This is a genomic window from Nostoc sp., from assembly GCF_036916575.1.
In the GTDB taxonomy this organism is placed as follows: domain Bacteria; phylum Cyanobacteriota; class Cyanobacteriia; order Cyanobacteriales; family Nostocaceae; genus Nostoc.
In genome coordinates this window covers 57,672-115,342 of sequence record NZ_JBALGC010000154.1, presented here as the reverse complement: position 1 = coordinate 115,342, position 57,671 = coordinate 57,672, and the positions used below count along the sequence as shown (strand labels likewise).

Annotated in this window: 40 protein-coding genes and 4 pseudogenes (2 of these 44 cut by a window edge); 19 read left to right on the top strand and 25 right to left on the bottom strand. The window is 40.6% G+C overall.

Translation table 11 applies throughout. From position 1 onward, the window contains the following. The 3 genes in view from pilO to pilM are tightly spaced (at most 4 nt apart) and all read right to left on the bottom strand, a layout consistent with a single transcriptional unit that may run on beyond the window. Window positions 1-669 carry the 5' portion of a type 4a pilus biogenesis protein PilO gene (gene pilO / locus V7L29_RS35130; RefSeq protein WP_334738383.1) on the bottom strand. Its footprint begins 96 nt before the window's first position, so the window shows 669 of its 765 coding nt (coding positions 1-669); the start codon lies at window positions 667-669; its stop codon lies off the left edge, out of view. Next, a complete protein-coding gene (locus V7L29_RS35125) occupies window positions 666-1,442 on the bottom strand; it encodes a PilN domain-containing protein (protein ID WP_334738382.1) in 777 nt (258 codons plus the stop codon). Before V7L29_RS35125 ends, pilO begins: the two co-directional genes overlap by 4 nt. 4 nt (window positions 1,443-1,446) lie before the next feature. Then, a complete protein-coding gene (gene pilM, locus V7L29_RS35120; protein ID WP_334689961.1) occupies window positions 1,447-2,553 on the bottom strand; it encodes a type IV pilus biogenesis protein PilM in 1,107 nt (368 codons plus the stop codon). Window positions 2,554-2,754: 201 nt separating this feature from the next. Here pilM and V7L29_RS35115 point away from each other — a divergent pair, with 201 nt between their 5' ends. Continuing rightward, window positions 2,755-4,059 carry an ABC transporter substrate-binding protein gene (locus V7L29_RS35115; protein WP_334689945.1) on the top strand — a complete coding sequence of 435 codons (1,305 nt, stop codon included), beginning with the start codon at window positions 2,755-2,757 and terminating at the stop codon, window positions 4,057-4,059. A gap of 141 nt (window positions 4,060-4,200) precedes the next feature. Here the strand turns inward: V7L29_RS35115 and V7L29_RS35110 are convergent, their stop codons facing one another. Next, window positions 4,201-4,323, bottom strand: coding sequence for a hypothetical protein (locus V7L29_RS35110; protein WP_334689944.1), 123 nt, complete (start codon window positions 4,321-4,323; stop codon window positions 4,201-4,203). An 887-nt stretch (window positions 4,324-5,210) separates the two neighbouring features. Further along, window positions 5,211-5,600, bottom strand: a complete 390-nt coding sequence (locus V7L29_RS35105; RefSeq protein WP_334689943.1) for a hypothetical protein — start codon at window positions 5,598-5,600, stop codon at window positions 5,211-5,213. Between the two features lie 852 nt (window positions 5,601-6,452). Between V7L29_RS35105 and V7L29_RS35750 the strand changes: the two are divergent. After that, window positions 6,453-6,753, top strand: a pseudogene (locus tag V7L29_RS35750) (transposase); the annotation flags it as partial. Between the two features lie 615 nt (window positions 6,754-7,368). On the opposite strand, the gene V7L29_RS35100 reads toward V7L29_RS35750, so the two are convergent. The 3 genes from V7L29_RS35100 to V7L29_RS35090 form a co-directional block, all read right to left on the bottom strand. After that, a complete protein-coding gene (locus V7L29_RS35100; protein WP_334738381.1) occupies window positions 7,369-8,670 on the bottom strand; it encodes a bifunctional folylpolyglutamate synthase/dihydrofolate synthase in 1,302 nt (433 codons plus the stop codon). Between the two features lie 204 nt (window positions 8,671-8,874). Further along, on the bottom strand, window positions 8,875-9,000 hold the full coding sequence (locus V7L29_RS35095) for a photosystem II protein Y (protein ID WP_334689941.1): 126 nt from the start codon (window positions 8,998-9,000) through the stop codon (window positions 8,875-8,877). A 167-nt stretch (window positions 9,001-9,167) separates the two neighbouring features. Beyond that, window positions 9,168-9,695, bottom strand: coding sequence for a gamma carbonic anhydrase family protein (locus V7L29_RS35090; RefSeq protein WP_334689940.1), 528 nt, complete (start codon window positions 9,693-9,695; stop codon window positions 9,168-9,170). 15 nt (window positions 9,696-9,710) lie between these two features. On the opposite strand from V7L29_RS35090, the gene V7L29_RS35085 reads away from it, so the two are divergent. The 6 genes and pseudogenes from V7L29_RS35085 (at window position 9,711) to map (ending at window position 15,381) form a co-directional block, all read left to right on the top strand. Then, window positions 9,711-9,899, top strand: a complete 189-nt coding sequence (locus V7L29_RS35085; protein ID WP_334738380.1) for a hypothetical protein — start codon at window positions 9,711-9,713, stop codon at window positions 9,897-9,899. A 39-nt stretch (window positions 9,900-9,938) separates the two neighbouring features. After that, window positions 9,939-10,448 (top strand): TIGR02652 family protein, encoded by a 510-nt coding sequence (locus V7L29_RS35080; RefSeq protein WP_442940640.1) that lies wholly within the window; start codon window positions 9,939-9,941, stop codon window positions 10,446-10,448. A 67-nt stretch (window positions 10,449-10,515) separates the two neighbouring features. Next, window positions 10,516-10,959, top strand: coding sequence for a VOC family protein (locus tag V7L29_RS35075; protein ID WP_324982308.1), 444 nt, complete (start codon window positions 10,516-10,518; stop codon window positions 10,957-10,959). Between the two features lie 142 nt (window positions 10,960-11,101). Continuing rightward, window positions 11,102-14,050 carry a M16 family metallopeptidase gene (locus V7L29_RS35070; protein ID WP_334738379.1) on the top strand — a complete coding sequence of 983 codons (2,949 nt, stop codon included), beginning with the start codon at window positions 11,102-11,104 and terminating at the stop codon, window positions 14,048-14,050. 53 nt (window positions 14,051-14,103) lie between these two features. After that, a pseudogene (locus tag V7L29_RS35065) lies at window positions 14,104-14,273 on the top strand (copper-binding protein); the annotation flags it as partial. Between the two features lie 280 nt (window positions 14,274-14,553). Continuing rightward, window positions 14,554-15,381, top strand: a complete 828-nt coding sequence (gene map / locus V7L29_RS35060) for a type I methionyl aminopeptidase (RefSeq protein WP_334689937.1) — start codon at window positions 14,554-14,556, stop codon at window positions 15,379-15,381. A gap of 94 nt (window positions 15,382-15,475) precedes the next feature. Here map and V7L29_RS35055 read toward each other — a convergent pair whose 3' ends face one another. The 3 genes from V7L29_RS35055 to V7L29_RS35045 all read right to left on the bottom strand — a co-directional run bounded on the left by V7L29_RS35055 (window position 15,476) and on the right by V7L29_RS35045 (window position 18,386). Further along, on the bottom strand, window positions 15,476-15,685 hold the full coding sequence (locus V7L29_RS35055; protein WP_334738378.1) for a hypothetical protein: 210 nt from the start codon (window positions 15,683-15,685) through the stop codon (window positions 15,476-15,478). Between the two features lie 313 nt (window positions 15,686-15,998). Further along, a complete protein-coding gene (locus V7L29_RS35050) occupies window positions 15,999-17,561 on the bottom strand; it encodes a cytochrome P450 (protein ID WP_334738377.1) in 1,563 nt (520 codons plus the stop codon). 288 nt (window positions 17,562-17,849) lie between these two features. After that, window positions 17,850-18,386, bottom strand: a complete 537-nt coding sequence (locus V7L29_RS35045; protein WP_334738376.1) for a hypothetical protein — start codon at window positions 18,384-18,386, stop codon at window positions 17,850-17,852. 208 nt (window positions 18,387-18,594) lie between these two features. Here V7L29_RS35045 and V7L29_RS35040 point away from each other — a divergent pair, with 208 nt between their 5' ends. Then, the gene (locus V7L29_RS35040) at window positions 18,595-19,998 is read left to right on the top strand and encodes an amidase (RefSeq protein WP_334738375.1); all 1,404 of its coding nucleotides are present in this window, start codon (window positions 18,595-18,597) and stop codon (window positions 19,996-19,998) included. Window positions 19,999-20,000: 2 nt separating this feature from the next. Next, window positions 20,001-20,294: pseudogene (locus V7L29_RS35035) on the top strand (cyclic nucleotide-binding domain-containing protein); the annotation flags it as partial. Between the two features lie 5 nt (window positions 20,295-20,299). Here V7L29_RS35035 and V7L29_RS35030 read toward each other — a convergent pair. Next, complete coding sequence (locus V7L29_RS35030) at window positions 20,300-21,166, bottom strand: aldo/keto reductase (RefSeq protein ID WP_334689933.1); 867 nt, start codon at window positions 21,164-21,166, stop codon at window positions 20,300-20,302. Between the two features lie 333 nt (window positions 21,167-21,499). On the opposite strand from V7L29_RS35030, the gene V7L29_RS35025 reads away from it, so the two are divergent. After that, window positions 21,500-21,763, top strand: a complete 264-nt coding sequence (locus V7L29_RS35025; protein ID WP_069070640.1) for a DUF3146 family protein — start codon at window positions 21,500-21,502, stop codon at window positions 21,761-21,763. A gap of 43 nt (window positions 21,764-21,806) precedes the next feature. Here the strand turns inward: V7L29_RS35025 and V7L29_RS35020 are convergent, their stop codons facing one another. The 3 genes from V7L29_RS35020 to ntcA all read right to left on the bottom strand — a co-directional run bounded on the left by V7L29_RS35020 (window position 21,807) and on the right by ntcA (window position 24,730). Then, entirely contained in the window at window positions 21,807-22,262 is a 456-nt protein-coding gene (locus tag V7L29_RS35020) for a Holliday junction resolvase RuvX (protein WP_334689932.1), read from the bottom strand. Window positions 22,263-22,399: 137 nt separating this feature from the next. Continuing rightward, window positions 22,400-23,890 (bottom strand): DUF3084 domain-containing protein, encoded by a 1,491-nt coding sequence (locus V7L29_RS35015; protein WP_334738374.1) that lies wholly within the window; start codon window positions 23,888-23,890, stop codon window positions 22,400-22,402. 168 nt (window positions 23,891-24,058) lie between these two features. Continuing rightward, the gene (gene ntcA, locus V7L29_RS35010) at window positions 24,059-24,730 is read right to left on the bottom strand and encodes a global nitrogen regulator NtcA (RefSeq protein WP_094347373.1); all 672 of its coding nucleotides are present in this window, start codon (window positions 24,728-24,730) and stop codon (window positions 24,059-24,061) included. Window positions 24,731-25,108: 378 nt separating this feature from the next. Between ntcA and fabI the strand changes: the two genes are divergently transcribed. The 5 genes from fabI to V7L29_RS34985 all read left to right on the top strand — a co-directional run bounded on the left by fabI (window position 25,109) and on the right by V7L29_RS34985 (window position 32,514). Continuing rightward, window positions 25,109-25,885, top strand: coding sequence for an enoyl-ACP reductase FabI (gene fabI, locus V7L29_RS35005; protein ID WP_334689930.1), 777 nt, complete (start codon window positions 25,109-25,111; stop codon window positions 25,883-25,885). A gap of 152 nt (window positions 25,886-26,037) precedes the next feature. After that, entirely contained in the window at window positions 26,038-26,679 is a 642-nt protein-coding gene (gene hisB / locus V7L29_RS35000) for an imidazoleglycerol-phosphate dehydratase HisB (protein ID WP_334689929.1), read from the top strand. A gap of 190 nt (window positions 26,680-26,869) precedes the next feature. After that, a complete protein-coding gene (locus tag V7L29_RS34995) occupies window positions 26,870-27,853 on the top strand; it encodes an ABC transporter ATP-binding protein (protein ID WP_334738373.1) in 984 nt (327 codons plus the stop codon). A gap of 505 nt (window positions 27,854-28,358) precedes the next feature. Further along, window positions 28,359-29,831: a polysaccharide biosynthesis/export family protein gene (locus V7L29_RS34990; protein ID WP_334738372.1), complete on the top strand. Its 1,473-nt coding sequence runs from the start codon at window positions 28,359-28,361 to the stop codon at window positions 29,829-29,831. Between the two features lie 1,294 nt (window positions 29,832-31,125). Continuing rightward, a complete protein-coding gene (locus tag V7L29_RS34985; protein ID WP_334738371.1) occupies window positions 31,126-32,514 on the top strand; it encodes a right-handed parallel beta-helix repeat-containing protein in 1,389 nt (462 codons plus the stop codon). 947 nt (window positions 32,515-33,461) lie between these two features. Here V7L29_RS34985 and V7L29_RS34980 read toward each other — a convergent pair. The 9 genes from V7L29_RS34980 to V7L29_RS34940 form a co-directional block, all read right to left on the bottom strand. Then, window positions 33,462-35,690 carry a GumC family protein gene (locus V7L29_RS34980; protein ID WP_334738370.1) on the bottom strand — a complete coding sequence of 743 codons (2,229 nt, stop codon included), beginning with the start codon at window positions 35,688-35,690 and terminating at the stop codon, window positions 33,462-33,464. A gap of 213 nt (window positions 35,691-35,903) precedes the next feature. Next, complete coding sequence (locus V7L29_RS34975) at window positions 35,904-37,094, bottom strand: glycosyltransferase family 4 protein (RefSeq protein WP_334689924.1); 1,191 nt, start codon at window positions 37,092-37,094, stop codon at window positions 35,904-35,906. A 33-nt stretch (window positions 37,095-37,127) separates the two neighbouring features. Beyond that, complete coding sequence (locus V7L29_RS34970; protein WP_334738369.1) at window positions 37,128-37,892, bottom strand: FkbM family methyltransferase; 765 nt, start codon at window positions 37,890-37,892, stop codon at window positions 37,128-37,130. Between the two features lie 201 nt (window positions 37,893-38,093). Beyond that, window positions 38,094-39,395, bottom strand: a complete 1,302-nt coding sequence (locus V7L29_RS34965) for a UDP-glucose/GDP-mannose dehydrogenase family protein (protein WP_334689922.1) — start codon at window positions 39,393-39,395, stop codon at window positions 38,094-38,096. A 69-nt stretch (window positions 39,396-39,464) separates the two neighbouring features. Then, complete coding sequence (locus tag V7L29_RS34960; protein ID WP_334738368.1) at window positions 39,465-40,517, bottom strand: glycosyltransferase family 4 protein; 1,053 nt, start codon at window positions 40,515-40,517, stop codon at window positions 39,465-39,467. A 171-nt stretch (window positions 40,518-40,688) separates the two neighbouring features. Further along, window positions 40,689-41,927 carry an O-antigen ligase family protein gene (locus tag V7L29_RS34955; RefSeq protein ID WP_334689920.1) on the bottom strand — a complete coding sequence of 413 codons (1,239 nt, stop codon included), beginning with the start codon at window positions 41,925-41,927 and terminating at the stop codon, window positions 40,689-40,691. 345 nt (window positions 41,928-42,272) lie between these two features. Then, a complete protein-coding gene (locus V7L29_RS34950; RefSeq protein ID WP_334738367.1) occupies window positions 42,273-43,271 on the bottom strand; it encodes a glycosyltransferase family 2 protein in 999 nt (332 codons plus the stop codon). A gap of 63 nt (window positions 43,272-43,334) precedes the next feature. Next, window positions 43,335-44,768: an oligosaccharide flippase family protein gene (locus V7L29_RS34945; RefSeq protein ID WP_334689918.1), complete on the bottom strand. Its 1,434-nt coding sequence runs from the start codon at window positions 44,766-44,768 to the stop codon at window positions 43,335-43,337. Window positions 44,769-45,153: 385 nt separating this feature from the next. Further along, entirely contained in the window at window positions 45,154-46,596 is a 1,443-nt protein-coding gene (locus V7L29_RS34940) for a sugar transferase (RefSeq protein WP_334689917.1), read from the bottom strand. A 1,671-nt stretch (window positions 46,597-48,267) separates the two neighbouring features. Here V7L29_RS34940 and V7L29_RS34935 point away from each other — a divergent pair. Together V7L29_RS34935 and V7L29_RS34930 are read left to right on the top strand one after the other, a co-directional pair. Beyond that, window positions 48,268-54,180 (top strand): annotated as a pseudogene (locus tag V7L29_RS34935) (amino acid adenylation domain-containing protein); the annotation flags it as partial. A 524-nt stretch (window positions 54,181-54,704) separates the two neighbouring features. Continuing rightward, the gene (locus V7L29_RS34930; RefSeq protein WP_334689915.1) at window positions 54,705-55,886 is read left to right on the top strand and encodes an aldo/keto reductase; all 1,182 of its coding nucleotides are present in this window, start codon (window positions 54,705-54,707) and stop codon (window positions 55,884-55,886) included. A 64-nt stretch (window positions 55,887-55,950) separates the two neighbouring features. Here V7L29_RS34930 and V7L29_RS34925 read toward each other — a convergent pair whose 3' ends face one another. Further along, on the bottom strand, window positions 55,951-57,279 hold the full coding sequence (locus V7L29_RS34925; protein ID WP_334689914.1) for a hemolysin family protein: 1,329 nt from the start codon (window positions 57,277-57,279) through the stop codon (window positions 55,951-55,953). A gap of 241 nt (window positions 57,280-57,520) precedes the next feature. Between V7L29_RS34925 and mfd the strand changes: the two genes are divergently transcribed. Continuing rightward, on the top strand, window positions 57,521-57,671 hold the 5' portion of the coding sequence (mfd, locus tag V7L29_RS34920) for a transcription-repair coupling factor (protein WP_334738365.1). It continues 3,368 nt past the right edge of the window; the window shows 151 of its 3,519 coding nt (coding positions 1-151); it begins with the start codon at window positions 57,521-57,523; its stop codon lies beyond the right edge, outside the window.

The following is a 57,671-nucleotide window of genomic DNA, read 5'->3' as shown; positions in this document are numbered from 1 at the left end:
CCCTATCTGCATCGGCGTTTTATCTAATGGGGATCTTGACTCTACTGGAGCCAAAGTTGCTTGATAATCTTTAACTATTAACAAAGGCTGTAACCGCTCAATGTTACGAATTATCGATTGTGTTTGTTCATAAGTTGCTGTAATTTCGGCATTGATAGTACTGCGTTGCAGCTTGCCATCAACCTGTAGTCCTAGAGTTCCATCAGTAATCGGTTCTGGTTTTTGGGAAACTGGCACAAATTTATTCAGTTTGGCTCTCACTGCATTAATAGAAGTTGGAGTATTGCCAGACTCAATCAAGCGATTGATATCCAACAGCAATGTATCCATGGTTTTTTCGTTAGCAAATAAATCTAAAACCTGAACTTTTTGCTGTTTTGCCTGTGCTAGTTCGTCTTTAACTTTGGCAATCTGTTTGATATTGGCTTTTTTCTGCTCAATTTGTGCTTGCAGTTCTGAGCTTTTAGCTTGTTGCTGCTGATAGCTTTCCCAAGCTGGCATTAGTAGGTTTAATAATATATAACCTGCTCCTGCTAAACCAATTACCCCCATCAAGATCCCAATAATTTTTGGTGTAAAGGCAATACCAAATAGCATGGGGGACGATGGCGTTACCTGCTCGAATTCCCCACCATGTTCAGCAAAATTTAAATCATCACTCAGCGTCATTTTGGAATGACTCCTATTTGTTGCATACTACGAATTCGAGTCACTAACCCCACTGTGCCTTTTTTTTCCAACTCCCGGATTAATTCTGAAGCTGGAATATTACTCATACTCGATTGAATAGTGTATTCAACTACTTTTGGTGGCTTAATTATTACACCATTAGGAGGTTGACCTACACCTGGAGTTAAGGGAGCATCTACTAACGTTGCCGTCACAATTCTGCTTTCTGTGGACTTCAAGAACTGAGACTGTTGTAAACTCAATAAGAAATCATTGACATCGTTAAAAGAACGAGCCAATCCGGTAATTTCTAATCCCCCAGCGGGATTGTTTGCTGGCTGACCTGCAGCTACCGCAATGGGTGGGGTTTGCTTGATGCTCTTAATTTGCACTGCTACTGGAATGCGATCGCGCAAATCTTGCAGCATTGCTGACCAAGGACGAATCTGGTCAAATACAGTCACTAAAGCTTGGGTTTCCCCTTTAATTGCATTCGTCTCGGCTTTGATTTTGTTAATATTTCCTATTTCTGTATCTAACCTCTTGCTTTCTTGGTCTAGTTGTGCTATTTTTCCCTCTAATTCAACAATCTTCCCTTGCAAAAACCACCAACCAACTCCCAATAAAACTGGAAGACCTACACCTAGTGCAACTCCTACATACACTGGTGTCATATTCCCCGTAGGCAAATTTAGGGCTATTCCTCCCTTTCTCTCAGGCTTATTTTGGTATGCTGGGCGGTCTTTAAGAAAGTTAACATCTAAGCTGTACATTTTGTTACACCTCCCGCATTCCTAGACCGAGTACGATCGCCAAGCCAGAGCGTTGCACCTGTGGATATTTATCAGTGTCAACTTCTAAGGACAAAGCCCCAATTGGATCTATTTGGGTAGTTGGCAAGCTCAATCGTTGGGTAAAAAATTCATCTAGTTGTTGGAGTCCACCTCCTGGCCCAGCTAATAAAATCTGCGCTACCTCCAAATTTTCACTTTGATTGAGGTAAAAATCGATGGAACGGCGCAGTTCATCTGTTAGTTCTCCCAATACTCTCAATATGGCTGCCATACCAGGATCGAGTTCGGTAACGCCCGTTTTTCCACCGTCTATGGGAGTTGGCGGAATAATCATTCCGTGTAACAGTTCCATATCTCGTGATGTGGGTAAGCTCATTGCCCTTGCTAAGGCAGTTTGCATTTGATAAGTGCCTATGGGGACTGTGCGCGAAAATTGCGGCACTCCGTTAACAATGATGGCGATTTCTGTACTGTCGAACTCTATATCAACTAATACTGCTGCTTCTTGCGGACTAAATTGTCGCAGTTGCTCGCGAATAGTCCGAATCAGAGCAAAACTGTTAATTTCTAAAACATCGATTTGTAATCCTGCCTGCTCGAATGTACTTATATAGGTATCCGTTACCTCCTTACGGGTGGCTACTAGAAGTACGTGTACTTTTTCAATGCCATCTTCATCTACAAAATACCCAAGTTTCTGATAATCTACATCAGCCTCTTCACGAGGATAGGGTAGATACAAACCGGCTTCATGGTTTAGCACCATTTCTCGCAGTTCTTTGTCATCTAACTCTGCTGGCACAGGTATTATCCGAACGATGGAATCTCGTCCTGGTACACCAGTGGCAACACGAGAAGTTTTGATTTTGCTCTCAGTTAGTGCCTGCTGGATTAATTCCGCCATTGCTGGAGGGTCGTTAATTTGACCATCGGTAACTATGCCTTCTGGAACTGCTACCGATGTAAAGGTTTCTATTTTCAAGCCTTGACCCTGCTTGCGTAACTGAACTATATTTACCCGTTCGGGAGCAAGTTCAATCCCAACCCCTTTATTCGATTTGCCAAACAGACCATTGAAGCTTTTTACCACAAGTTCAATGCCGACCCCTTTATTCGATTTGCCAAACAGACTAGTGAAGCTTTTTACCACAGTTGTGCCCGCTGGACTGCTAAATTGGAAATTTAAATGATACTAAAAGATGGACTTGATGCTAGGTAATTTATTTAGCCGATAACCTCGACAATTCTGTCTAAGCTTTTCACACTGAGCAAGCGTAAAAATACTGGGAAAATGATTCAATTACGAAAATTTAAACAACTTGTTGCTTTGGTACTGGTTGGCTTATTAACCAGTTGGATTGTAAGTTGTAACACAGGTAATGTTGGTACAGGTACAAAACAAGCTACTTCCGGAGTGGCAACTGTTGAGTTTTGGACGATGCAACTCCAACCTCAATTTAGCGACTACTTCAAAAGCCTAATTGCGAATTTTGAATCGCAAAATCCAGGTATAAAGGTTAACTGGGTTGATGTACCTTGGGCGGCGATGGAGAACAAAATTTTAACAGCTGTCTTAGCAAAAACGCCACCTGATGTAGTTAACCTCAATCCGGGTTTCGCTTCCCAACTTGCCGGACGAAATGCCTGGTTAGATTTGGATGCAAAAGTCCCAAACGATGTACGTTCCTCCTATCTACCGAATATCTGGAAAGCAAGCACCCTTAATGGCAAGAGTTTTGGGATTCCCTGGTATCTCACCACACGGCTAACTATTTATAACACTGATTTATTAAAACAGGCGGGTATCAATAAATCACCCGCAACCTACGCAGAATTGGCACAAGCAGCCCAACAAATTAAAGATAAGACTGGCAAATATGCCTTTTTTGTGACTTTCGTACCGCAAGATTCCGGTGAAGTGCTGGAATCTTTCGTGCAAATGGGAGTCACCCTAATAAATGCTGAGGGTAAAGCAGCGTTTAATTCAGCACAAGGTAAAGCAGCGTTTCAGTATTGGGTAGACTTGTATAAAAAAGGACTGCTTCCTAGAGAAGCTTTGACCCAAGGACATCGCCACGCGATCGATTTATACCAATCTGGAGAGACTGCGTTTCTAGCTTCTGGGCTAGAGTTTCTGAAAACGATCGCTAATAATGCCCCAAAAATTGCTCAAGCTTCGGAAATAGCACCTCAACTCACTGGTGACACAGGTAAGAAAAATGTCGCGGTGATGAACATGGTTATTCCCCGCGATACCAAACAACCAGACGCCTCTGTTAAGTTTGCTTTATTTGTCACCAATGACGAAAATCAGTTAGCCTTTGCTAAAGCTGCAAATGTTCTACCTTCTACAGTCAAAGCATTATCTGATAGTTACTTTAAAAATGTTCCAGCTAATGCTTCAACAATAGAAAAAGCGCGAGTTATGAGTGCTAAAGAACTGGCAAAGGCAGAAATATTAACCCCTACCTTGAAGGATTCCAACAAACTGCAAAAGGCTGTTTACGAAAACTTGCAAGCAGCAATGTTAGGGCAGAAGACTGTAGATAAAGCTGTAGAGGATGCGGCGCAAGAGTGGAACAGTACTAGGAGTTAGGAGACACGAGACAGGAGACAAACGAAAAATAGCTAAATATAAGAATTTCGGGGCGGAAAATGGATGTAGGACTTACGCTTGCATTGTCAAAACTTAGGCAAGTTGCGTAAGTCCTGTTTGAAAAAGGGTGTCTTGGACAAACTACGCTTGCACCACAAAATCTAATGCCATAAGAGTTGGCGCACCAGTTAGAGTCGCAAATAGACCACCGCTACCAAAACCAGCCGCGCTGCCATTAGGGTTGTAGAACAACTGCCCACTCACAGGATTGTAGACAATTGTTGCCGTGCTAGTCCTTACTGAAGAAGTGATTTCAAAATCACTGCTGTTACTAAAACTTGCTCCCGCAGTTGAAGCGATGCCTACGGCAACCCGAAGCGGGAACGCACTAAAAGTAGTTTTATCCAGGATAATTTGATCACCTTGGGAACTCTTAAAGTCAGCGATCGCATCTACACCAACACTACCTTAAGCCCTGGAGTTTAGACTAAGCTATGGAAAATGACCCAGCAGGGCTGAGTTAATCAGAGACTTAACAAAATTATGAATAATCTTTAGTATTAAACCGCAACTGATGGTTGTTTACGTGGTGGTGTTAGTGTTTTTTTAACAATCGGGCAGCGGTTTTTACGGCTACGGTTTTTCCTGGTTCCCAACCAGGGGACTTTCCGCGAGGTTTGGGTGCAGAGGTCGGAGTACCAATCGCCGCAAAAACTCCTCCCAACGCTTATCGCGACTCGTCCAGGGGTCAATTTATCGAGGGACTTTTGCCTTTTCTTGATTATTCCCCATTTAGTCTCAGCCCAGAGATAATGATAATCAAATTTGAACTTACCCTAGTCCCATCCCCACAAACAGTAAACTTGTACTAGTTGCTGCACTCACTTTTTAGAGAGTATGTGCCAGTTGCGTAAGTGCTGACTATATTGCCTCTACAACGACGTTAGGACAGATATTAACCCTGTGAACGATCGAATCGTTCACAGGGTTAAGAGCCGTTGTAGGCAATTCTAGAGCATGTTGAGCGTTGCTGATTTAAAGTAGAAATCTAGATTTAGAGGCAGAAAATTTCGCATTTATACAAGATTTCTGAAATCACACAAAATCATTTTCAGACTAGGATTCAAGAACGCCTACTCTTCAAAGATTCTCTAACGTTGTCTTTTCTTAGCCAAGATTCTATAAGCGCCCTGACTGTAGTCCCAAGTAACATAAATGATGTGGTAATTACTATTATTTACGTAGGATGTTCCTGTTACGTAGGGGCTATTATTTCCTCCGGTGTATTGCCACTGATTTGTTAAATATCCGTAAGGATCATTACCGGGATCATTAGCGCACAAAGCAACATAATCCCACCTTCCTGTAGAACCTGGATTATTCCAGCCCAGAGCATATTTACCTTGACCATCAAATAGATCAACTGTTATTTCTCCGCTTGCTGTCCGACCTTGTTTAACTTCTGTGTCTGTTTCTGGTGCAGACTTCTTAATAATTTCTGCTTGTTTTTTTGGTTCTAAAGCTGTGTCTAGAGTTGTCATGATTTTTGAATCCTTTAATTTTAGTAAATTTGGGTGGCAAGAAAACTACTTGTTAGTAACGCTTCACGGAGGAGTTCAAAAAATGTCCCATATAAAATCACACGGAATCAATACGAAAACCAATTTAGATTTGATATTTTTCCGTTAATTTTGAGTAATCAGAAGTGCTACACTGGTTCAGAAATTGTCTAGGAAACATTTTCGGCATCAGAAATCACCTCAACCCAAAGCTCTGCAAGAGCTTTAGCATTTAGGTGAATGATCTATCCCCCCCGTAAACGGTTACCTTTTGTTTTTTTGCTTTTTGACTAAAGAGTAAATAAATCACGTAAAAGATACATTCTTACTATGTATATTCCTCATTAGCTTTACCTAAGCTAATCGTTCTTATAAAGTTTGTCAATAAAAACTTCACAATACTTCCGTAATTTATTAACCTCGGTAAAGCAATTCTGACTAATCGGGTTAAAATCGTTGTAGGCTGGCGATCGCAGGGTCTACAGTCTGACAATGAAAATAAATCGTTACGGACGTGCCAAAATTCTAACGTAGTTAGAGATACAGCAAATCTTCAGTCACGGGTTAGAAAATGACCGTGATGGCAACGAGAACACCGCAGGCATCGCACCTTGTTCGGGGTGTGCCTATTTAGTGCCTGTAGAATCCGTGAATGCTGTACGCTACAAACTCAAGATATTTACACACCCAAAGGCAACGTTAGACCCAGACTGATTATTAGAAAGGGAAACATTAAGGGGAAACTTGCAACCAGGTCAATCCCAGTGATTGAAGACTTACGGCGTTTGCTGGTTGAATACTATCCGATGGCAAGAGATATTTATTTGTTTCCAGGTCGTAACAAATGACTTAAATCAAGATTCTACGGATGCCGTACAACAGGTGTGCGAGATCCGTTGGAAGATTGAGGAATTTCACAGAGAACTTAAGCAATTGACAGGTCTAGAATCAACACAGATGTCGTAAACCTCGTATCCAGAGAAATCACATTGGTTGTGTCATACTTGTTTGGTTAAGACTTAAAGATCAAGCTTATAAAATAGGTCTAACTGCTTACCAACTCAAGCATGGATTACTGTCAAACTACCTGATTCAACAACTTAAACGTCTCACCATTCCTATGTCGTTGGTCTAATTTTTAGTGGCGATCGCTTGTGACAGTTGCGTAAGTCCTGGACTACTTGACGAAACTCTTCAAGTCTGGCACAAATCATGTTGGCAGGTGAGTAATGGTAGTTCTTTTCTCACTTTCTGCCTTCATGGGGACTGTATTCAATCAGACACCCCTTTCTATGATTATCATTATTGTATTATTTATTTGGGGCATACATACTACATAATTGTTAAAGGTCGCGGATGCTTTGAGGCTGACAAGATAATATTTTTAATCTCTAATTCCATTTGATTTGCGTTCTCTTATATCGCTTTTAGTCTAAACCCTAGTAAGCCGCTTCTCTACGTTCGCGCAGCGTGTCGCAGACAGACGCACTCGCGTTTGCGTCTAGATGAATTGCCGCTACAGCTTGAAGATGCGCCTAAATCCTGTAGACGCATCTTCAAAAATAAATGGTATTATTATCTCAACTTTGAACATTTGTAGCAAATACTTTAACCTTTGTAACAAATACTCTTTCATATATAAGAAAGGCTTAAGTATTTCCAGGAAAGGTATAATCATTTGCTGCAATCACTTTAACCTTTCTAAAAAATACTCTTCCATGTATAAGAAAGGCTTAAGCAATTGCAACAATCATTGTAGTGAACTTATAGATATAGCTGTTGCTAAAAAATCGCCTACTAAATAAAGTGAACCACACACAATTATTAAATCGTCTGTGATAGCGGTTGAGGTTGCGGCTTCTAGTGCTGTGAATAAATCTGGATGGATTTGGCGATCGCTTAATTCTGGACAGAGGCTATAAGCTAGGTTTGCTAAGTAGTTTAAATCAGCAGAAGTTCTACCTGGCCAAGGTTCTACTGGTATTGGTACTAAAAAAAGGCGATCGCCTGGTTGTAGCAGGGCGGTAAAAATATCCGCATGATCCTTATCGGAAAACATTCCCATAACCCAATTGATGGGCTGGTGGTTAACTGCATCTAAGCTATCCACATACTGGCGAAGAACTTGGGCAGCGGCAGTATTATGAGCACCATCAAGTAATAATTTATGGTTTTTCCAGGTAGTCCATTGCATCCGCCCTGGCCATTTAGTTTTTGCCATGCCGTTAATTATGGCTTCTTCAGAAATCTGCCAACCCTGTTTTTGGAGAATTTCTAAAGTAGCTAAAGCCAAAGCTGAATTAGTTAATTGAATCTGTCCCGCTAATGGTAACGGATATTTAATTAAATTAGAATTTTGAATTGTTTGATACTCTGCCCATCCAGAGGCTATTTCATGGGCGGGTTGAGGTGTAAAAATCGGGCATTGTAATTCTAAAGCACGCGATCGCACAACTTTTTCTGCATTTGGTGGCAATGTCCCAATCACAACGGGACATCCAGGTTTGAGAATACCTGCTTTTTCTCTAGCAATATCAGAGACGGTAGGGCCAAGTTGCTGCCAGTGTTCGCGGCTGATGGAAGTGATAATAGTAATCAAGGGTTGCAAGCAAACATTGGTAGCATCTAAGCGCCCTCCTAGTCCGACTTCTACCACAGCCACATCAACTTGCTGCTGGGCAAAATATAACCAAGCAGCCGCCGTAATTACTTCAAACTGAGTTGCCGATTCCTCATCAGGGCGAATAGCCGCTTGGACTTTTTGGAATAATTGGCTCAATTCTTCAGAGGAAATTGGCTGTTCATTCAGACAAATACGTTCTGTCCAATCGACTAAATGGGGGGAAGTGTAGCGTCCTGTACGATAACCAGCCTCCGTAAGTACTGAGGAAAGATAGGCACAGACTGAACCTTTGCCATTGGTGCCAGCAACGTGAATTACTGAGACATGGTGATGAGGATTACCGAGATTTGCCAAGAGGTTGACAATGCGATCAAGTCCCAAATGGACACCAAAGCGTTGAAGAGGTTGTATTACAGAATCGATATCCACAGAAGCAGGAGTGGGGAGTGGGGAGAAATCAATTCAAAATTCACGCATTCAAGAAAAGACTGGGAGATTAGGGAGATGAGCGGGATAAGGGGGACAACTCAAACCCATGCCCCATGCCTAATGCCCCATTCATCGATATAAATCAAACCGACTGCCTCTGTAAAAAGAAACAGTCGGTTGAAGAGTGATGATATTGAGGCGAATTTAGGCTTCCCTATCCCAAAAGCCTTGAATTTGTCTTAAAGCCGCAGCGCCAATATTAAACACTGCCCAGCCAGCAGCAATGGCGACTGGTGCTAAAACGATCGCTATACGGAAATCGATATCCATATCTAGAACTCCTCTCTTAAGTAGAAATTAAAGTTTTGTCAACTGCTCTCATTTTTATTTTTAGCTGAAGTGGGCAATTTTTCCCAACCAATATGTAAAGAATGTTTAAATTATCGGGCATTGGACAATAGTTTTTCTTCCCCTGCTTCCCCTGCTTCCCCCACTTCCTAAGACTCGCTAAAGCCTATATCAGTACCCTTACCAGCATGAACTAAAGCTAACTTTTGGTAACGTTTAGCGTGTTCAATCAGTTCTGTGGCTTCAACGTCTGTTACTTGCCGTAACACTTTGCCAGGAATACCGACAACTAGGGACAGAGGCGGTACATTTTTTGTTACCACTGCGCCAGCACCGATAATGCTACCAGTACCCACTCGTACCCCGTCTAAAATCACCGCGCCAATGCCAATCAAACTTCCACGCTCAATGTAAGCGGAATGTATCACGGCGCGATGCCCTACGGTAACATAATCTTCTAAAATTGTCGGAGAACCAGGATCACCATGTAGAATTGCTCCATCCTGAATATTTGTGCATTCGCCAATTTCAATGCGTTCAACATCTCCCCTAACCACTGCTCCATACCAAATGCTTACCCCTGCTGCAATATTTACCGAACCCATAACAACAGCATTGGCTGCGATGAAGGCAGCTTGAGAAAAATCGGGAGATATCCAGTAAGAAGCGGTAGACACGATAGAATATAAATTATGGTACCCAGGAACACTGGAGAAACTCCAACCTTTGAGGCTGGTTGCACAACCAGGATATCACAGCGTCAAGCCTCTACGCTGAGGAAAACACTAGTGAACTATGTTCCTGCCGCAACTCCGTGTCTGTGCAGTAGTGAGCAAGTAACCCAAAGTGGTAGAGCCGAAGTGTATAATCCAACCCACTAGTGCTGGTGAAGACAAAATTATGTTTGTACGCACTTCATGATGAATCCAGGCTTGCAGTACCCGATGTTTGGCCCTGAAATACAGTGTCCCCATTGTCGCCAGACTATTCCGGCGCTGACACTAACAGATACCTATTTATGTCCGCGTCACGGCGCGTTTGAAGCTAATCCTAAAAATGGAGAGTTAATCCATTTGCAATCGGGGCGTCATTGGCGCAGGTGGAATAATGAATGGTATAGACAGCATACTCATCCCGATGGTATTCGCTTTGAAATTCACGAAGCATTAGACAAGCTTTATACCCAAGGCTATCGAGCAACGAAAGTGATTATTGCTCGACGCTATCAGGAATTAATGAGTGGCTACTTAGAACGCAGCACACCTTGGCGTTCTGGAGTGCCGGAAGTTACGTCTGCCCGTTTGTATGGCTTACCCGTGGAATTTAGCCCTGATACCTCAGAAGATCCCTGTTGGGAAGTGATTAATTTTGACTTGGAAAAAGAGCCTGGCGTCCCTGTACGCTACCCCTATTTCAGGTTATTTGAGTAATGGTCATTGGTCATTAGTTCATTGGTCATTTGACTAATGACTAATTACTAATGACAAAGGACAAATTATGCACCACGCTTCTATTCGGACTGCGAATATTCATCGAGCGATCGCTTTCTACGAACATTTAGGGTTTACAATTTCGGAACGCTTCACTACAGGCTACACTTTAGCTTGCTGGATGGAAGGATTGGGCGGCAGAATTGAACTGATCCAAATTCCCGAACCAAAACCAGCCCCAGATGCATTTGCTGACGAACATTATGTGGGATACTATCATCTCTCGTTCGATTTAACTGAGATTACACCAGATTTACCTAGCTGGTTGACAAATTTACAAGAACGTGTATCACTAGCTGCTGAGAGTCAACCCGAAGAATTACAACCTTTGAAGGTACTTTTAGAACCGACACAACAGCAAATAGGCGATCGCATTTACGAAGTGGCTTTCATCGCTGATACCGATGGCTTACCTTTGGAATTCATTCGGGTTTTAGCAAAACTCCCATAATTTAGCTCTTTTATCACCTTTGTTGCTAATATATTGTTTTTCTGTATTGTTGCTGAGGTAACAGATTTTTTTACCAGATTAAACTATTGTCACTTTCTCAAATAACTATGTAACTTAATTTACAGATATATCTGCTAAATACATGTATGGATTTTCTAGATTTTATTCCAAATTTTATAATAAATATCCCTTGCCGTTATTACTTTTAAGCTTATGGTTAGTAGCAGTTTTTTTGTTGAGCGATCAACCTGCTAATAGCCAATATGCAGCCACATCTAATAAAGAAAAATACCAGTCAAGCTTGCTAGCAAAAAGAATAATGCCCTCAACACTAACAGAAAATGTCCGCAAAACAGTGCTGGAGAATGGTCTAACTGTCCTGACAAAGGAAGTGCATACTGCGCCAGTGGTGACAGTGCAGGTATGGTATGAGGTTGGCTCACGCAACGAAGAACCGGGCGTGAATGGCATTGCCCACCAGTTGGAACACATGATGTTTAAAGGCACTCTAAATCGTCCGATTCAATTTGGACGTTTGTTTAGTGCTTTAGGTAGTGATTCCAATGCTTTTACCAGCTATGACCAAACTGCATATTACGGTACTGTAGAACGAAACAAGCTGAAAGCGCTCTTAGTGCTGGAAGCAGACAGAATGCAAAATTCCCAAATTGAGCCAGAACAACTAGCGAGTGAGAAGCGGGTAGTAATTTCCGAGTTGCAGGGTTACGAAAATAGCCCAGAATATCGCCTCAACCGCGCCGTCATGCAGGCGGCCTTTCCCAATAATCCTTATGGGTTACCTGTAGGTGGCACTAAAGCTGATGTCGAGAAATTTGAGGTTGAGCAGGTACAAAAATATTACCGCAATTTTTACAGTCCCGATAATGCCGTCTTAGTGATTGTTGGAGATTTTCAAACTGCAAATACCCTAGAAACAATTAAAGAAATATTTGGGAAATTACCAAAAAGAGTGAAAAGTGAAGAGTTAGGAGTTAGGAGTAAAAATACTTTTACCTCATCTTCCTCATTCAATACCCAACACGGGCTAAACGCCCTGCTACCGCTAACCGCATGGGCTAAACGCCCCGCTACTGCTAACAGCACTCCCATAGTATTGCGAGAACCGGGAGCAGGGCGGCTGTTGCAGGCGGTGTATCCGCTACCGGATGTGAATCAACCGGATGTGCCAGCGCTGGATGTGATGGATTACATTTTGACAGAGGGACGAAATTCTAGACTTTATCAGGCATTGGTGGAGTCAGGTTTAGCTAGTGAAGTCACAGCATCTGTTACCAGTTTGCGAGAATCTGGCTGGTATGAGATGTTGGTGACAGCTGGATCTAAACAAGATTTGAAAAAAATTGACTTAGTGTTGAGTAGTGCGATCGCCAATGTAGCAGAAAAAGGCGTGACATCTGAGGAAGTAGAACGAGCCAAGATCCAATTAACAGCAGATGTCATTTTGAGTAACCGTGATATCACCTCTCAGGCAATGCAATTGGGCAATGATCAGACAACTGCTGGTGATTATCGCTACACAGACCGCTATTTGGCAGCTGTCCGTCTGGTGAAGCCGACGGATGTTGTTGCTGTAATCAATAAATACCTCAGAAAAGAAGCCCGGACAGTAGGCTTTTTTGAACCAACCCAAAAGCGGGTAACAGGGATTGGTGACAAACCAGACTCAGCCCAAACTACAGAAAATTTCTCTCCTGGCGCATCTGTGCTTCCTTCTGAGGTGATGAAATACTTACCGCCAGTAGATTTGGCTACAGATGCGTTGCTTGCCGTCGTTGGCAAGGCCTCTGGTAGAGAAGACATCGCACAAGTCCTGCCACAGGACTTTAAATTTACCAACGGATTGCGGATATTACTGTTACCTGATCATAGTACTCCTACCGTTACCCTAAGCGGCCACATTCAAGCCGGTACGGAATTTGAGCCAGCGAATAAAGCTGGACTGGCTGCTTTTGTCGCAGAGAACTTGCTAAATGGCACTAATAGCAAGGATGTCTTAACTATTGCCCAAGTCTTGGCAGAACGAGGAGCGAGTCTAAACTTTCAAACCAACCGCGAAGGTGTGCATATCGAAGGTGATAGTTTAGCAGAGGATTTACCAATACTCCTTGAGATATTGGCAGATGTTGTTAAAAATAGTACCTTTCCAGTCAAAGAGTTGGAACTGCATCGCCAACAAACTTTAACTGATCTGCAACTGGAATTAGATGAGCCATCAGAAGTAGCCCGAAGAATATTTATTCAGTCAATTTATCCGAAAAAACATCCCTTACACAACTTTCCCACAGAGGAGAGTTTACAGCAGATTCAGCGCCAGGATGTGATTGATTTCAAAGCTAAACATTATCGTCCAGACACAACAGTGCTAGCGCTGGTGGGAGATTTTGATCTAGACAAAGTGCGATCGCTGATAAAAAATGAGTTTGGTAACTGGGAAGTTAACGGCCAAGCACCAACATTAAAATATCCCACGGTATCAATGCCAAAGAAAATAGTCAGTGTCAACCCAGTTTTACCAGGTAAAACCCAAGCTGTTACTTATATGGGTTACACAGGTATTAACCGTTATGATCCTCGGTTTCACGCAGCCTTAGTATTGAACCAGATTTTGGGAGGCGATACCTTATCCAGTAGACTAGGTGCAGAAGTGCGCGATCGCCAAGGTTTGAGTTATGGAATTTATAGCTCCTTCCAAGCTCTTAAGAATGCAGGCATATTTTTGATTGAGATGCAGACTAGTCCAGAAGATAACACCAAAGCGATCGCTAGCACCCGCCAAATACTACAGCAAATCCATCAACAAGGCGTCACCGCACTGGAAGTACAAACAGCTAAACGCACCTTGATCAGCAACTACAACGTTTCCCTGGCAAACCCAGAGGAATTAACAAATAGAATTCTGATGAATGAAGTGTATAGACTAGATAAAGTAGAATTGCACTCCTTTACTGATAAAATCCAGAAAGTCACTCTTGACCAAGTTAATCAAGCGGCTCGTGAGTTACTCCACCCAGATAAAATTGTCGTCGTCACTGCTGGGCCATCTGTGTTAGCAGAGAAAAGCATTAAGTAGAGATAGGTTTTGAGAATGGGGCACTGGGCATGGATAATATAAAGAATGAGTAAGTTGAAGCAGGCAAAGTAGAAATCAAAGGAGCCATTCAGGAACTGGAATTCAAGCCGAGTGCTGAGGCAAAATGGGTATTTCCCGAAAATCTGGCAGTTATAACTTGTGTTGTCCAATACCGGGACATACAAAAGCAGGTATGACTGGAGAGATTGCCATCAAGAATTAAAAATTATTCAACTAAGTATTTGGCGACGAGCTAATGTTTCAATTAAAGATAATTTAGCTAAGTCCCATAGTGTGCAGCGAAAAATAAGTTATGGCGTTTTTAATTCAAGTCCAACACATCAGGAGTACGTGAATATGTTATTGTATATACGTTAGCGGCTAAACTGGAAGAATCCCTATCAGGGATTAAAATAATTTAAATTATAGATATTATTTCTCAAGTAATCTAGAGAAAGCATTGATACTTAAGCGGCAGAGCCACCAGTAATTTTTAATTTCCTATGAACATTTTCAGTAACTTACTTTCTCAAACAACTCAGCCTACAACTGGGAAAAAGCAACGCCGAGGAATTGAAATTAAATCGCCGCGTGAAATTGAAATCATGCGGCAATCAGCGACAATTGTAGCAACTGTCCTCAAAGAAATTTCTGAGTTAGTAAAACCAGGAATGACCACGGCTGATTTGGATGCTTATGCAGAAAAACGCATCCGCGAAATGGGTGCATCACCTAGTTTTAAAGGATATCACGGTTTTCCAGGTTCTATCTGCTCCAGCATTAACAATGAAGCAGTACATGGCATTCCTAGTCCCAAGAAAGTGATTCGCGTGGGAGATGTATTAAAAGTAGATACGGGCGCTTATTATCAAGGCTTTCATGGTGATTCTTGCATTTCAATTGCTGTCGGTGAAGTGACGCAAGAAGCTGCGAAATTAATTCGCGTAGCGGAAGAAGCTTTATATAAGGGTATTGAACAAGTAAAAGCTGGTGTATACCTACTTGACCTAGCTGGAGCAATTGAAGACCATGTGAAAGTTAATGGCTTTAGTATAGTCGAAGAATTCACTGGACACGGTGTCGGTCGTAACCTGCACGAAGAACCTTCAGTATTCAACTACCGTACCCGCGAGATGCCAAATGTTAAACTCCGTGCGGGGATGACGCTGGCAATTGAGCCAATTTTAAATGCGGGTTCTAGACACACGCGGACATTATCTGACCGTTGGACAGCAGTCACTGTGGATAATTCTTTGTCGGCTCAGTTTGAGCATACAGTGTTGGTAACAGAGACTGGTTATGAGATTTTAACTGACCGTTCTAAGGTGTAATTGTTAGTTGTAATTATCTGTTGTTAAGAGAGGTAAAGCCTCAAAAGAGGGCGATTTGCCTTTTTATTTTTTGAGGCAAAGGTTTGCAGAGGTTCTAGGACTTTTTTTGGTCTAGAAGGAAGTCCTCTGCATATAGCCAGATAAATTCACCAGCGGTGGCTGGTTCGATGCTTTGGAGTGCTTTAGTAATGTTGAGGATGATCAAGACCAAGTAAATATTCGCAGAACTGCGAAGATAGGTTTTGAATAGAAATCTAGGTAAACCGAAATGCATCTTACCAATTTTATGACCGATACTAGCCAATCAAACTCTGCTTCTATCGCTGTTAAAGCTTCTGAAGATCCAATTTTTGGCAGAGAAAAAAATCACGATTATTGCAGTCGGTGTACTATAGCAATCCTAAGTGAATCATGAGAAAACACCATACTCCTCTTCTACTAGCAAGTAAAAAATTTAACAATTGATTTATGAGTTAAACAAACTATCTCATAGGAGTTTTTCCCAAAAATATACGTAGGAAAATAGTAAAAAATTAAACTAGATTTCATTTTACGTGTTTTCTCACGAATGATTCAGGATTGCTATAGCTCTATATGTCTTGTTAGTTATTCTGGCTTTACTCCCAATTTCTCAACCGAAAGCGCACGGGCATTTTATCGGACGGATAAATTAACAGGTTTTGCTGTAATTGTTCCAACGAAGAACAACCGTTGACTAACTCCCAGTCGAAGTAGCGAAGCAATAATGCTAGCATCATAGTTGCTTCTAGCATTGATAGATGCTCTCCCAAGCAACGATGAAGCCCTGAACCAAAATCTATCATTGGCAGTGAACTAGTTTCCTTACTTTTGTCTAACCAACGTTCCGGTAGAAATTCCTCTGGATTAGCATAGACTTCTGGGTCTCTTCCAGCAGCAAGCATTGACCAGGATATTCTTGTACCGCGAGGAATCACTTGACCCTCAATTACAGTGTCGCGTTGAGTCTCCAATGAAGTCGAGCCGGAGGCGACTGAATAAAGGCGCAGCGTCTCTTTGATAATTGCGCGAATATAAGCTAATTCTTTGAGACTTTCGGTATTAATACCGCCAAAGGTTTGCCAAGCTTGGTCAACGATGTCCTGTGCTTGCTGAAAAACCCTTTGATTTAAGCTTAACTCTCCTACTGCAAAGGATAAAGTATGGGCTGTTGTGTCAGTACCAGCTATTAAGAGTTCAACAGATTCTGCTATTAATGTTTTGTGATTGTATTTTGGTTCTTTGGCAGCGATTTTGACTAACATTGATTCCAGGAAAAAAGAACTTACCTGTGGTAAATTGGTTTTGTTTTCTTCTCTGAGTCTTAAAGCCAAGTCTACACGGGGAGTTAGAAATTCCTCTAAATATCCCCTTGCTGCCCAATAATCTCTTGAATTTTTGGTTGGCAAATATTTCATCCATATTTTCTCGCCAGTAGCTTGTCGTAGGAACCGATAGCCTAAAATAGATATCGCTTCATACACCTTGAGAACTTCCAGGGGTTGCCCTTCATGACTAGTACTGTTTCTATCCACGGGAATGCCCAGTACTAGACAAGAAATTACCCTCATTGTTAGTTCTACAAACAAAGGATCTACCTGAACTTCTTTTGGCGGCGCTGCTTCCTTGAGTGTCTCAATTACTTGTTCGCAGGCTTGGCTAATCATTTCTACATATTTCGAGAGACTGCTAGAACTGAATTCCGGGTTCCAAGCTTTGCGTCGCCACTGCCACTCAATCCCAGTTTCTCCTATTAGAATGGGAGTACTGATGTCGTTCCAAGCTTTGCGTAATTGCTCAGACCTGATTAAGCTACCATCTTTCATTCCATTGACAATGGTATTGTCGATAACTTTTGGTTTACTTAAAATGACAACTGGGTTGTTGCCATTCCAAATAACATACATCGGGCCTAGCTGTTGACTCCAATCAAATATTTGCCGGAATAATTTCTTCTGTTTGACTGCTGCTAATATTTGAGGAAGATTTCCTAACAGCCAGTGTTTGGGAGGAGAAGGGAGTGATTGTAGCGATTTGTATGCGTTCTTTTGTTTCCACCAGCGCCACCCAATTGTTGCCGCGATGCTAGTAACGCCTAAGACTGTGGCTAAATATGGAACTGAGTTAGAATAAGCAATCTGAGCAGTAATGTCTTGAAACATGAATCCGCCTTTGTTCACCAAAAACTTCAGATTACCTAAATACTACCTTATTGTTTCCCAATTCGTTTAGCCTCTTTGCATCGTCGGAAATTAATATTAATAATATTGAAGATAGTTTTAATGACGTTCGTGTGTGTTCTATTAAAATGTATAGAGATTCTTGAACAGTAATTTTCTATTGCTAGTTTTTGGACTGATTCTAAGTTTACAAGGCTTTTTTCAATTAACACTCTTTGACTGATAGATTTATAGTTAATCCGATAGTAAGCTAATTTATTTTTTGCCTTGTCAATTGTGATAATTACTAATTTTCGGAATTTGATACTCTAATAGATGATAGTTGCCAAAATTTAAGTTACACTTGAAGCTTTCAGCAATTAACTGAAAATTGGCGGTGAGGCTGAGATGATTAATATCAGAATTTAGTTGATTAACCAACTGAATATCACTGAGAATATCGGTGGCTATTGCCTGTAAAAAATAACCCCATTCAATCCAAGAATCAATTTTTGATTGTAAATCAGTTAATGAAATTTTAATTTCTGAGTTGCCAAATTTTTCTGCAACAGCTGGATCTACTAATCCAACACTAGGTATAAATAAACTAACGACTGTACCGATTCGAGGAAGTGTAGCGATCGCAAAATTTTTGAGGTTCTCAAATCTCAATTCCTCAGCAATTAATTTTTGAATATTCCGTAGTTGTTCTTGAGCATTATTAATCAGGATAATTTGTTCCATGATTTGATTAAAATCGCCAATAGTCAGTTTTAGACTTCGAATCAGTGTTGGCAATTCACTAACAAGTATTTCTAGGTTAGCCATAAATACCCCTTAGGGATTTGTCGAAAGTTTATCCGAAACAATTAAAATATCTTGAGTAAGAACATAACCACGCCTGTTGTATCTGAGCATCCTAAGTGAGTGATATATCTTAGGAGCTATAAAATGTATAGTTCCCGAAAATCCTGCTAAAGTAACAATTGAAGTTTTAAAATCCCAGAGAAAACCAAAATTACCCATTCACTAACTTATGAATGAAGTTGATTTAGCGTTTACCCCAGCACTAGAGTTGGCGCAATTAATTCGTCGCCGGGAAGTATCACCGCTAGAGTTGGTAGAAATATATTTAAAACGAATTGGGCAGTTAAATCCCCAATTAGGAAGTTATTTTACGGTGACGGCAGAATTAGCGATCGCAGATGCCAAAGCCAAAACAGAATTATTGACAACTACCTCAGAACTACCGCCTTTTTTTGGGGTGCCAATTTCCATTAAAGACCTCAACGCTGTAGCGGGTGTTACTTGTACCTATGGAAATCCGGCATTACTAAACAATATCCCTAATTATGATGATGGGATTGTGACTCGGATTAAGCAAGCTGGATTTACCATTCTTGGTAAAACAGCCACTTCTGAATTAGGTTCATTACCTTACAGTGAACCTACGGGTTTTCCCCCGGCTAGAAATCCGTGGAATTTAGAATACACCCCTGGCGGTTCCAGTGGTGGCGCAGCGGCAGCAGTAGCAGCGGGATTGTGTGCGATCGCTCAAGGTTCTGACGGCGGTGGTTCAATTCGGGGCCCTGCGGCTTGTTGTGGTTTGGTGGGACTCAAACCATCTAGGGGCAGGGTGAGTAAAGCACCCGTGGGCGAACGCCTTGCTGGAATTGCCGCCAACGGCCCGATCGCCCGGACTGTGGCTGATGCTGCTGCCCTTTTGGATACCATATCTGGCTATATCACAGGCGATCCTTACTGGTTACCAGATCCCGAACCATCATTTCTCGCCGCTACTCAAACAAAACTCGGTGCTTTGCAAATTGCTTTTGACACTAGCATTTCTCCTTTGGGAGAAGCTGACATCAACTGTCAGCAAGGTGTCCGGCAAACAGCCCAGTTATTAGAACAACTCGGCCACCAAGTTGAACAGAAATCCCCAGATTTTAGCGGTTTAGTTGAACCATTTCAAATCGTTTGGCAAGCTGGGGTGGCTGCGTCGGGACTTCCTGTTGAAGCCTTGCAGCCATTAAATCGCTGGCTATTTGCACGAACAGGTTCTGTTGCCCAGTACCTCCAAGCAGTTTCCCAAATGCAAATAGTGACACGGCAGATTGTGGCGTTTTTCGATACCGTGGATGTGCTGATATTGCCAGTTTATCTACATTCACCCATCCTGGTTGGGGAATGGGCTTCGCTGAGTCCAGAAGAGACATTCCAAAATATTATTGAATGGGTTGCCCCTTGTCCGCCTGCTAATGCAACTGGACAACCTGCGATCGCAATTCCTGTAGGCTTTGATAGTAAGGGTTTACCCATCAGTGTACAGCTAATTGGTAAACCTGCGGCTGAAGCTACCCTGATCAGCCTAGCAGCACAATTAGAAGCGGCTAACCCTTGGATTGATCATCGTCCAGCCTTTGCAATATCAGGTTAATCATGCAGGCATCCCTGGAACAACTTTCACAAATTATTGTGTTTGCAGGTTTAGAAACAGCAGAGAAGATAAGTTTGCAACCTTACACTCAGGTGCAACGGTATCGCAAAGCAGAGATTATTCTACATGAGGGCGATCGCTTACCAGCAAAACTCTATGCTATTGTCAGTGGATCAATTCAAGTTACCAAAACAGCAACAACAGGGAAAGAAACGATTCTCCGCGCCCTAGCTGCTGGAGAAATTTTTGCGGCTCCTGCTTTATTAGGAAATGGAATTTCTCCAGCAACTGTCACTAATAATTAAGTTGCCCGATCAATTTTTTGCACTTCTTGATCAGATAGTTTCACATTTATAGCTTGTGCTGAGTCTTCAATGCTGGAAATCTTGCTAGCACCAGGAATTGGCAAAATAGCAGGCGATTTGGAACGCAACCACGCTAAAACGATATTATACACAGACACGCCTTTTTCTTTAGCTAACTGAGCGATCGCGCGGATATCTTGCAAGTCCTGATGGCGACGTCTACCACCAAAGGGACTCCAAGGCAAAAATGTCAATCCTTGCTGTTCACAATACTTCAACACGCCGTCATTTTCTGGCTGTCGTTGCCAAGGGCTGTATTGATTCTGCACCGAGACAATATCCACTACATCTCGCGCCCGCTTAATTTGTTCAACGGAAAAGTTAGAAACTCCCACAAACCGAATTAAACCTGCCTCCACTGCTTCTTTAACCGCTGCAAGAGATTCTTCAATGGTGTAATTAGTATCGGGAGAATGGTATTGCCAAACATCGATGGGTTTAGCACCACCCAACGCCTCAAAACTGACTCGAATTGTTTGGCGCAAATGTTCTGGGTTGCCGTTGCTTGTCCAGTTACCATTGGGACGCATCAAACCGCCCTTAGTTGCCACAATTACTTGGCTAACATCGCCTTTGTAACTACTAAGTCCCTTGTGAATTAATTGCTCGTTGTGGTGCTTATCTGACTCATCTTTGCAGTAAGAATCGGCAGTGTCAATAAATGTAATACCCAGATCCAACGCACGATGAATAACTTGGATTGATTGCGATTCGGGAGGGCGATTATAAATTGACATGGGCATACCACCCAAACCGATCGCACTCACAAAGATGCCACTTTTTCCTAGCTGTTTGGTTTCCATGCTTCTAGCTATAGCTTTCTGCCCCAATTATCTACCAGCTAGCCAAAGATTTTTTAGGGATTTATCGGAAATCTTCCTTAGTACTTAGACTTGGCGATAAGTGAATGGGCTATGAGGGGAATACTCTACTCAGGGCTTAAGTATTATATACACAGATACCGATGAAAATTTACTAAGCAAGCGCTTAAAGAAACCTTATTAGTTTTACTCATTAACACAACCTAGTCAACTACAAATACCCACTTTGTCAGTTTGTCTAATTAAGCTATGTTTAATAAATAAAATAAGTAGCCTACATAATCGGCTGTTATTTCACACTTGACATAAAGCATTGTGAGTGCAAAACGTCTGCCAGAAACCATTGCCCATGTCAGAATTACTCGCCAATCCTGGCAACACGGCTTCCTAGAAGGCGAAGTGAGTGCAGGTGAGTTTGAGTGGCATTTCCAGTGGCATTTTCGCCGGGGAGAACTTGCCGTCAAGCCTTCCCAAGGCCGCGCCTTAATCAAAGAACCCCTCGGCCGATTCTTGGAGCAACAAGATTACCAGCTAGAGCCTGGAGGAGACTATGCTTTTACTATTCGGGCGGAACTCTAGGAGTTAGGAGTTGTGAAGATATTAATTCCTAACTCATAACTCCTCACTCATAACTCCTCACTGCTGATTCAGTGAGGCGATTTAAGTATCTTTCAATTAAGAGAATGGCAACAATGTCATCTATCGGTCTTGGTGGCTGTCGCAGACTCTGCGGCAATAGCTTTATTAGCCCTTTAGGTGGGTACATTTGCCAATAGCGATCGCGTGCTTCTAAGGTTGTGTAGCGCTCATCGACTAAAATGATGTTCAGCGGTTGTATCAATTCCTGATATAATTGCTGTCTCCACTGCTTGGCTGTAGTTTGGTCTCCCATAACCATCAAGGAGATAGGAAACTTTTGACGCAATGTCTCAATGGTAGCGATCGCCTCTTTTGCTAACACAACCTGATGATAATGCAGTTGTCGATCCAGTCCGATCACCGCTAAACCACATTTATCTCGACCTGGATCAAACCCCAAGATGACTGGCTGCGTTGGTAAAAATTCACGGAAAGTCATAATAAATTCAAAATTAAAAATTAAGAATTAGAAATGTTCGCGTAGCGTCTTGTAAAGAAGAAATGCAATCACAGCAACTCTTTTGGCTACTGTTCAATATGTTTAAATCTTACTAATAACAGTGTACAAATAATTTTTTAAGTACTAAAAATAATTTGTCCGTTGACTATTGCCACTAATTTCACTCTCAATGGCCCGGCTGTATAAGTGTCCTCTGCTGCGATCGCTTTAATCTCCAATGGCTGATTATACTGTCTTAATTGGGTGATAAAGCGCAGAAAAGCCCCCTCTACTTGGACATTTTCGACAATTCCGGCGTTACGGGCGCGAAATTGGGAAGCAGAAATTAGTATTTCCAGCCGCTGCTGTAACTGATAGGATGTCATGGTTTGGGAATCGGTAGTGGTTGTGGCCAACACTGCGCCTCCCGAAAAAACCAATTGATTTCGGGCTGTATCGGCGAAAAATTCTATCTGCTTTTCTCCCCTGACGTAATTACCAGCCGAGAAAATTCGCACCACGTATTCTTGACCATCGCCAATCTGCTTGCTCAATTGCTCAACCCTATCCTGGGTAACGCGCAGTAACTCTACATTTGCAGGATTTACACCAGGTTCACTTAATTCGAGGTTGGCGTTGCGATTGGCTTCTTGTAAAAGTTGTATCACTGCTTGGCTAGCAGCAGCAGATTGGGTAACACGAACTACACCAGCAGACAGAACTTGACCGCGAACTAAGGCCAGCTTACCTAAACGCAGATCGCGGTAGGACTGATAATATTTTTTCAGCCTTGCAACTTCCAGTTCTAGTTGTTCCTGTTGTCCTTCCAATTCTTTGAGGCGAGATTCCCGTTTGGCAATCACTTGCTCTCGCGCTGTAATTTCTAAATTACGCTTTTGAATCAGTTGATCCAGTTGGGCAATTTTTTGATCGCGTTGTTCTATGGCTTGTTGGCGGTTAGCAAGTTCGTGATCGCGTTTTTCAATAGCTGTTTTGGCTTGGTCAATCGCTTTTTTAGCTTCAGCATATAGTCGTTGACGTTCTGTTTTCAGTAGTCCAACTGCCACCTGTAGCTCCTTTCTCTGATTGTAAACGCTTTGGAGTTCAGCTATGGCTTTTTGGTACTGAGTTACAACTTGTTCTAGTTGACCTTGAGTGCGTTGGAGTTGAGTTTGAGTTTGGGCTTGTTGATTAATCGTGCGGTTCAACTGAGCTTGTGTTTGGCGTTGTTTGGCATTTGCCGCCTGCAAGGATTGATTGATTAAGAGCAAGTTTTGTTGTGCTTTTGCTTGGGCAATTCTTGCTTGATTTAGCTGACTTTCTACCTGACTTTTCTGAATTTCTGCGGTTTTTAGCTGTTCCCGCTTCTGCCTGAGGTCTGTTTGAATATCCTCTAATTCAAAGACTCCCTTTCGCAAGCCTTCATCGGCAGCGAATAAAATCCCTAATGTTGATGCTGAAATTAAACCACCCGTAAAAATAGTTACCAGTACAGCAGTATTTTTCGGACGAAGATTAAAAAGTGAGAGGCGGGCTTTGCCAACTCGTGTGCCAATGCGATCGCCCACGGTTGCTATCACGCCTCCCAAAATTAAAATTGCTGCGATGAGGATGTATCCGGTGGTCATCTTTTGCTACCGAAATCCTTCCAGATACAGCCTACTACTTTTAACCATTGTCTGTGGAGAAGTGGAGATTGGCAATAGCTGAAATTGCTCAATTTTAGATTTCCCTCTAGCTATTAGTGTCATTTTTCAAAACACAACACGCGCCGACTCCCCTTTCTCCAATTGCTTTTATGTGAACTGCCTACTTAAGGTAACAGGTTTGTGCACAGTAATCTTCTTTTTGTGGATAGAAATCATCTTTTTTTCACGCAAATCCCCTAGTAGCCTAGTAACAGTAACACGAGTTGAACCAATTGCCTCTGCGATCGCTTGATGAGATAACTTCAGATCTATAGTGATCCCATCTGCACAAGGAACCCCAAAATCCCGACAAAGAATTAACAAAAAACTTACCAACCTGGAACCCATATCTCGGTGAGCGAGAGTTTCAATCATCATCTCTGTCTGTAAAATTCGCGAAGACAGACCTCGCAGCATTAACATTGATAATTCTGGATTTTCCTTGAGTGCTAGCTCCACCTGTTCAATTGGTGCTGACAGTAATTCCACAGGAGTAAATGCAACCGCATGGTAAAACCTATCCGACTTATTTCCTGTCAGCAATGACAATACACCAAAAACACTATTTTCCCGCAACAGTGCTACCGTTATTTCCTCTCCTGCCTCGTACACCCTGGAAAGTTTAACAGCACCTTTCAAAAGAAAATAAACTCGTTCGGCAGGATCGCCAGGAAAAAAGATCGTTTTATTGCGTTCAAACGTTTCCACAACTGGCGGAAACGCCCCGGTCGCCATCTGACGAAATACATTTGCTAGGGCTTTATCTTGTGTCACGATCATCTCCCTTCCCCTACCCAATGCCGGAAAAACAAAAACTGATTACCTAAGAATACACCCGAAAAATGAATAAAGCACCGTCAACCTTTCTGTACTTTCCTATACTCAAACTAATCTCTTCATAACTCTTTGTTTATAATGATACATAATTGTTGATCCTTTCAGCTAGTAGTTGTTGATAAGTAGTTACAATAGCTGTATAAACAAGGTTTTTTAAAGAACAAATAAAGATATCTTGAGAAAATCTTTAGGAAAAATCAAGAATTTTGTCACAGTAAACACCCTTACCAATATTCATTTTTGCAAATCCTGTGTAAAACATAGACAAACTAGCCTCAGATTCTAGTATGCTCCTAATGATCGATCGCATTAATAATTTCTATGCTAAATCTGACTGGAAAAAATGCTCTTGTTACAGGTATTGCCAATAACCGCTCGATCGCCTGGGGCATCGCCCAACAGCTGCACAAAGCCGGAGCAAACCTGGGTATTACTTACTTGCCGGATGAACGCGGCAAGATGGAGAAAAAAGTCGCGGAGTTAGTGCAACCGCTCAACCCCAGCTTATTTCTTCCCTGTAATGTCCAAAATGACGAACAGATTCAATCTACCTTTGGGACAATCCGCGCTCAGTGGGGGAAGCTAGACATCCTCATCCATTGTCTTGCCTTTGCTAGCAAAGATGATCTGAGTGGAGATTTTAGCCAAACTTCTCGTTCTGGCTTTAACACTGCTTTAGAAATTAGTACCTACTCGCTGGTGCAATTAAGTGGTGCAGCTAAACCTTTAATGACAGAGGGAGGTAGTATCGTCACCCTGACATATTTAGGCGGTGTCAGGGCAATCCCTAACTATAACGTTATGGGAGTTGCCAAGGCGGGGTTAGAAATAAGTGTGCGTTACCTAGCGGCTGAACTAGGGCCGCAAAATATCCGCGTGAATGCCATTTCCGCAGGGCCCATCCGTACTTTGGCATCTTCAGCGGTAGGCGGAATATTAGATATGATTCATCATGTAGAAGAAGTAGCTCCCCTACGACGCACCGTCACTCAGTTAGAAGTGGGCAATGCTGCGGCTTTTTTGTGTAGTGATTTGTCCAGCGGCATTACTGGACAAGTTCTGTATGTAGATGCAGGATATAAAATTATGGGAATGTGACGCGATAAAGTGAGGAGTTAGGAGTGAAAAAGTTAGGAGTTAGAAGTGAGAAGTTAAGAGTTAAAAATTTATAACTCATAACTCATAGTTCATAACTCATAACTCATAATTCCTAACTCATAACTCCTAACTTCTAACTCTTTCTACTACCTATGCAAACAACCAATCGCCAAGTTAATTCAAACTACGACCAGTCAACTAAAACCTCTCGGATTGCCACAGTTAAACGCACCACTGGTGAAACTGATGTGCAAGTTACCATTAACCTGGATGGTAGAGGAACTTGCACAGCTGCAACTGGCATTCCGTTTTTGGATCATATGTTGCATCAAATTGCCTCCCACGGTCTGATTGATATAGATGTCCAAGCCTCAGGAGACTGGGAAATTGATGACCACCACACCAACGAAGATGTAGGCATTACTTTAGGGCAAGCTTTGAACCAAGCATTAGGCGACAAAAAAGGCATTGTCCGCTTTGGTAATTTTCTTGCACCACTGGATGAAGCCTTAGTTCAGGTAGCACTAGACTTTTCCGGACGCCCTCACCTCAGCTACGGTTTACAAATTCCTACCCAACGCGTAGGAACCTATGACACTCAATTAGTGCGAGAATTCTTTGTAGCACTCGTGAACCATAGCCAAATGACACTGCACATTCGTCAACTGGATGGCATTAACTCTCATCATATAATTGAAGCAACATTTAAGGCATTTGCGAGGGCAACGCGGCTGGCGGTGGAAATAGATCCCCGTCGTGCTGGCGTGATTCCTAGTTCTAAGGGCGTCTTGTAGGAGAGAAGCAGCAGAGGGAGCAGGGGGAGATGAGGAATAAAAAACTCTTAGCTCCTAACTCTTAACTTCTAACTTTTAACTCAGCACCACTCTGTTTGCGATAATTGACACACCAGGTGGTGATGGTTATTATCAGCCTATTGGGTAACTTGTAATTAATACCAAGCTGGTAAATGGTGATTTAACTGAAATGAAGTCTGTTGCAGATAACCCCAATTCTCAACTTCATACGACTGACACTCCGCCAGTAGTTTTAACTTCTGAGTTGCGAAAAGTCTATCGCACTGGTTTTTGGCTAAATCAAAAAGTCGTATCTCTGAAAAACTGTTCTTTAACAGTTTATAAAGGGGAAACCTTTGGGTTGCTGGGGCCAAACGGCGCTGGTAAAACTACCCTTTTAAAATTGTTGCTGGGAATTATTCGTCCTAGCTCTGGACGGGGATTATTATTGGGTAAGCCACTAGGCGATCGCAGTATTAAGCAACATATCGGCTATCTGCCGGAAAATCCCTACTTGTATGACTATCTTACTGGCTGGGAGTTTTTGCAGTTAGCGGCTGGGCTATTCCAAATTCCCAAAAGTGTACAACACCAACGCATTCCCCAACTGCTGGAATTAGTGGGTTTATCACAAGCCGATGCCTGCAAAAAGCTCTTGCGCCGCTACTCTAAAGGAATGCTACAGCGTGTTGGTATGGCACAGGCGCTAATTAACGAGCCAGAATTGGTTTTTCTAGATGAACCGATGTCTGGTCTTGATCCTGTAGGACGCTACCAAATGCGGGAAATTATCCTGGCGCTGAAAGCCGCAGGCAAGACGATTTTTTTCAATAGCCACATTCTTAGTGAAGTAGAACAGATCTGCGATCGCATTGCTATCCTCGCTCAAGGTGAATTAATTTGCTCTGGTTCCCTTAATGAACTCTTAGGCGGGGAAAACACGTATCACGTTAAAGGTCAAGGTGGTGACTGGGAAATTCTCAAAAAATGGATACCTACTCTTAGATTTGAGCCTGATGGTTCCTGGAGAGGTACACTACAAGATGATTACTATGATTTCCTCGCCAGTCTTCGTCTAATGGATGGTAAAATTCTTGCCATGAACTTGTCGCGTCACTCCCTAGAAGAATTTTTTATTCAACAAATCCAAAGAAAAAATAACTTACTGAATTAATCTTATTGCTTCTTGCCAAATAGGAAATTTTAGGTTATTTTGAAGAACAAAACCCAAATTTTCTGGCTTTTTGAGTTTATCTTTCTTAAGCTAACCCACATAAAATCAAATTCCGATCTCTTTTTAAGAATATTTGTGTTTATTTAATGAGCTTGTTCATAATTTTGATAATCATAGTAGATTTTAAATCACAGTTTAAATGTCATAAAATTGACTTCGACAAGAAAATTTTATTCGGAAGTACTTTGTTGGTTAATAGACAATTTCTTGTATAAACTGCGTTTAGTTGCGTAAGTCCTATATTTTTTGATAATTGCTCTATTCAAGCAGTGTAACTTTAAATTAACTTCACTAAAAATTAAAATTCAATAAACAAATTTCCTCCGGAAAATTACACTTTTCGAGGAAAATAAGAGTGACGGGTAACTTGAATACTTAGGTATAGTCAAAATAAAAATGTTTAAACAGTACATTATTGATCGTAGTTTCAGAGTCTCAGGTAAGTATGCTTAACACAAGTTTGTTTAAATTCCTAACTCAGCCAGTTATAGGTGTGGCTTTGTTAACTGCTGTCAATGCCGTTATGCCATGTATCAGTCTAGCTCAGGGACAACCATTACCACCAATTACACAATCACCAATTACACAAACACAAATAGATACTAATTATTCATTAGGAGGCGGCGATCTCATTCGTGTAAATGTATTTGAAGTACCTGAATATACAGGTGAGTATCAAATTCCTCCAGGTGGAGCGATCAACTTGCCTTTAATTGGCAGTGTATCTGTTCTTGGGCTAACAACTGAACAGGCTGCCGATGAAATTGCCAGAAGATATGCTCGCTTCCTCAAACGTCCCTTAATCTCAGTCAATTTGTTATCGCCTCGTCCCATCAATATTTTCGTTGCTGGAGAGGTGACACGTCCAGGAGCTTACACTCTGAGTTTGAGCGGAGGTGCAGGAAACAATCCAGGCGTACAATATCCGACTCTATTGGCCGCATTGACAACAGCACAGGGTGTAACCCTGGCTGCGGATGTGACTCAAGTTCAATTACGGCGTAAAATAGGACGTTCTTCAGAGCAAGCCGTCACCGTCAATTTGAAGGAACTCATCCAAACAGGCAGGTTATCACAGGATATTACCTTGCGGGATGGAGATACCATAGTTGTGCCAACTGCGACCAACTTCAACGTGGCAGAATCCCGCAATATATTTGCATCTAACTTTGCTGCTAGCCAAACCACACCCCGCACAGTAACAATTATTGGTGAAGTTAACCGTCCCGGTTCGTATCTTGTTACCGCAGGTAACACAGATACTCAGGGGGGCACTGCAACCACTAATAGTGGCACTGCCAGTCCCGCTGGTTTACCAAATGTGACGCGGGTAATTCAACTAGCTGGAGGAATTACAGCACAGGCTGATGTTCGTAATCTCAGGCTACGCCGACCTACAAGAACTGGCTCAGAACAAGCTATAGATATTAATCTTTGGCAACTATTGCAGAGTGGTGATGCCAATCAAGACATCATCGTCCAAGACGGAGATACGATTGTTATTCCGACGGCAACTGAAATCAACCCCGCAGAAGCTACTCAATTAGCTACCACTACTTTTTCTCCTACACGCATTCAAGTTGGTGTAGTAGGCGAAGTTAAAAAACCAGGGTTAACAGACGTTCAGCCGAATAGCTCTTTAAATCAAGCTATACTCGCTGCTGGAGGATTTAATGATGCCAGAGCTAGTAGTAGTGCCGTTGATTTAATTCGCCTCAACCCTAATGGTTCTGTCACTAAACGTATAGTTAAAGTGGATTTCTCTGCTGGTATTAATGAGCAAACTAATCCCATACTCCGTAATAATGATGTTGTGGTAGTCAACCGATCTGGTGCAGCTAAGACTGGCGATACCATAAACACCATAACTGGACCTCTAGGTATTATCCTTAATCTTCTAAACATCTTCGGACTCTAGTTTAAGATATAGATGCAAATTGGGGTCGTTGGTCAATCCTCTCGTCCCTAAAATTGCACTATCCTTGAATCAAACCTCAATAGTTAAGAGTTAATATAGCAATCCTAAATCATTAGTGAGAGAGAAAAAAGCTGAAAAGCTTATAAATACGTGTTTTTATATCTGTATTTTCTCACTATTTAATTTGGATTGCTATAGCACTCTTTCATAACTCCCGGTTCGCCCATTTTCTAGAGGGTTAGGAAAAATGTGGAACGAAAAAACAAGGGTTTCAGCGCTTGCTTAAGATTGTGATGGTGCTTTGCACCCGCCGTAGGCGATCAGATAATGACTTATAGCCAATCGCTTCTGGATAATTAAATTATGTTTTGAGAAGTTGCGATCAAAAATATCATTTCTCCCAAACCCTGATTCTTACGTTAATTATCTATTTCTCTAACTTTAAAAAAAATGGGCGAACCGTGCGTCATAACTCTAGGCAAATAAAAATCGAAGGCAATTTTTAAATATTAGACAGCAACTGAGCTACACGCCGTCTGACCACAAAAAAAGACAAAAATAAGGTTAAGAACTGGTTTGCTCTTGGCGTAAGCGTAGTCCACCGTACCCTTCTCTACGAGAGGCTGCGCCAACAGGAAGCAAGCTACGCGTAGCGTCTCGTAGAGAAAGCATCGCTTCCTCCAAAATTGTGTTTTCTATCCGCTATTATTAAAGAAATTTTAAGTAATATTACTCTTTAACAAATGCTATAGACTTTAAAACCTTCACTGAAAATTCTTAATCTGCATTGATAGCCTTTTGCAAACTTCGTTGTAAGAACTCGGATTGACTATGATAATGAGAATATTTTAAAAGCAGAGGCGATAAATTATTGTCTATGGCTTATTTATTGTGATTAAATGATTCTTATTATCATAAGCATTATTTAAGTAAATTAACTGATTGATGACAGATATACTATCTTAACCACAGATACCACGTATACACAGTAAAATGATGTCCAATTGTAAATGATGCCATTTGTACGGTTGCTTGGTGTCCATTAATAGAGTAGCTCTGGATACTAAAAAATTTCTCCAGTAGTTTTACCAGATAAGTCCTGTTTCTTATAACACAAGCTAAAAATGCGTTTAAGCCATATTTACGCGAAAATGCTCAGGTATAAACCTAACAAGCCGTGTATAACTTTACATATGGTCGTTATACGGCCGTATCCAATACTGAGTTACTGACTAAGGCTAGAGTTACTGATCGTTGACGATTTAGTTTTTGCAACATACCCTATTTTTTCCCTATGATGATTCATGGTTTCGGTTTTCTTAGTTTGAGCGCATCTCTTGTACTTCCCTGGGCATTAACAGGTTTGGTTCAAGAAGAGAGAATAACAGAGTCTTTAGTTAAAGATGTTCGTCAGTCATCCACTGTTCAGGAAATGCCACTACCTAGCCGCAAGCTGATCAGTGCTATTCCAACTGCGACAACATACTATGTTAGTGGTACCGGAAACGACAGAAATAGCGGACTCACTACGTCATCCGCCTTTAGGACAATTCAAAGGGCAGCAGACCTGACTAACCCTGGCGATACGGTACTGATTATGAACGGGGTATATACGAATAAAATGAAAACTGGAGCGGTAATAGAGATTAGCCGCTCTGGAAGGGCAAATGCATGGATTACGTATAAAGCATATCCTGGAGATCGGCCGAAACTTCAGCACAATGGATGGCATGGAGTTTGGATTTACAATGGAGCCTCATATATTGAGGTAAACGGGCTGGAGGTTGTAGGGAACAATCGCAATATAACCCATGCTTATGCGCTGAAAGAGAAATATAACACATCCAACCCGCTGACGAATGGAAACTGCATCAGCATAGATGGACGCAAAAATGGTCACACCCACCATATACGTATTCTCAACAATAAAACGCATGATTGTGGAGGCGGAGGCATTATAGCTATGGGATCGGACTATGTGACAGTAGATAATAACGAGGTGTTCAATAATGCCTGGTACTCAGTCTTCGGCTGTAGTGGCATTTCACTGCTCAACAATTGGGATTATAACAATAGCAAGAACTACAAGATGTTTGTAACCAGAAACAAGGTATACAACAATCATATGTTGGTTCCCTGGATTGAGAATGGAAAGTTTCAAGACGGTAATGGCATTATTGTTGATCGTTCAAGAAAATATGAGTATCGAGGACGTACTTTGATTGCCAACAATATCTCATATAACAATGGTGGCTCGGGCATTCATACCTATCAAAGTAACCATGTCGATATTGTCAACAATACAACTTTTCTGAATAATCAGACTCCGAAAAGTGCTTCCGGGCAAATTATGAGTAATTATTCAGATGATATCAAAGTTGTCAATAACATCCTTTATTCTGCCCCTAACAAACCAATAAACCTGAATCATAAAAGTACCAACGTTACTTTTAACTACAACCTCTATAACAACAATGGTTTTCCTGTAGATGCCGTCGGACCTAATGATATTATGGCAAATCCATTGTTTATGAATGCCTCGATTAGCGACTTTAGACTGAAGCCAAAGAGTCAAGCAATCAACAGTGGTTTTAGGTGGAATAGTCTGACAACTGATGTTTTAGGCAATCCTCGTGTGTATGGTTCAGCATCCGATAGAGGGGCATACGAAATGCAGTATTAGTTAGCAATGACCTTTGCCAATTGATGAAAATTGACATAAAACAAAACTGGATGATGCGTGCCTATTTTTGCCATCAGGTAAAAAACTGAGTCAATAAAACCCTGTATAGTTTTTGTAGAAGGAATTTTTATAGTCCTATCTGCATCCACTGCGGCTCTACGTTTTGCTTAACAGTCAAGTACACGCTTCTCTTAAACCGTTTTGGCAAAAGTTAGACCAATCTTTCTTTTTGGCAAAGGTATTGAGTTAATAGTATGGCATCGGGTTGTATGGCAAATCCTGATTTATATGGAGTTTTTGTGTACAACCCCTTTTCGTAACCCAGATTCAGAACCTGATATAAAACCTTGATTTTAATGCTGTAGCATAAATAAAGGGGCGGTAGAACCAAATTAGATATAGTCTCTTAGGGACTTCCAAGAATTAATTCATGGGCATTTAAACAATAATCATTGTTAAGAGAAGAAAGCGGCAGCGATCACTACCGCTTTCTTCTGCCTGAAGTACCTATTAAAAGTATGCACTTGTGAGAAATTATCAGAGTCACAACTGTGTTTATTTAAAATAATAAAGTTGTTAATTACTATTTAAAAAGTTACGTTTTCGCATAACAGATATCAAGAAACCAATTACCTAGATGCTTGTGAGATAATTTATTTTCTGGAAGTTCCTTAACTCGACTTTATCCATTTTTCCCAATTGCAATGCCTACAGCAAGCTGCTAATTAAACCCTGATGAATATGTAACTATGATTTTATCGATGTCACCCAAATGAGTCATATTGGAAAAAATCTTGCCTGACAAGCTAGAGTTTTTGCCGAATAACAAGGTGGCGTTATTTGATTTAGAAAAAGTCGAGATAAACAATCTGAGGTCAGAGGAACTACGAAATTTTTGTCAGTGGTTTGTTGATATGTCTTTTAGTAGCCTCTAAACTTTAGAGATTTTATTTTTTTGCAAGTCCCTTAAGTTCTTTTGTCAACTCCCTTGGTTTAAAATATTCGTGATCATGATATAAATAACTACTAGATTCATTTTTCTCAATGATTCCATTTACGACTAAACCTAAGACATTGTAATTGGATCTCTCTAACATCTCTTGAGCAGCGCTAGCACTGTTAGAATCAATTACTCCAGGTCGAGCTACTAACAAAATCCCATCAGTCATTTGGCTTAATGTCAAAGCATCGGCTGCCAAAAGCAGGGGAGGAGCATCAATAATTACAAAATCATAGTTATGTTGAGATGAGAAATTTTCAATTAATGATGCCATCCGTTTTGAGTCAAGCAAAGCAAGTGGGTTGGGAGGTCTAACTCCAGCAGTTAAGACATCAAGATTATCCATGACCTTAGATACGGCAACGTCAAATTCAGCCTGATCTACAAGAACCTCACTCAAACCAACTGCATTGGTTAGTTGCCAGAGATGATGCTGAGAAGGAACTCGCATATCTGCATCAATTAGTAAAACTTTACGTCCTAATTGAGCGATCGCTGCTGCTAAATTAGCTGAAACTGTAGACTTGCCTTCTTTAGGAACTGCGCTAGTTACCACGATAGTTTTGAGCACTTTATCTGAACTCAAGAATTTCAGATTGGCTTGAATCATTCGGTACATTTCGCTAGTTAAAGAGTAAGGCGTATCTCTGACAGCAATTTTTTGAGTTATTGATTCTACATCTGAATAACCAGAGCGAATCTTTTTAACAGACAAAGGAACAATTCCCAGCAACGTATATCTAAATACATCTCTGACTTCCTTAAGTGTTTTCAGAGACCTATCTCTCATGCTTAGAAACAGAACAGTTGTAGTGGCCAAAAATAAACCTAACATTACTCCTAAGACTAAAACTATAATTTTTTTGATTAGTATTGGCTTATCTGGCACTAAAGCCGGAGCAATAATTCGCGAACTGGCTGTATTTGTATTCTCAATTAACTGTAATTCTTGAACCTTTTTCAATACAGTTTGATAGGTGGAATCTGCAACTTCAACTTTCCGTTCTAACTCCCGCTGATTTTGTGCCAACTGGGGTATGATTTTCATCCGCTGTTCGTAGCTAGAACGGGAATTATATAGAGAGGAAAGTCTTTTAGTTAAGCCAAAGCGCTGTATTTCTGACTGCAGAAAATTTTGTATCAGGCTTTGTCTGAGTTCTCCAATCTGCAATTGGCTCTGGGGAATTTGTGTTTGATTGCCAACAGTCTGACCAATTTGCTGTTGCAGAAGAGATTTTAAGTTAGCTTGCTTTGCTTCTAGATTAATAATTACAGGGTTGTCATCTAGGAAACGGCTGCGTTCAATCGCTAACTGCCGCTCGGTCTCTTGAAGTTGTGTAAGAACTCCTTGCACGGCAGGTGACTGACTCAGAGCACTCACAGCGATCGCTTGCTGAGAATTTAGCTCTACTTTCTGGCGCAGTTCATTGGTTTGCGCGTTTACCTCATCAAGTTGAGCCTTAACAGTATTCATCTCATTGTCTAGATTTCCAATAGTCTCAACAGCTGATTTTGTCTCCTCTGGTAGATCTGTAATCTGATTCTTTTGTTTAAATATACGTAGTGCTACTTCTGCATTATTAACAGCCTCTTGAGTTTTAGGAAGCTGCTTGGCAATATATTGACGAGTTGCTGCTGCCTCAGAGCGATTTGTCAAAATATCATTTTCTAAGTAAAAACTCATGATTGTGTTGACTACTGCTGCTGATTCTTCAGGGTCATGGCTGGTATAGCTAATTCGCAATACATCTGTCGCATTAACAACTTTTAGTGTCAAAGATTGTCGGAACTTTTCTAATTCTAGAGGTTTACCTTCTTCGTCTTTCAGCCGTAGTTTGTCTATTGTTTTCTGCAAGAAAGTAGGCGAAGAAATAACTTCTACCTGAGTGTTTATAGGATTTTGAGTTGCTAGCAGCGATTTTAAATCTCCTGCATCTCCTCCTTCAGTGGTACTAGGCACCAGATCAGCTCCTACTACTTTAAAAGAAGGAATTCTAAATAATAATTTTCCTTCGGCTTCATAGGATGGCTTCATAAATTGTGTAGCTATAGCACTGAGCATAACTGTACCTGCAAATATTGCAGTAGCAGGTAGCCACCATCGTTTCAATATAACTAAGTAACGACTAAGGTCTAAATCAATAGATTCTCTAGATTCCATAGATTTTTTTGACATAAATCTTCAAAAGTACAGGTTTTAAGCGATAAACTCAATATTGATCTACTTAGAGTTGGTACAAAGCGTAGCTATTAATAAGACTAGTACTATTTTACAATGTAAGTCCAGGATCGGGTTTAATCCCGAATGCCCTTGTAGCATCCTCAATATGGCAACGGCGAGTGAGACGGGAAGGCCCTACTGTATGCAAAACATATACTAGTGGGTACTTCATTTGCGTTGCCAAGCTTTCTCATAAGCCGCTAACAGTTTAGGTACTTGATGTCGCCACTCTAGTTTCTCCTCCATTCGTTGTCTACCTAGCTTTCCCATTTGCTGTCGCCGCTTACTATCCTCTAGAAGTTCAAGAATGTTCTCGGCAAAATCCACGACATCATTGCCCTTGGCATAAACAGATGCTCCTTCTGCCGACCGCCTTCCTTCCAAAAGGTCAAACTGAACAATGGGTTTTTCCATTGCCATATACTCCATGATCTTGTTCATCGTTGAACGGTCATTGTAGGGCATTTTTTTATCGGGATTAGCACATACATCACAGCTAGAAAGTCGTGCCAAAAGTTCATTATCAGGAATACGTCCGGTAAATTCTACAAACTCCTTAACTTCTAACTCTTCAGATAGTGCCTGAAGCTTCTCAAACATCGGTCCACTACCGATGAGCATGAAGTGTATATCCTGGCGTTTTTTTTCATAGACAATGTAGCGCACTGATTGCAGCAGGTAATCAATTCCTTCTGGTTCTCCCATGACGCCAACATACCCTACCAAATACTTTCGACCTTTACGGTAGACTGGGTTGGGCGGTACGGGTTGAAAACGGGAAAGGTCAGGCCCACTGCGAACAACGAAGACATCCTCAGGACTCTTGCCTCCACGGGTAAGTGCTACCGAGAGGTAAGATTCATTAGTTGAGATAACTACGTCTGCTGTCGTAAAGGTCAATCGCTCAACCAATGAGAGTCCATAATAGAAAATGTCTCGTCGTCCATATTTAGCTTCGTACATCTCCAGATTTATATCATGGTGGTCAAATATGACTCTTACACCCTTGAGCAACTTGAACCATCCTGCCACCAAAAATAGTAAATCTGGAGGATTACAAATGTGGACAATATCAAAACCCCGCTCTTGCCATACCCGATGGGCAAGGCGAAACTCCCAAAAAAGAGCTGTACCATACTCCCGTAAATATCCTGAGACCGAGCTGATATCAGGTGGCATTTGGTGGCGATAAATATGAACCTGATCAATTACTTCGTATTCTTGTTCAAAACCTTTACCTTTGGGACAAATCACCGAAACTTCATACCCAGCTTTTATCAGGGTGGTGGCTTCCATCCAAACACGTCGATCAAAGGGAACGGGTAGGTTTTCTACAATTATTACTACTTTTTTAGACATATCTCATTTGCCTTTTAATTGGCTTTTCATTTTTTAGTCATTTTTGGTAGGTTTGAAAATAAAATTATTAACTTTTCCTCTATTTTTATGACTAAATATTGCTTTGGTATCATCTTCCAAAAACGGCTTTTGATATTTTTCATATGAAAATTGAGATAAAGGAAAAAAGTTCCCTTGATTCAAGAACCAACCTTCATATCCAAGACCAGTAATTTTATCGAATACTACTTCAATAGGCTCACTGCCTAGATGTCTCTGCTCTATTTCTACTAAAAGAACTGGTTTTTCTCGGAGAATAGTTTGCCGTCCTCCTTCGATAACGTGACTCTCATATCCTTCTACATCAATTTTTATAAATGAAACATCTTGAAAGTTGTAATCATCTAGGCGTTTGATTGGTACTTTTATATCCTGATGTTCACCCTCTGGTTCCCTAAAACTAGCTAGAGCCGAATAAATTTCTCCTTTAATGATTGGAATATGTAAAGTCAGTGTTCCCTCAGTGTCAGAAAGCGCAACATTATGAATTTTTATATTGTTGATTCTGGATTTATCTATTATTTCGGCAGTTCCAGGTTGGGGCTCAAATGCATGTACTACGCTACAAAACTTAGAAAGTGCATAACTATATAATCCTTTGTTTGCTCCAATATCAATAGCAACTCTGTTCTTGGAAACTAAATCTTCTAAATACTTAATCTCATTATCAAGTGAGCCTCTAAGCTGCTTGATATAAAAGAGAATTTGAATACGGAATTGTGGAGGGCAGAGACTTATTAGATAGTTTTGAAAACTCATGATTTACTCCTGAAAACAGTGAGACTATACAGTTTAAAACGGAAAATTCAGAGGTGTTCTTTGCTTATCTAAAGTGAGTAATTAAATGCGCTAGATATCAATTTATAGTGAGAATTTTCTGGATGTATCAGTACTTGAGCAAAGCAAAGGGTAGGTACATATCCAGAAAATGCTTAAGTTATTTCATCGTCAATCCTTTGCTTACCAAGCAATACCACAATAATTTAACTCCTTAATCGGTTCAGTAAACACACTTGCCAGATCCAAAATTTGTATTTCTTTGAGCGCTTCTCGTAATATCTGGCGAAACTCTGGACTAGCATGGGTAACTATTACTAATTCTGCGCTCTCTAGAGCTTGTTGGGGTTCTGCAACTAGCAGCTCCTCAAAATGAGGGAGGTTATTTTGGATATAGGTCAGATTGGTTCCCATTAACCGAGCTTCATAGACGGCTTGGTCATAAATTTTTATCTGGCAGCCTTCTCCAATCAATCGCTTAACTAGCAGCACTGCTGGACTTTCTCTCAAGTCATCTGTACCTGGTTTGAATGCTAATCCTAAAATAGCAATCTTCCTTGCCCCAAGGCGTAATACCTGCTGGGCGGCCAAATCAACTTGGAGGCTGTTAGTAGTCGGAAGGGCGTTTAGTAGGGGGACTGGTACATCCATGTTCCGTGCGTAGTAAAGCAAAGCACTCAAATCTTTGGGCAGACAGGAACCACCGTAAGCAAATCCAGGACGCATGTAAACAGGGGAAATATTTAATTTCGTGTCTTGTACAATAATGTTCATTACTTCTCGTCCATCTACACCAAAGGCTTTAGCGACCCGTCCAATTTCATTAGCAAAGCCCACCTTGGTAGCGTGCCAGCAATTGGCGACATATTTAACCATTTCTGCTACAGATGGTTTGACTACAGTGAACGGTGCATCTACTGTGGCATACATCTGCCGTACTGCTGCTTCTGCCACATGAGATTCAGTACCGATAATGGTGTAAGGTGGTTGATCATAATCTTTGATAGCCGAACCTTCGCGTAAAAACTCTGGGTTAAATACTAGATGAATAGAATTATCACCTATGAGAGTTTCTAGCAGATTTTGACACTTTTCCAATGTTCCTGGAGGGACAGTACTACGCAAAACAACCACATGGCTTTCAGTCTTATGGATGGCGGCTTTCCCAATCTGCTTGCACACATTCCAAACGTAGGTAAGATCCGGTTCTCCCCTCTCTGTTGGAGGTGTACCAACGCTAATCAGGGAAACATCTGATGCTAGCACCGCCGTTTCAGCATCTGTAGTAGCTCTGATTAAGTGAGCTGCCACTCCATCAACCAACAATTGATTTAGCCCTGGCTCTACAATGGGCGACTCTCCTTTACCGATCAAATCCACTTTTTCGGGATTTACATCTACCCCAATAACTTGGTGTCCATCTCGTGCCAAGCAAGCTGCCGTTACAACACCGACATATCCCAAACCAAAAATGCTAATTTTCATAACTACCAGTTGTTATTTTTTCATAAAGTACAAAAAAATTTAGCCCTTAAAGCGCTCTTCCATAGCATCTTAATTTAATACTGAGTGATATAAATTTATAAAATCAACCCAATGCTTTTTGATGTCTAGAGGAAAAACACTTGTTCTCGCCTTCGCTCCTAGAGAAAGTCTCAAAGCCTCATTTTCAATCAAAGACTTAATAGCATCTGATAACTGCTCAATATTACCTGGATTAACGATTAATCCATTTTCAGATTGAGTAACTATCTCAGGTATGCCTCCTACTGGTGTAACTATGACTGGTAACTCCCAAGCCATCGCTTCCAGCATTGCTAATGGAAGACCCTCGTTGTAAGAGGGCAACAAAAAAACATCCGCTTTAGTTAAAAGAATATCACGTTCATCTGACCCTATCCAACCAGGCAATTGTATATAATTTTCTAGATTTAAAGTCGTAACTAAATTGCGTGCTTGTTCTATGTCACCATCTCCTGCCATAATCATACTTGATCTGGTTTTATATTCAGTAGGCAAAAAAGAAAAAGCTTTGATCAAATCAAATGCTCCTTTACGCTGACCAATTCGTCCTAAAAAAAGTAAGTTCACTTTACTAGAAACGGAACGGTATGGAACTTCAGCAGGAACTTTTACTGGATTGTAAAAAACTACAACTTGTTCTGGTTTTAGACCAAGGTTTTCTATGTAGAAACTTTTCCAACTTTCGGATAATACAATTAAGCGTTGACACTTACAAAATATCCAACTTAGCAATTTCTGTATCCATTTTGCAAGTCCAGCGTAGAAAAGATGAAATTGACTACCATGAGCATGTAAAATTATCGGCTTGTGAAATATCCAAGCTAAAAGTATCATAATTGCTTGTCGTAAAACACTGCCACGCTGGGAAATTTCAATTTGAACAATATCAACTTCTTCCCTTATTAACATCCACAGAAACTTCCATATAGCTTTCAAAAACACCATGATTTTGAATGCTATAGCTCCTTCATAATACTCGTGAGTAATAATATGACATATTTGGACTTCAGAAGGAGCATACTCCAAAAAAAGTTTCTCGTAACCGGAAATACCACCTTGTTGAAGTAAGCTAGGACCTAGCATAATAATCTTGAGAGTATTAGTTTGACACATAAGCTGTAATTTTTAAATAATTGGTCTATTTTTAATTAATGTATCAATGAAAGAATCACAAGTTATCGTTTAATTGATTTTCCAATATTCAAAGCGTTGCCTAGCTTTCTTCTCAAACCGAGGAAGTCTATTGATTCTATTTTAAAGATTGGCGCGTGTAGAAAGTTTGCTTGTTAATATGGCTGATACATAAAGTATCCATTCAATACTATTTTGCTCTAACAATGAAGTTTCAGTTAGATTTGAAAGAATAATAAAGGTAAGATAAACTAAAAGCCATAAATTTTCAGATGTTTGATTCCATCGGATTAAATATATCGCTCTTAATAAATTAATAACGAACCCAATTAGAAAAACCAAGACTCCTAGTAGACCTAACGCTAGCCAGACATCCAAAAAACCATTGTGAGCATTAGGAGCATCCCATTGTATCGTTTGTATAACAATAGAATGATCACTGTTCTGATCTATCCAGAATGCTCCATAGCCATATCCTAGCCACGGTTTTTTAACAATCATCTGGAATACAGCAGGCCATAATTCTGCACGTCCAGTGAGTGTTGTGTCCTTACCTATTGAACCTAAAATTGTATCAGCTTGTAAGATAAACCATGTATAAAATGCTGTACCAATGGTTGATAAGAACATCAAAATAGGTATCATTACTTTATATTTTAAAGGTAAAATTCGATAGTATATAAGAAAAGCTACTGTAATTATTATAAAATTACCCATAGATGTAGTTGATTTAGACAATAATACAAGTACTCCAGAAGTAATATAGCCAAGCCATGAAACCCAGCGATTTTCTCGATTAGTCATAGCAAGGAAGAAAAATATTGCTGCACTAAGTACAAATCTCTTTCCAAGAATATTCTTCTGTGGGTATATTCCTCGCCAAGCAGTTGTGTCCAAATTGACTCCATCAATACCTCCAATACCATATTGTGGTATTAATAAAGCAAATAAGAAACACATTACTGCTGAAAGACCAAGCATGTATGCACATAACTTCAGTTGTTGTTTTAAGGTGTAGCGTGAAGCTAAATAAAGCCCAAAGAGCATTGTTCCTGCCAGACCAAAAACACGACGTATAGTAGTATCTGAATCTAAAGACCAAAGACTAGAAAGTGCACAGACTGCGAATAATACCCAAATAGATTTATCTTTGCTAAAAACGTAAGTAACCTTCTTCCAACGTAGGGTAATTAAGAAAAGGGTAACTATATACGTAAAAGTGAAAAGCAATCGGAATATGCTTCTATCACCTTCTTTGACAGTAAAGCCATCGGTTATAAAAGGATCTAGTGGAGTTCCTGAATAGATTAACAAAAAAGTTATTGTAACTAATTGTTCAGCAATAATTAAAAATTTCCTCATGTTTTATGATATGTAAATATCATCGTATACATATATATTAAACAAGTCACAAAGTTGTGATTACCAGTCTCAATTTATTTTGACAAATACTTTATTATCTCTCTCTATTCACTCAGTTTTGATGAGATGGCTGTATTTTTTTGGGGATTGACATTTTTTTCATCAAGCTTGAAGACAGAAGTAATCTACGCTTAAAAGCGTATAATTTAAGCACAGACATTTTATATATCACGCTATAGTTATAATAGTCACAATTCCCTTTTTAAGTTATCTTGAAATTCAGGTTTCAAGCTTTTTTGTAATTATCTTATCTCTGCCCTCTGCCTTTCTTTTGTGAAGAGCCTCTTATGTTTTAAACTTCTTGGCGAAAATAGAGCGAATTTGCTGCCTGAACTGCTGAGGAAACAGCCACATAGTTAAGTACAAGAATATATCAATCGGTCGGAGCTTGCCCCATCGTATAGCTTCCCACAACAAAGGAAAGAAGGCTTTCCAATCACCTACTAAGGAGGCAGAAGGAGTGATAATTGTTGTAATGAAGCCCGAATAAGCCTTTGGTGTTACTAAGTTGCGGGTGGAACGAATCCAATCCAAGGAATATTGCCAGTCGTTGATGTTGCTTAAGCGCTTGATTGCCATTTCTGAATGCCAGATTGCCATAGGCTCAGGTACAAACTCTACTCCTACACCTTCGATAGCACTAACCCGAAGCAACCACTCCCAATCCTCATGTCTGTAAAATTTTTCTTCTAAAGGCATTTTTTGCATTAACTCTTTTTTCACGAAAATAGTTGAGGTTTGTATGCAGCCCTCTCCTTTAAAAAAGGAGTTACGCGCAAAAAGATATTCACTTAAATGTTCAGAGAGGTTAGGTAGCCTTCTCGGACAAATAAACTCACCTTTTTGAGTCTGGGAAATGAAACGACTGGCGACAACTGGAAAATCATAATGGGAATTATTTGCTACTTCAAGTTGACACTCCAATTTTTGTGGAAGCCATTCATCATCATCATCTAAAAAAGCTATCCAAGTGCCTTTAGCTTCTCTCACACCAGTATTTCTAGCCCCTGATGGACCAACATTTTTTGGTAGTTCTATTACTCTCAATCTTGAATCGGCTATCTGAGATAGTACATTGACCGTTTCCTGATCCGGACCGTCTATTATCACAATCACTTCAATTGATTGCAGCGTTTGAGTTAATGCAGTTATGATACCCCTTGCAACAATTTGTGGTCTATTGCGTGTAGGAATCACGACGCTGACTATTGTTTGGTTATTTTCATTTACCATTGCTAATTTTTTGGTTGTTGGTTTCTCTGCTTGAAAATATTTAATATTCATTGCTCTAGTTATCTTAGATTTTGCAAATTTGCTATTTTAGAAGCGGGGTCGAGCATTGAAACTTCATCCCTTTTTTACAAATTTTTCCCATATAAGATGAATTCCGCCTAAAGCATGAATACTCATAAAAATAACAAATAAAATATAGGAGGAAGTCGCAATAATTAGAGTTAATAAAAAGTTTAAATTAATATTTTTTAAAATTAAAAATACAACTAGCATCAAGATGCCAATTATAACTGGACGGCGAATTATTCGCCATAAATTTAATGGAAATAAGAGAGTATAGGTGAAGTAAACATACTGGCTGCAGCCAAGAATAGTCATTAGCAATGACATTATAGCTGCACCTAGTAAATGATATTGCGAAACTAATGCCACACCTAGCAAGCTTCCGAATGTATTTGTAATAAACACTTCACGCAGGTTCACTATCTCAAAATGATTGGCTACAAGTAGATAGCACAGTGTGCGTATAAAGGGCAAGAAAAGCAATGATACAGCACTTATACTCAGAGCTAAACTTCCTTGAGCAAAGCTAGGGGTATAGATAAAAACCAGTAAATCCTTGCCAAAAAATAACAATCCAAGGAATAAGGGTAATCCTATAGTTAGTAGAATTTCAATAAAGCTTTCAGCGATCGGCTGCTGCTTTTCTCGTCCTTGATCTGCTACTTTTGAGAGTCTCGGGAACATTGCTACAGTTATACTGTTGGCAATAATCAAAAAGGGTTGTAGCAGTTGTACTATTCCACCAAAAAGACCTACTAAAAACTCATTTCCTAACAATGAAAGAATCAAGATTTGAATTCTACTACTGACTACAGCCATTGCTTCAATAACAACAAATGTCCGTGCATTTTTAATTGTATTCCATACAAAAACTCTATCAATTTGCCATTGTATTTTGACAAACCGTGTGATCAAAATCCATTCAATTACCAGAATTAATGTTTCCGAAAAAAATAGTATCGCTCCTAGATATTCAACTCCATACTTCAGTTGCATCGCCCAGATCATTATTAATAGACGTAAGATATACACTGGGACTGTAGCAATCGCAATCAAATGCATCTTTTCTTTAGCTTGGAAAATTGCCTCCGTGACGTTGGAAAGTGCAAAGGGAATAATCGTTAAGCCTATGATGTAGCAAAGAGTAGAGGTTTTGGAACTATAGGGAAGTAAAAACACTACAATAATTAACGCCCCATAACTCAAAAAACTAAATATTAATTGCAACCAAGTACCACTTATTAAATAAACAGATGTTTTTTCTGGTTCACGAGCTAGTTCTCTGGTAAACAATACCTTTAGCCCCTGTGAAGCAATGCCCACAAACATAAAGTAGTAGCTATACCCTAGTAGATACTGCCCTAAAGCCTCAACTCCTAGATTACGAGCAATAGCAGCGGTTAATACAAAAGCTGTAATGCTTTGTGCTAACCGATTGGCTATCATTGAGAGGGAATTACTTATTAATTTGTACTTTTCTACCATTCTGAAATTATTAATCAGCCTATTTCGTTAATTTTGAATCACCAATATCTATAAATCTCATGACTTACTTTTTCTGATATACCGTTAGAACTTTTTTTAGCTTTTCCATACATACCAGTCATAAAAGTCCAGTACAAAAATACATTTTCGTTTAGCTAATATCATTCCCCACTTGAGTGCGCCACTCATCCCAAGATTTATTAACAAATCTTTTGTGGTTATAAATCCGAAAGCTTTTATCGCCCTTAAAAAGGTAGTTTTTCAATTAGTAGAGTGGAAAAATCTAAATTTAATGCGTGAAAAACTCTACTATCAAGTGCAATTTTTGTATCAATACGTAAACCGTATAATCATTGCTGTCCGCTATGGTTGAGTTTTTATAACCTTAGTAGGCACCTTCTTTTTTCAAAACTACCATAACTGTTTTGAGGAGAATTTCAAAGTCTAACCCAAGTGACCAATTTTCAATGTAGTTAAGATCAAGATTAATCACTTGTTCAAAATCTAAAATATCCGAGCGACCTGAGACTTGCCAAAGACCTGTAATACCAGGTAAAACTTCATGTCGGATAAAATGATGTTCAGAAAACTTATCAACATCTCTAGTAGGTAAAGGTCGAGGTCCTACTATGCTCATTTCTCCAAAGATAACATTAAAAAGTTGAGGTAATTCGTCTAAGCTGTAACGACGAAGAAATTTTCCAACACGGGTAACACGAGGATCGTCCTTAATTTTAAAGATAATCCCATCTTTCGTTTCATTTAGTGCTTCTAATTCTTTCTGTAATTTTTCCGCATCAGACCTCATAGTTCGGAATTTCCATACTTTAAACTGTTGCCCATGTAAACCTATACGAGTTTGCTTGTAAAATACTGTGCCAGGAGAGTCCAGTTTGATAGCTATAGCTATAGCTATATAAATAGGGAATGATAACATTACAAATAAAGTCGCGAAACAAAAATCACAACTGCGCTTTATCCAAAAATCTTTACCTGTAATTATTGGACAATCCAAGCTCAGACAAGGCATCCCCCCTATTTTATTAAATTCTACATTTTTATAAATTGGTTTTAATTCCATCGGTAAAATATGCACTTGAATACCGGATGCTTGAAATAACCAACATAAAAACATTCTGTTTTTTAGAGCATACCAAGATATAAAAACTTCTGTTACACCTAATTGATTAAGTTGATTCAATGTTTGCTGACGTTGATATCTGTCTAATGAATTAGCATTTGCTGTTCCAGATACAATATAATGCTTTTCTTTTTTTATAAAGCTAGCAATCTGCTCATGCTCTTCAGGATCGCAAATAATGAAGACAGAAGAACGAACTATTTTTTTCTGCTTCCGCAGATATTCAAGAGTAAAATTCACAGCATATCTACCAGTACAAATAAAAAATATACTTAGCAACCAAGATAATAATATTAATCTGGGACGCGTAATATCAACAACTGGTTTATACAAAAAACAAACTAGGAGTATTAATCCATGAGCAAAAGTTAGCGATTTTATAATATTGAAATAGTCATAGCGTTTTTGACCTTCTCGATAAATACCTTCGACAGCTAGTGATCCTATTTGAATGCCAATAGTTATTAAAATCGGCAAATAATGATTTGGTATATACCAAGTAAAATACCCATAGGAAGATTGATATCCAGCTAAAACCCAAGCTAAGGATAAAAGAGTATAGTCTACTAAAAACAAGGTTGTTAATCTCAACCACCATGAGCCCTTGCGCACCCTGACAAATGCAGATGCACGTAAATCCAAAGGCACTTCACTGAATTTATTTGTTGTAATGCTTTGATTACTCATAGTTAGGAACACTTGATGTAGTTAAAATCTGATGGAAACTTATATAATACAAATGAGGGAAAATGGGGGATATGACATTTTTATTTCAAAGAAACTTGGTCTTTGTAATCTACTACTAACCATTTTCTTTGGAGGAACTTTAAGTTCTTGAGCCAAAGTATCTTCCAGGGTCGTTTGAGTACGGTTATTACCCAGATACTTAGGTTTTGTTGCAGGTGAGAAGCCAGTTTAGCCAGGAAATTTTGAGCTTTGATACCAAAAAAGGATTTGTTGGTGAGTTCACTTACTAGTTGAATAAAATTCCTGACGTTAATAATCAAGTAGGTGAGGTAAAAATATTAGAATTTTTAAAGTGCGTAACAGTTAAACTGAATTACTACAATTCCATTGCAGAGTTCCACTTCTATGAAACAGTGATATCCCTTCTGAAATTACTGTAGCATGTTTACCTAGATTAATTCAGCTTTGCTTAGAAGTTCTCTGTTTTTTTACGCATTATTACTGATTTACAAAACTTACAAGCTTAAATTACAGCAAAATGCATCAAAAATTTGATTATTGTTACAAAAATTTACATATCGCATATTTTAGTTAAACAGGATTTACGCACAAGCAACGGAAAATCAAACCACAGAGGACACGGAGAGAAGTCTGAGCGCCCAAAGCCGGCGCTCAGACTTCGGTGGGAATAAGAGTTTGAGAAATTTTTTGCGTAAGTCCTATTAAACTTGGGTCAGTTTCATGGACATCTCTAGGAAGTTAATCACAAATTAATGAAAATAAATTTTAATAATTGAAACTAATATCAACAACGTCTGATATGTGTAAGTCTTGTGATATCTGCGTTATAGACATTTTTACCTCCTGATAGAGTCTATTTTTTTGATACAATTTTTTTACGTGTATATTTCATTTTGGACTATTCTAATCTTGAATTTGGGGCTGAGTACACATCACCAGAAATCAGGTACGGAATTAACTTTTGGAATAAACAGTGTATAGTGCGATCGCAATCTTGATTTCCGACCCTTTTTTGCAGTGACATGTACTTAGACACAGTATATCACCATAAAAAATCAACAATTTAAGTAAATATATAGCTTTACACTATTTTTACATATGAATAAACACAATGAAGATTTGGTAATAATTATTTTTTCCTTCAGCAAGTGTTCCCAAAAAACGATAAAGTCTTTTCAGTATTATATTTGAGCTATCTCAGATTTAGATAAAACCAAAAAGCTTTTATTTACAAACTAAAGCTAAAACCGCAAATTAAATGCTTGTCTATGGCTGTATCTCAATAATTGCTCATGAAATTTTTTGATTTTACTTTGATTTTAAAGTTTTAGTTAAAATAAGATGCTGGGGAGAAAACTGATGTTTATTATGTTAAGTAGAAGTCGATTAGCTAGAGCTTTAAATACAATTCTTTTTGAAGATGCATATAATTACCTGAGTACTACAAACCACAAGCTGTAACCTTTTGGGAAAATAAGCTACGCGCAGCGTCCTGCTCTCAAGGCTAACTAGGTTTTGTTTCTGTAGCCCCAGGCTTCTATCCTAAAGACGTTAATATGCAACCTCACATGGAATTTTATATAAAAAATATACAATAAGTAATAAATTAAAAGAATGGCATTTACTGATGGAGTTGATATATAGAAAATGCAGATAAATAGCCAGACTTCAGAATATAAGCAAAATATTCCGTTAAATAGCTTAACTCACATCATTAGCGCTCAAGTTCTACAGGAATGGAATGATAGCCAAGCAGTTTATCATCAGGATCTGTGCATCCATCAAATGTTTGAGATGCAAGTTGAGCGATCGCCCCAAGCCATTGCTGTAGTATTTGAAAATACACAACTTACTTATAAGCAGTTAAACCAACGGGCCAATCAGCTAGCGCACCACCTACGTGCTTTAGGCGTTAGGCCTGAAGTACTTGTGGGTATTTGCCTAGAGCGCTCCTTGGAGATGATTGTAGGACTGCTGGGAATTCTCAAAGCTGGAGGCGCTTATGTGCCTTTAGATCCGGCATATCCCTTAGAGCGTTTAGCCTTCATCTTGGAAGACACCCAGACACCAATATTGTTAACCCAAGAAAAATTTCTCAAGAATCTACCACCGCATCAGGCACAAGTAATCTGTCTGGACTCAAACTGGCAAGGGAATATCCAAAACAGTCAAGAAAATCCTGTAAATGAGACGACAACTGATAATCTCATTTACGTAATCTACACATCTGGTTCTACAGGACAGCCCAAGGGTGTAATGATCCCTCACCGAGGGATCTGCAATCAACTCTACTGGAAGCAAACAACTTTTGGATTAACTCAGGCAGATAAAGTTTTACTGACTATTTCGTTTAGCTTCGACCCCTCAGTGTGGCAGATATTCTGGCCATTGTGCTTCGGAGGGCAATTGTTCATGGCCCGCCCTGGTGGACATCAAGATAGTGCCTACCTTGTGAAGGTAATTACTGAGCAGCAAATCACCGTCTTGGCCTTAGTACCTTCCATACTCCGTGTCTTACTGGAAGAGAAAGGAATTGAGAATTGCCAATTCCTCAGGCACATTATCTGCGGTGGTGAAGCTTTACCTGGCGAACTCATAGAACGCTTTTTTGCTCAACTGAATTTGGACAATGTTCTACATAATTGCTATGGCCCGACAGAAGCTTCTATTGATACCACTTTCTGGACTTGTCAGCGCAGCACTAATTACGCCATTGCTCCCATTGGTCGCCCCATTACTAATGCAGAGATTCACATCCTTAATGAAAATTTGCAGCCTGTGCCTGTTGGTGAATCAGGTGAACTGCACATTGGCGGTATTGGTCTAGCGCGAGGCTATTTTAACCGTCCAGAATTGACTATAGATAAGTTCATTTTCGACCCTTTTAGTTCTGAAACAGGGGCACGTCTTTACAAAACTGGGGACTTGGGACGTTACTTGAGCGATGGTAATATCGAGTTCCTTGGTCGCATTGACCACCAAGTAAAGATTCGTGGCTTCCGAATTGAATTGGAAGAAATTGAAGCCATATTAAGTCAACATCCGGCACTAACACAGACTTTAGTCATCGCTAGAGAGGATGTTACAGATGATAAGCAACTCGTGGCATATGTTGTTGCCAGTCCAGAGCAAATTCCTAGCCAGGTTGAATTGCGTCGCTTTTTGCAAAGTCAGCTGCCTGAATACATGGTACCTAGTTTCTTTGTATTTTTGGACAGCTTGCCATTAAATGCCAACGGTAAAATAGACCGCCGCGCCTTGCCTGCACCGAATACATTTACTCTTAAGCTCTCAACTAACTTTGTTCCACCTCAGAATTCGACAGAAGAAGTCTTAGCTACTATCTGGGCGAAAGTTTTGCGTTTGGAACAAGTAGGCATCTACGACAATTTTTTTGAATTGGGAGGTCATTCACTGCTGGCCACTCAAGTGATGTCTCGAGTGCGCCAAGCCTTTCGGATAGAAATACCGTTGCAACTATTATTTGAGAATCCCACGATCGCTACTTTAGCTGAAGCGATCGCCCAAAACCCAACTCAAGAAAATGATCCCCAAAATCAGACTATTCCCCAAATAGCCAACCGGGAGTCAGCCCCTTTATCCTTTGCCCAGCAGCGAGTATGGTTTTTGGAGCAGTTGGAACCCAACAGCCGAGCATATATCGTCTCGAATGCACAGCGCTTAACGGGCAAGTTAAACGTGGGTGTATTGCAACAGTCACTAGATGCGGTCATCGTCCATCACGAGGCACTGCGAACAAACTTTATTAAATCATTTGATGGTAGCCCCATACAAGTAATTCGCACGCCTCGGCCAGTGGAACTCAAAATGATTAAGGTAACACCAAAGCAAGTGGAATGTCTCCTAAATCAAGAGGCGCAACGCCCCTTCAATTTAGAATCTGACTTGATGCTGCGAGCTACTTTGTTTCAGGTAGGCGAACAGGAGCATATACTCTTGTTGGTCATGCACCACATAGCCTCAGATGGCTGGTCAATAGGCATTCTTTGGCATCAGTTAGCAGCCGTTTATCAAGCCTTTTTGAGCAGTAAGCCTTCTCCTTTGGTAAAATTGCCCATTCAGTATGCGGATTTTGCTGTGTGGCAGCACCAATGGCTATCAGGTGAGGTACTTTCTAGCCAAATTAATTATTGGAAAACCCAGTTAGCAGGTGCAAATACTGTATTAGAATTACCAACCGACCGACCACGCCCACCAGTCCAAACTTATCAGGGAGCAGTGCAATCCTTGATACTACCTCAGACCCTGAGTGCATCGTTAAAAGAACTCTCGCATCAGCAGGGTGTCACCCTATTCATGACATTGCTGGCAGCTTTTGGAACAATATTGCACCGCTACACTGGGCAAGAAGACATTCTCATCGGTTCTCCTATTGCTGGTCGCAACCAAGTTGAAACCGAAGCGTTGATTGGGTTCTTTGTCAATACCTTAGCCATACGCACTAACCTTTCAGGCAACCCAAGTTTCCGGCAGTTACTTAGTCAAGTTCGAGAAGTAACACTAAGAGCTTATGCCCACCAAGACCTGCCCTTCGAGAAGTTAGTAGAAGAACTACAGCCAGAACGAGATTTGAGCCACTCACCGCTGTTTCAGGTAATGTTTGCCTTCCACAATACCCCAAGCCAACTCTGGGAACTTCCGGGATTGACCATTACCCCTGTAGAAGTAGATAGCGGTGCAGCAAAGTTCGATCTTACCCTCGACCTGAAAGAAACTTCAGAGGGGATCAAAGGTGGAATTGAATACAACACGGACTTATTCGATGCTACAACTATCACTCGAATGTTAGGGCATTTCCAAACTTTACTTGAAGGTATCGTCGCCAACCCAGAACAGCATATTTCCGATTTACCTTTGTTAACAGCAGCCCAACAGCATCAGCTACTAGTAGAGTGGAATAATACCCAAACTGACTACCCCAAAAATACCTGCATCCATCAGTTATTTGAAGCTCAAACCGAAAGAACTCCCAACGCCATTGCTGTAATCTTTGAGAACCAACAACTAACTTACCAGCAACTCAATCAACGTGCTAATCAGCTAGCGCATTACCTGATATCACTGGGTGTGAAACCAGAGGTGCCGGTGGGTATTTGTGTGGAGCGATCGCTAAATCTGATAGTTGGACTTCTAGGTATCCTTAAAGCAGGTGCATCCTACGTACCCCTAGACCCAGCCTATCCCCAAGAGCGCTTGGCATTCATGTTGGAAGACTCGCAAATTTCCATTTTATTAACCCAGCAACATTTATTAAAAACTCTTCCATCCCACCAAGCCCAAGTCATCTGTTTAGATAGCGACAGCGATTACATCGCCGCACATCAGCCAAATTCCCCACAAAGCTACATTGCTCCCGATCATTTAATTTACACAATTTATACTTCTGGCTCCACAGGGAAACCCAAAGGTGTACAAATTACCCATCGCAGCGTCCTCAACTTCCTCACCGGGATGCAACAGCACCTACAATTAACCAATCTTGATAGTCTGTTGTCAGTCACTTCTCTATCTTTTGATATTGCGGTTTTAGAAATTTTTCTTCCGCTAACACTAGGAGCCAAGATAATTTTAGTCAGTCGGGAAGTTACAACCGACGGTTTACAGTTATTGCAACAACTCAATAACTCTGCTGCAACTATTATGCAAGCCACTCCTGTGACTTGGCGGATGTTACTAGAAGCAGGATGGGAAGGAAGTGCACAACTGAAAATTCTCTGTGGTGGTGAAGCCTTACCTCAAAATTTAGCTAACCACTTGCGCCAAAGAGGTGCTGAAGTTTGGAACTTATACGGACCGACAGAAACAACTGTTTGGTCTACAATTCATCGAATTGAGCAGCAAGAAGCTTTAGTGACCATTGGCCGTCCTATAGCCAACACCCAAATTTACATTTTGGATAAATATTTGCAATCCGTACCTGTGGGTGTTCCAGGAGAACTATATATTGGTGGTGCAGGGTTATCACAGGGTTATTTACATCAGCCTAAATTAACAACAGAAAAATTTATTCATAATCCATTCAGTTGCGACTTTGAAAGCCGCCTTTACAAAACAGGTGACTTAGCCCGTTACCTAAATGATGGTAATATCGAATATCTCGGTCGCCTCGATAATCAAGTAAAAATTCGTGGTTTCCGCATCGAGCTTGGAGAAATTGAAGCTTTACTAGCACAACACCCCACTATACAACAAACTGTTGTCACAGCTAGAGTTGATAATCCAGAAAACCAGCGACTAATCGCCTACATCGTTCCTCACCCAGAACACACACCAATCACAGACGAACTACGCCACTTTCTTAAACAGAAACTGCCAGAATATATGGTGCCTAGTGCTTTCGTTTTACTAGACACCCTACCCTTAACCCCCAACGGCAAAATCGACCGCCGCGCTTTACCAGCACCAGACTCAACAAGGCTTGATTCAGAAAACACCTATGTGGCTCCCCGCGATCAATTAGAATTCCAACTGACCAAAATTTGGGAACAAGTTCTGGGCATTGAGCCTATTGGTGTCAGGGACAACTTCTTTGAGCTAGGAGGACATTCCATATTAGCAGTAAAACTGTTTTGGCAAATTGAAAAGACATTTAGTAAAAATCTGCCTCTTGCCATTCTGTTCCAGTCAAGTACTGTAGAGGCTCTAGCCAAAATAATCTCCCAAGAAGAAAAAGATATAGCAACAAACTTGGCTTTAGTAAATACCTTAGACCAATCAAAATCTAGCTGGTCATCCTTGGTAGAAATTCAACCCAATGGTTCCAAACCACCTTTTTTCTGTGTTCACGGACTGGGTGGAGAAGTCTTGGGTTTCCGTGAATTGGCACTGCATCTTGGTTCAGAGCAACCATTTTATGGACTCCAGCCACAAGAGCTAGATGGAAAACAGCTTTTATATACGCGGATTGAAGATATGGCAACTCACTATATTCAAGAAATTCAAACTCTTCAGTCCAATGGCCCTTATTTTTTGGGAGGTTATTCTTTTGGGGGTATAGTTGCTTTCGAGATGGCTCGGCAACTCCAAGAGCAAGGCGAACAAGTTGGTATTCTAGTTATACTTGATAGTTGTCGTCCAGGTTATAGCTGGCGGGCGTCATTTCTCAAGCGAGTTTTTTTACATTTAAATAATATTGTTCAACAAGGGCCTACCTACCTTTGGCAAAAGGTCATGAAATGGAGCGATTGGCGTAAGCAGCATCTTCAAAATAGATATAAGCGTTACTTGGAAGAGCTACTTGATTTACCTATAACTGACAAGCACTTAAAGATTATAGATGCTAACACTCAAGCCATCAATGAATATATCTTTTCACCTTACCTTGGTCAAGCTATCCTCTTGCGAACAGAGGATCAAAATCGGAGTGAAGCTATAGGCACACAATACGATCCTCAATTCGGCTGGGGCGACGTAGTTGCTGGAGGATTAGATATCCATTACCTTCCCGGATCTCACCATGGTCTACTTAAGGAACCCCACGTCCAGGTGTTAGCTGAAACATTGAGAAATTGCTTAACTCAGGCGCAGTCTCCAAAGAATTAATTTCAACTTTCCCCTAAGTTCAGGATTTCAACGGCAATGGGCCAGCATCTATGAAGTCTTGGAAAATACCAGAACACAAGGGCAGAAAATGATCACCTGAGAGTTGGGATTAGCTAATCATATTGTCAGACAATCGAACTTACGCATTGACAGGAAATACTAATATAGAAAAATACTTGCTAGTGGGAACTAGGATGAGATAATTACTCTGTGGAACTGGAATACTGGTCACAGTCCAATAACCAAAAGACCTGACCAATTTAATAATGCGATCAATCTTGTTAGTGTCACAGATTGAACAGAGGTAATTCAATACGATTCGGTTAAGCTGTACAGTCCTTAAAGATCCCCCATTATCCCCCTTAAAAAGGGGGAAATAGAGCCATTTTGAGCAAGCCTTAAAAGGGGGGTTGGGGGGATCGAGTCTTATCCGAACCGTATTGAGAGGTAATTATTGTGGCACTGAAAGCTTGAATGACTATCATTTTGAGATTTTAAGTTGATAAGCAATCCACAACCCACTGATGCTATATAGACGATTTGGACGCACAGAATTACAGATGCCAGTGTTTTCCTGCGGTGGCATGAGATATCAGTTCAAATGGGAGGATGTTCCCAATAATCAAATTCCTGCTGAGAACCAGACGAATCTGGAAGCAACTATTACAAGGGCAGTCGAGGTTGGGATTAATCATATTGAAACTGCCCGTGGTTATGGCACTTCCGAAATACAATTGGGGAGAATATTGCCCAAGTTTCCCCGCGAAAAGTTGATTGTTCAGACCAAAGTAAACCCAGAGGCAGATGCGAAAGAATTCCGTGATAAATTTGAACAATCATTGAAAAATCTCCAACTAGATTATGTTGATCTTTTAGGGTTGCACGGCATCAATCATACTGAGTCATTCGACTATAGCATCCGTCCTGGTGGCTGTTTGGAAGTAGCGCAGCAGTTGCAAGCTGAGGGAAAAGTCAGATTTATTGGCTTTTCCACACATGGATCAACAGATATGATTGTGCAGACAATTAATACTAACCAATTTGATTATGTGAACCTGCACTGGTATTACATTAATCAATGGAATTGGGCGGCAATTGAAGCAGCTAAACACCACGATATGGGAGTGTTTATCATTAGCCCATCTGATAAAGGAGGTTTGTTATATAAAGCACCGCAAAAGTTAGTAAATCTTTGCGCCCCTTTGAGTCCAATGGTGTTTAATGATTTGTTTTGTTTGAGTCATCAAGAAGTGCATACCCTGAGCTTGGGAGCAGCAAAACCACAAGATTTTGATGAACACCTGAAGACTTTAGAATTAGTAGATCGGGCATGGTCAATTTTGCCACCAATTTTAGCAAGGTTGGAGTCAGAAGCGATCGCTACTTTGGGAGAAGATTGGGTAAAATCTTGGCAGACCAATCTCCCAACCCTTGAGGAAACCCCTGGTGAGGTAAATATTCGGGTGATTTTATGGCTGTGGAATCTGGCGATCGCCTACGATTTGGTAGACTACGCTAAAATGCGCTACAATCTGCTTGGCAATGCCAGCCACTGGTTCCCTGGTAACAAAGCTGATCAGCTAGATAAATTAAACTTGCGGCAATGTCTCGCCCGCAATCCCCACGCCGATAAAATCCCCCAAGTTTTGGAACAAGCCCATCAGTTGTTGGCGGGTGAAGCGGTTAAACGTCTATCTCGAACTTGACAAATTGCATAAATAGGGCATTGGGCATGGGCAAAAATAACTCCTAACTCCCCAATGCCCAACACTAATCAGATTTTGTTGTATCCGGTGATTTATTTCCTTTAGGTACGACTAGCACCTTATCAACGCGGTTACCATCCATATCCATCACTTCAATTCGCATACTTTGCCATTCAAAATAATCTGCTGCGGCAGGAATACGACCTAAATTGGTGATCACAAAACCGCCTAAAGTTTGATAACTGCCGCGTTCCTCGGATTCCCACTGTTCCATACCAAAAAGTTCTAAAAACTCCTCTACAGGCAACATCCCATCCAAAAGCCAGGAACCATCTTCGCGTTGCACAGCTTGTGGTTGATCCTGCCCATCTGTTGAAGGAACATCACCTACGATTTCGCTCATGATGTCGTTGAGAGTGACTAATCCTTGAATCACGCCATATTCATCGACTACTAGCGCCATATGAGTGATAGTTTGCTTGAACAATTCCAAAACTTTCAAACCACGGGTGCTTTCTGGCACGAATACTGGCTGTCGCAATCCCATTGTCAAGTCTAGCGGTTCTCCTCGGAAACTCCTGGCTAATAAGTCGGTAACTGGGATAACACCCAGCACATTGTCAAGTCCCCCCTGACAAACTGGATACCGAGAATAGGCACTATCAACCATTTTTTGGCGATTTTCGTCGGCAGAGTCCTCTAAGTCCAGCCAGACAATATCCGGACGGGGTGTCATCAAGTAGCTGACAGGGCGATCGCCTAAACGAAAGACTCGCTCCACCATATCTTGTTCGGCTTCCTCAAAGGTTCCCGCCTCAGTGCCTTGTTCAATTAAAATTTTAATTTCTTCTTCGGTAACTTGCGGCTCGGTAGAAGCTGTAATTCCCAACACTCGCAGGATCAAATCTGTAGAAGCACTTAAAAGATAGACTATTGGAGAAGCGATCGCCGCCAAGGCTTGCATTGGAATAGCTACAATCGATGCAATCCTTTCTGGGTTGTTTAATGCCAGACGCTTCGGTACCAATTCGCCAATAATTAGTGAGAAAAAGGTAATGAGCAAAACCACTATTCCGAAGGAGAGCGGGTCACTATAAGGTGCTAACAAGGGGACACGTTTTACATAGATTGCCAACCGACTGGCAATTGTTGCTCCTCCAAAAGCACCAGTCAGGATACCGATCAGGGAAATACCTACTTGAACGGTTGACAGGAAATGATTTGGAGACTCAGCTAGTTTCAGTGCTACCTTTGCCTTGGCATCTCCTTGATTGGCAAGCTGCTGTAGCCTAACTTTGCGCGCTGAGACAATCGCCATCTCAGACATAGAAAACACACCGTTGGCAATAATTAGCACCAAAATTATTAAAATTTCAAAAGTCATGGAGGACATGTTTCAAATTGCGGCTTATCAGAGCGAACGTAGCTCAATCCCTAGTATCTAGTATTAAACGATGCTTCTATAAATGCTTTGACTGTACACAAAGTAATACTTATAGTTCTTAAGTTTATTAGTCGCTGTGCATTATTCTTCCACCAAAGGAATAAGAAAGCTGTTAACACTTTTAAAATGGTTGACATAAACTGCCTCAAGATTTTCTCACCTACAAAGACTCCCACAGCTAGTAGTACTTATGTCATTTTCTTCTATTGTGCGTGCCTTAGGCCGATCGCCGCTCACCACTGAATTTATTTCTAAGCTAAATCGACAACAAGAATTGCGGTTAAATGGCATTCCCCGGCTGCCCAAGGCTCTAGTGGCTTCGGCATTAGCACGGGCTATGG

Coding starts and splice junctions, on each gene's coding strand:
- V7L29_RS35125 (WP_334738382.1), bottom strand. CDS start 1,442: ATGTACAGCTTAGATGTTAACTTTCTTAAAGACCGCCCAGCATACCAA.
- V7L29_RS35115 (WP_334689945.1), top strand. CDS start 2,755: ATGATTCAATTACGAAAATTTAAACAACTTGTTGCTTTGGTACTGGTT.
- V7L29_RS35105 (WP_334689943.1), bottom strand. CDS start 5,600: ATGACAACTCTAGACACAGCTTTAGAACCAAAAAAACAAGCAGAAATT.
- V7L29_RS35095 (WP_334689941.1), bottom strand. CDS start 9,000: ATGGATATCGATTTCCGTATAGCGATCGTTTTAGCACCAGTCGCCATT.
- V7L29_RS35085 (WP_334738380.1), top strand. CDS start 9,711: ATGGTACCCAGGAACACTGGAGAAACTCCAACCTTTGAGGCTGGTTGC.
- V7L29_RS35080 (WP_442940640.1), top strand. CDS start 9,939: ATGAATCCAGGCTTGCAGTACCCGATGTTTGGCCCTGAAATACAGTGT.
- V7L29_RS35075 (WP_324982308.1), top strand. CDS start 10,516: ATGCACCACGCTTCTATTCGGACTGCGAATATTCATCGAGCGATCGCT.
- V7L29_RS35070 (WP_334738379.1), top strand. CDS start 11,102: ATGTATGGATTTTCTAGATTTTATTCCAAATTTTATAATAAATATCCC.
- map (WP_334689937.1), top strand. CDS start 14,554: ATGAACATTTTCAGTAACTTACTTTCTCAAACAACTCAGCCTACAACT.
- V7L29_RS35050 (WP_334738377.1), bottom strand. CDS start 17,561: ATGTTTCAAGACATTACTGCTCAGATTGCTTATTCTAACTCAGTTCCA.
- V7L29_RS35045 (WP_334738376.1), bottom strand. CDS start 18,386: ATGGCTAACCTAGAAATACTTGTTAGTGAATTGCCAACACTGATTCGA.
- V7L29_RS35040 (WP_334738375.1), top strand. CDS start 18,595: ATGAATGAAGTTGATTTAGCGTTTACCCCAGCACTAGAGTTGGCGCAA.
- V7L29_RS35030 (WP_334689933.1), bottom strand. CDS start 21,166: ATGGAAACCAAACAGCTAGGAAAAAGTGGCATCTTTGTGAGTGCGATC.
- V7L29_RS35020 (WP_334689932.1), bottom strand. CDS start 22,262: ATGACTTTCCGTGAATTTTTACCAACGCAGCCAGTCATCTTGGGGTTT.
- V7L29_RS35015 (WP_334738374.1), bottom strand. CDS start 23,890: ATGACCACCGGATACATCCTCATCGCAGCAATTTTAATTTTGGGAGGC.
- ntcA (WP_094347373.1), bottom strand. CDS start 24,730: ATGATCGTGACACAAGATAAAGCCCTAGCAAATGTATTTCGTCAGATG.
- fabI (WP_334689930.1), top strand. CDS start 25,109: ATGCTAAATCTGACTGGAAAAAATGCTCTTGTTACAGGTATTGCCAAT.
- hisB (WP_334689929.1), top strand. CDS start 26,038: ATGCAAACAACCAATCGCCAAGTTAATTCAAACTACGACCAGTCAACT.
- V7L29_RS34995 (WP_334738373.1), top strand. CDS start 26,870: ATGAAGTCTGTTGCAGATAACCCCAATTCTCAACTTCATACGACTGAC.
- V7L29_RS34990 (WP_334738372.1), top strand. CDS start 28,359: ATGCTTAACACAAGTTTGTTTAAATTCCTAACTCAGCCAGTTATAGGT.
- V7L29_RS34985 (WP_334738371.1), top strand. CDS start 31,126: ATGATGATTCATGGTTTCGGTTTTCTTAGTTTGAGCGCATCTCTTGTA.
- V7L29_RS34980 (WP_334738370.1), bottom strand. CDS start 35,690: ATGTCAAAAAAATCTATGGAATCTAGAGAATCTATTGATTTAGACCTT.
- V7L29_RS34975 (WP_334689924.1), bottom strand. CDS start 37,094: ATGTCTAAAAAAGTAGTAATAATTGTAGAAAACCTACCCGTTCCCTTT.
- V7L29_RS34970 (WP_334738369.1), bottom strand. CDS start 37,892: ATGAGTTTTCAAAACTATCTAATAAGTCTCTGCCCTCCACAATTCCGT.
- V7L29_RS34965 (WP_334689922.1), bottom strand. CDS start 39,395: ATGAAAATTAGCATTTTTGGTTTGGGATATGTCGGTGTTGTAACGGCA.
- V7L29_RS34960 (WP_334738368.1), bottom strand. CDS start 40,517: ATGCTAGGTCCTAGCTTACTTCAACAAGGTGGTATTTCCGGTTACGAG.
- V7L29_RS34955 (WP_334689920.1), bottom strand. CDS start 41,927: ATGAGGAAATTTTTAATTATTGCTGAACAATTAGTTACAATAACTTTT.
- V7L29_RS34950 (WP_334738367.1), bottom strand. CDS start 43,271: ATGAATATTAAATATTTTCAAGCAGAGAAACCAACAACCAAAAAATTA.
- V7L29_RS34945 (WP_334689918.1), bottom strand. CDS start 44,768: ATGGTAGAAAAGTACAAATTAATAAGTAATTCCCTCTCAATGATAGCC.
- V7L29_RS34940 (WP_334689917.1), bottom strand. CDS start 46,596: ATGAGTAATCAAAGCATTACAACAAATAAATTCAGTGAAGTGCCTTTG.
- V7L29_RS34930 (WP_334689915.1), top strand. CDS start 54,705: ATGCTATATAGACGATTTGGACGCACAGAATTACAGATGCCAGTGTTT.
- V7L29_RS34925 (WP_334689914.1), bottom strand. CDS start 57,279: ATGTCCTCCATGACTTTTGAAATTTTAATAATTTTGGTGCTAATTATT.